The sequence below is a fragment of the Streptococcus suis genome (assembly GCA_022354845.1).
GTDB lineage: Bacteria > Bacillota > Bacilli > Lactobacillales > Streptococcaceae > Streptococcus > Streptococcus suis_AA.
Genome location: CP031970.1, coordinates 1038088 through 1095758, shown reverse-complemented (window position 1 = coordinate 1095758; position 57671 = coordinate 1038088). Strand labels below are relative to the sequence as shown.

Annotated in this window: 51 protein-coding genes, 3 tRNA genes and 6 pseudogenes (1 of these 60 running past the window's edge); 52 read left to right on the top strand and 8 right to left on the bottom strand. The window is 39.0% G+C overall.

All coding sequences use genetic code 11. The features are described 5' to 3' along the window. The first annotated feature begins 27 nt into the window (after positions 1-27). The 20 genes from D2A30_05770 to D2A30_05675 all read left to right on the top strand — a co-directional run bounded on the left by D2A30_05770 (position 28) and on the right by D2A30_05675 (position 18400). A complete protein-coding gene (locus D2A30_05770; GenBank protein ULL21117.1) occupies positions 28-1092 on the top strand; it encodes an aminotransferase class I/II-fold pyridoxal phosphate-dependent enzyme in 1065 nt (354 codons plus the stop codon). Positions 1093-1398: 306 nt separating this feature from the next. Continuing rightward, positions 1399-2148 carry a DeoR/GlpR transcriptional regulator gene (locus D2A30_05765; protein ID ULL21116.1) on the top strand — a complete coding sequence of 250 codons (750 nt, stop codon included), beginning with the start codon at positions 1399-1401 and terminating at the stop codon, positions 2146-2148. Continuing rightward, on the top strand, positions 2145-3056 hold the full coding sequence (pfkB, locus tag D2A30_05760) for a 1-phosphofructokinase (protein ULL21115.1): 912 nt from the start codon (positions 2145-2147) through the stop codon (positions 3054-3056). The genes D2A30_05765 and pfkB overlap by 4 nt, the downstream gene beginning before the upstream one ends. Next, entirely contained in the window at positions 3053-5008 is a 1956-nt protein-coding gene (locus D2A30_05755; GenBank protein ID ULL21114.1) for a PTS fructose transporter subunit IIC, read from the top strand. The genes pfkB and D2A30_05755 overlap by 4 nt, the downstream gene beginning before the upstream one ends. A gap of 93 nt (positions 5009-5101) precedes the next feature. Beyond that, positions 5102-5476: a DUF1149 family protein gene (locus D2A30_05750; protein ID ULL21113.1), complete on the top strand. Its 375-nt coding sequence runs from the start codon at positions 5102-5104 to the stop codon at positions 5474-5476. After that, entirely contained in the window at positions 5477-6328 is an 852-nt protein-coding gene (locus tag D2A30_05745) for a DegV family protein (GenBank protein ID ULL21112.1), read from the top strand. It abuts the gene before it with no gap. An 8-nt stretch (positions 6329-6336) separates the two neighbouring features. Next, positions 6337-7104, top strand: a complete 768-nt coding sequence (locus D2A30_05740) for a 4-hydroxy-tetrahydrodipicolinate reductase (GenBank protein ULL21111.1) — start codon at positions 6337-6339, stop codon at positions 7102-7104. Continuing rightward, positions 7101-8312 carry a CCA tRNA nucleotidyltransferase gene (locus tag D2A30_05735; GenBank protein ID ULL21110.1) on the top strand — a complete coding sequence of 404 codons (1212 nt, stop codon included), beginning with the start codon at positions 7101-7103 and terminating at the stop codon, positions 8310-8312. The genes D2A30_05740 and D2A30_05735 overlap by 4 nt, the downstream gene beginning before the upstream one ends. Continuing rightward, positions 8305-10173 (top strand): ABC transporter ATP-binding protein, encoded by a 1869-nt coding sequence (locus tag D2A30_05730; protein ULL21109.1) that lies wholly within the window; start codon positions 8305-8307, stop codon positions 10171-10173. The genes D2A30_05735 and D2A30_05730 overlap by 8 nt, the downstream gene beginning before the upstream one ends. After that, positions 10174-10509, top strand: a complete 336-nt coding sequence (locus D2A30_05725) for a hypothetical protein (GenBank protein ID ULL21108.1) — start codon at positions 10174-10176, stop codon at positions 10507-10509. A gap of 161 nt (positions 10510-10670) precedes the next feature. Further along, positions 10671-11630 (top strand): ROK family protein, encoded by a 960-nt coding sequence (locus tag D2A30_05720; protein ID ULL21107.1) that lies wholly within the window; start codon positions 10671-10673, stop codon positions 11628-11630. A 124-nt stretch (positions 11631-11754) separates the two neighbouring features. Further along, positions 11755-12033 (top strand): hypothetical protein, encoded by a 279-nt coding sequence (locus D2A30_05715; GenBank protein ULL21106.1) that lies wholly within the window; start codon positions 11755-11757, stop codon positions 12031-12033. Between the two features lie 12 nt (positions 12034-12045). Beyond that, on the top strand, positions 12046-12348 hold the full coding sequence (locus D2A30_05710) for a hypothetical protein (GenBank protein ULL21105.1): 303 nt from the start codon (positions 12046-12048) through the stop codon (positions 12346-12348). 52 nt (positions 12349-12400) lie between these two features. Then, the gene (locus tag D2A30_05705) at positions 12401-13240 is read left to right on the top strand and encodes a thymidylate synthase (GenBank protein ULL21104.1); all 840 of its coding nucleotides are present in this window, start codon (positions 12401-12403) and stop codon (positions 13238-13240) included. A 210-nt stretch (positions 13241-13450) separates the two neighbouring features. Continuing rightward, positions 13451-13963, top strand: a complete 513-nt coding sequence (locus D2A30_05700) for a dihydrofolate reductase (GenBank protein ULL21103.1) — start codon at positions 13451-13453, stop codon at positions 13961-13963. Between the two features lie 2 nt (positions 13964-13965). Further along, positions 13966-14139 (top strand): hypothetical protein, encoded by a 174-nt coding sequence (locus tag D2A30_05695; protein ULL21102.1) that lies wholly within the window; start codon positions 13966-13968, stop codon positions 14137-14139. A 21-nt stretch (positions 14140-14160) separates the two neighbouring features. After that, complete coding sequence (gene clpX / locus D2A30_05690; protein ID ULL21101.1) at positions 14161-15387, top strand: ATP-dependent Clp protease ATP-binding subunit ClpX; 1227 nt, start codon at positions 14161-14163, stop codon at positions 15385-15387. A gap of 60 nt (positions 15388-15447) precedes the next feature. Beyond that, positions 15448-16035 (top strand): YihA family ribosome biogenesis GTP-binding protein, encoded by a 588-nt coding sequence (locus D2A30_05685; protein ULL21100.1) that lies wholly within the window; start codon positions 15448-15450, stop codon positions 16033-16035. Positions 16036-16056: 21 nt separating this feature from the next. Next, entirely contained in the window at positions 16057-16470 is a 414-nt protein-coding gene (locus tag D2A30_05680; protein ULL21099.1) for a nucleoside-diphosphate kinase, read from the top strand. 97 nt (positions 16471-16567) lie between these two features. Beyond that, positions 16568-18400 (top strand): elongation factor 4, encoded by a 1833-nt coding sequence (locus D2A30_05675; protein ULL21098.1) that lies wholly within the window; start codon positions 16568-16570, stop codon positions 18398-18400. 49 nt (positions 18401-18449) lie between these two features. Here D2A30_05675 and D2A30_05670 read toward each other — a convergent pair whose 3' ends face one another. After that, positions 18450-18632: a 4-oxalocrotonate tautomerase gene (locus D2A30_05670; protein ID ULL21097.1), complete on the bottom strand. Its 183-nt coding sequence runs from the start codon at positions 18630-18632 to the stop codon at positions 18450-18452. 233 nt (positions 18633-18865) lie between these two features. Between D2A30_05670 and D2A30_05665 the strand changes: the two genes are divergently transcribed. The 13 genes and pseudogenes from D2A30_05665 to D2A30_05605 all read left to right on the top strand — a co-directional run bounded on the left by D2A30_05665 (position 18866) and on the right by D2A30_05605 (position 31709). Then, positions 18866-19891: a calcium-binding protein gene (locus D2A30_05665; protein ULL21096.1), complete on the top strand. Its 1026-nt coding sequence runs from the start codon at positions 18866-18868 to the stop codon at positions 19889-19891. Between the two features lie 18 nt (positions 19892-19909). Continuing rightward, positions 19910-20100 (top strand): annotated as a pseudogene (locus tag D2A30_05660) (hypothetical protein). Between the two features lie 133 nt (positions 20101-20233). Then, the gene (locus D2A30_05655; GenBank protein ID ULL22001.1) at positions 20234-20806 is read left to right on the top strand and encodes a thymidine kinase; all 573 of its coding nucleotides are present in this window, start codon (positions 20234-20236) and stop codon (positions 20804-20806) included. Between the two features lie 246 nt (positions 20807-21052). Beyond that, the gene (prfA, locus tag D2A30_05650) at positions 21053-22132 is read left to right on the top strand and encodes a peptide chain release factor 1 (protein ID ULL21095.1); all 1080 of its coding nucleotides are present in this window, start codon (positions 21053-21055) and stop codon (positions 22130-22132) included. Then, on the top strand, positions 22132-22965 hold the full coding sequence (prmC, locus tag D2A30_05645; protein ULL21094.1) for a peptide chain release factor N(5)-glutamine methyltransferase: 834 nt from the start codon (positions 22132-22134) through the stop codon (positions 22963-22965). The genes prfA and prmC overlap by 1 nt, the downstream gene beginning before the upstream one ends. Continuing rightward, positions 22958-23554 (top strand): threonylcarbamoyl-AMP synthase, encoded by a 597-nt coding sequence (locus D2A30_05640; protein ULL22000.1) that lies wholly within the window; start codon positions 22958-22960, stop codon positions 23552-23554. Before prmC ends, D2A30_05640 begins: the two co-directional genes overlap by 8 nt. A gap of 154 nt (positions 23555-23708) precedes the next feature. After that, on the top strand, positions 23709-24965 hold the full coding sequence (locus D2A30_05635) for a serine hydroxymethyltransferase (GenBank protein ULL21093.1): 1257 nt from the start codon (positions 23709-23711) through the stop codon (positions 24963-24965). A 3-nt stretch (positions 24966-24968) separates the two neighbouring features. Beyond that, positions 24969-25943, top strand: a complete 975-nt coding sequence (locus tag D2A30_05630; GenBank protein ULL21092.1) for a nucleoid-associated protein — start codon at positions 24969-24971, stop codon at positions 25941-25943. Then, positions 25944-26543, top strand: coding sequence for a lysozyme family protein (locus D2A30_05625; GenBank protein ID ULL21091.1), 600 nt, complete (start codon positions 25944-25946; stop codon positions 26541-26543). 403 nt (positions 26544-26946) lie between these two features. Then, positions 26947-29703, top strand: coding sequence for a hypothetical protein (locus tag D2A30_05620; GenBank protein ULL21999.1), 2757 nt, complete (start codon positions 26947-26949; stop codon positions 29701-29703). A gap of 116 nt (positions 29704-29819) precedes the next feature. Next, a complete protein-coding gene (locus D2A30_05615) occupies positions 29820-30578 on the top strand; it encodes an SDR family NAD(P)-dependent oxidoreductase (GenBank protein ID ULL21090.1) in 759 nt (252 codons plus the stop codon). A 9-nt stretch (positions 30579-30587) separates the two neighbouring features. After that, entirely contained in the window at positions 30588-31343 is a 756-nt protein-coding gene (locus D2A30_05610; protein ID ULL21089.1) for a translation initiation factor 1 (IF-1), read from the top strand. 21 nt (positions 31344-31364) lie between these two features. After that, positions 31365-31709: pseudogene (locus tag D2A30_05605) on the top strand (restriction endonuclease). Between the two features lie 18 nt (positions 31710-31727). Here D2A30_05605 and D2A30_05600 read toward each other — a convergent pair. Both D2A30_05600 and plsY read right to left on the bottom strand, forming a co-directional pair. Then, positions 31728-32584 (bottom strand): annotated as a pseudogene (locus tag D2A30_05600) (hypothetical protein). A 343-nt stretch (positions 32585-32927) separates the two neighbouring features. After that, a complete protein-coding gene (gene plsY, locus D2A30_05595) occupies positions 32928-33569 on the bottom strand; it encodes a glycerol-3-phosphate 1-O-acyltransferase PlsY (GenBank protein ID ULL21088.1) in 642 nt (213 codons plus the stop codon). 141 nt (positions 33570-33710) lie between these two features. Between plsY and parE the strand changes: the two genes are divergently transcribed. The 16 genes and pseudogenes from parE to D2A30_05515 all read left to right on the top strand — a co-directional run bounded on the left by parE (position 33711) and on the right by D2A30_05515 (position 48407). Next, positions 33711-35660, top strand: a complete 1950-nt coding sequence (gene parE / locus D2A30_05590) for a DNA topoisomerase IV subunit B (protein ID ULL21087.1) — start codon at positions 33711-33713, stop codon at positions 35658-35660. A 39-nt stretch (positions 35661-35699) separates the two neighbouring features. Then, positions 35700-36283, top strand: a pseudogene (locus tag D2A30_05585) (cell filamentation protein Fic). Positions 36284-36313: 30 nt separating this feature from the next. Beyond that, the gene (locus D2A30_05580) at positions 36314-36817 is read left to right on the top strand and encodes a DUF1232 domain-containing protein (protein ID ULL21086.1); all 504 of its coding nucleotides are present in this window, start codon (positions 36314-36316) and stop codon (positions 36815-36817) included. A gap of 71 nt (positions 36818-36888) precedes the next feature. Continuing rightward, positions 36889-37335, top strand: a pseudogene (locus D2A30_05575) (GNAT family N-acetyltransferase). Between the two features lie 41 nt (positions 37336-37376). After that, positions 37377-37973: pseudogene (locus D2A30_05570) on the top strand (GTP pyrophosphokinase). A gap of 140 nt (positions 37974-38113) precedes the next feature. Beyond that, a complete protein-coding gene (gene parC / locus D2A30_05565; protein ID ULL21085.1) occupies positions 38114-40567 on the top strand; it encodes a DNA topoisomerase IV subunit A in 2454 nt (817 codons plus the stop codon). Positions 40568-40889: 322 nt separating this feature from the next. Next, complete coding sequence (locus D2A30_05560) at positions 40890-41954, top strand: hypothetical protein (protein ID ULL21084.1); 1065 nt, start codon at positions 40890-40892, stop codon at positions 41952-41954. A 120-nt stretch (positions 41955-42074) separates the two neighbouring features. Continuing rightward, on the top strand, positions 42075-43097 hold the full coding sequence (locus D2A30_05555) for a branched-chain amino acid aminotransferase (GenBank protein ID ULL21083.1): 1023 nt from the start codon (positions 42075-42077) through the stop codon (positions 43095-43097). Positions 43098-43164: 67 nt separating this feature from the next. Further along, positions 43165-43398, top strand: a complete 234-nt coding sequence (locus tag D2A30_05550; protein ULL21082.1) for a DUF2969 domain-containing protein — start codon at positions 43165-43167, stop codon at positions 43396-43398. A 51-nt stretch (positions 43399-43449) separates the two neighbouring features. Further along, a tRNA-Tyr gene (locus D2A30_05545) sits at positions 43450-43530 on the top strand. Between the two features lie 344 nt (positions 43531-43874). Continuing rightward, a tRNA-Gln gene (locus D2A30_05540) sits at positions 43875-43946 on the top strand. Positions 43947-44065: 119 nt separating this feature from the next. Beyond that, positions 44066-45271: a 30S ribosomal protein S1 gene (locus D2A30_05535; protein ID ULL21081.1), complete on the top strand. Its 1206-nt coding sequence runs from the start codon at positions 44066-44068 to the stop codon at positions 45269-45271. A 36-nt stretch (positions 45272-45307) separates the two neighbouring features. Further along, a tRNA-Arg gene (locus D2A30_05530) sits at positions 45308-45382 on the top strand. 91 nt (positions 45383-45473) lie between these two features. Further along, a complete protein-coding gene (locus D2A30_05525) occupies positions 45474-46502 on the top strand; it encodes a low specificity L-threonine aldolase (GenBank protein ID ULL21080.1) in 1029 nt (342 codons plus the stop codon). Positions 46503-46657: 155 nt separating this feature from the next. Continuing rightward, on the top strand, positions 46658-47467 hold the full coding sequence (locus D2A30_05520; protein ULL21079.1) for an amino acid ABC transporter ATP-binding protein: 810 nt from the start codon (positions 46658-46660) through the stop codon (positions 47465-47467). A gap of 127 nt (positions 47468-47594) precedes the next feature. Then, positions 47595-48407: an amino acid ABC transporter substrate-binding protein gene (locus D2A30_05515; GenBank protein ULL21998.1), complete on the top strand. Its 813-nt coding sequence runs from the start codon at positions 47595-47597 to the stop codon at positions 48405-48407. A gap of 48 nt (positions 48408-48455) precedes the next feature. Here the strand turns inward: D2A30_05515 and glgB are convergent, their stop codons facing one another. The 5 genes from glgB to D2A30_05490 form a co-directional block, all read right to left on the bottom strand. Next, positions 48456-50294 carry a 1,4-alpha-glucan branching protein GlgB gene (glgB, locus tag D2A30_05510; GenBank protein ID ULL21078.1) on the bottom strand — a complete coding sequence of 613 codons (1839 nt, stop codon included), beginning with the start codon at positions 50292-50294 and terminating at the stop codon, positions 48456-48458. 66 nt (positions 50295-50360) lie between these two features. After that, positions 50361-51806 carry a glycogen synthase GlgA gene (gene glgA, locus D2A30_05505; protein ULL21077.1) on the bottom strand — a complete coding sequence of 482 codons (1446 nt, stop codon included), beginning with the start codon at positions 51804-51806 and terminating at the stop codon, positions 50361-50363. Between the two features lie 8 nt (positions 51807-51814). Further along, complete coding sequence (gene glgD, locus D2A30_05500; GenBank protein ULL21076.1) at positions 51815-52930, bottom strand: glucose-1-phosphate adenylyltransferase subunit GlgD; 1116 nt, start codon at positions 52928-52930, stop codon at positions 51815-51817. A 12-nt stretch (positions 52931-52942) separates the two neighbouring features. After that, positions 52943-54070: a glucose-1-phosphate adenylyltransferase gene (locus D2A30_05495; protein ULL21075.1), complete on the bottom strand. Its 1128-nt coding sequence runs from the start codon at positions 54068-54070 to the stop codon at positions 52943-52945. A 147-nt stretch (positions 54071-54217) separates the two neighbouring features. Further along, positions 54218-55129 (bottom strand): LysR family transcriptional regulator, encoded by a 912-nt coding sequence (locus tag D2A30_05490; GenBank protein ULL21074.1) that lies wholly within the window; start codon positions 55127-55129, stop codon positions 54218-54220. 209 nt (positions 55130-55338) lie between these two features. Between D2A30_05490 and D2A30_05485 the strand changes: the two genes are divergently transcribed. The 3 genes from D2A30_05485 to D2A30_05475 all read left to right on the top strand — a co-directional run. Next, positions 55339-56112 (top strand): dihydroorotate dehydrogenase electron transfer subunit, encoded by a 774-nt coding sequence (locus D2A30_05485; protein ID ULL21073.1) that lies wholly within the window; start codon positions 55339-55341, stop codon positions 56110-56112. A gap of 9 nt (positions 56113-56121) precedes the next feature. After that, a complete protein-coding gene (locus tag D2A30_05480; protein ID ULL21072.1) occupies positions 56122-57063 on the top strand; it encodes a dihydroorotate dehydrogenase in 942 nt (313 codons plus the stop codon). 167 nt (positions 57064-57230) lie between these two features. Further along, positions 57231-57671: the 5' portion of an orotidine-5'-phosphate decarboxylase gene (locus D2A30_05475; protein ULL21071.1), read on the top strand. Its footprint extends 255 nt past the window's final position; 441 of the gene's 696 nt are visible here — the first part of the coding sequence; it begins with the start codon at positions 57231-57233; its stop codon lies beyond the right edge, outside the window.

Genomic DNA, 57671 nt, shown 5'->3' with positions numbered 1-57671 from the left:
GTTCAAAACAATAGAAAGTAAGAGAAAATGAGCTTATTTAGAACAGATATAGAAAATTTAGAACCCTATAAATTGCCGGGTCAGGCAAAGTACAATTTAGGTGATAATGAGAATCGACTGATTAATTGGTCTTTTCTCTTACAGGAGGCCTTAGAGGCTGTTACAGCTGGCGAGTTATCTTTCTACGGAGATAATCGGTATGCTGAATTGATTGAGACTTATGCGACCTATCTTGGGGTGCAGCCTCAGCAATTGACGGTTGGGGTTGGATCAGATTTCATCATCCATATGCTAATTTCAGGGGTTCTGAAAGTGGATGAGGTCTTTTTAACCATTGATCCTGATTTCTTTATGTACGAAGTTTACAATCAGTTACATGGTAGCCGATTCAAACAATATGAATTGCCTAGTGATGGAGAAACACTTCGCCTGAAAGCTGATGATATACTAGCTTATGCGAATCTTGTAGGAGCGAAAATGATTATGTTTTCTAATCCGAATAATCCTTCTTCAGTGGCATTTGATGAAAAAGAGGTCGAAGAACTCATACGCAATTTTGATGGCTTAGTCGTGATCGATGAAGCCTACATAGAATTTTCTGACACAACTAGTTTTGTTAATCAAATCAATCAATATAAGAATCTGATAGTACTGCGAACCTTATCAAAAGCATTTGGTTTAGCTGGTATCCGTCTGGGATTTGCAGTTGCAGACGAGCAACTTATTTTTGAATTAGATCGGGTTATTCCTCCTTACAGTTTGCCAAACCTGACAGCTAAAATAGGGACAATGGCCCTTGGATATACTGACTTGGTTCAAGAAAAAATCCTGGAAATAAAAAGTAGTCGTGCAACATTTGTTGAATTTTTGGAAACAATGCCAAACTGTCGTGTTCTGCCAAGTCAGACAAACTTTGTAACTTTTTCTGCACCATGGGCTCAAGAATTGCATCATTATGCATTGGAAAAAGAGTGGAATTTTAAGTATTATCCAAGTGGAAAATTGTCCAACCATATTCGAATGGCTATTGGCAGAAAAGAAGAGATGGAAATGATGAAAGAAATGATACGTAACATTGCCACTGCCGAATAGTAGATCTTCTGTTTAATATTTAATGGTACAGAGAAAAAGTATAAGACTGATTCATCGTTTGATGGATCGGTTTTTTCGTCATTATAAAATAATAGGAACCATTTATTCTCTTCGAAAATGAAAAAATATCCGTTGTCAAGAGCCTTGATGAGTGAAAAGCTCAAGTGGAGCTTTTCATCCTGCTACATTGAAATGGGAAAGTGACAAAATTTTAAAATTGAAGTTTATTGACGGTATTTGAAAGAAAATGATTGACAGGATAAATTTTTCGTGTATAATAGATTTTGTAAACGATTGCAGGAGGTGTTGGACATACTCAAATCAGAGCGAAAACAACTAATTTTAGAGCGAATACAGGCACAACAGTATGTTCGTTTAGAAGAGTTAGTTGAGATTCTTGAAACATCTGAGTCCACTGTTCGTAGGGATTTAGATGAACTAGAAAATGAGGGAAAACTGAGACGTGTGCATGGAGGGGCTGAATCAACAGGCAATTTACAGTTAGAAGAATCGATACTGGAGAAATCTGTCAAAAACGTTCAAGAAAAACGAGAGATTGCTGAACGAGCGGTTCAGCTAATTGGAGATGGAGATGTAATCTTTTTAGACGCCGGAACCACTACAGGACTGCTGATTGACTATCTTCATCAAGAGAATCTTACAGTTGTGACAAATTCGGTTCATCACGCGGTTAAGTTAGTTGAACGCAAGATAAAAACCATTATTATTGGTGGGTTTGTCAAGCAATCAACAGATGCTTCCGTTGGTGCGGTAGCAATAGATCAAATACGGCAACTCAATTTTGACAAGGCATTTCTTGGTATGAATGGTATTGGCAAACACTACTTGACAACACCAGATGTTGAGGAGGCAACTATAAAAAGGACTGTTATTGATAACTCAAAAGAAAGTTATGTACTTGTGGATGCATCTAAAATTGGACAATTTTCCTTCGTGAAGGTTGCTGCAATCGAAAAAGCCAACATTATCTGCCAAACATCAGAAAGCAGTTTATTGGATATAATAAAAGAGAAAACGAGGGTTATCGAGGTATGATTTATACAGTTACGCTCAATCCAGCTATTGACTATATTGTTCGTTTAGAACATGTCGAAACAGGCAGTGTCAATCGTATGGAGAGCGATGATAAGTATGCTGGTGGTAAAGGAATTAATGTTAGTCGTGTCTTAAAGCGTTTAGGGTATTCCAATACAGCAACTGGCTTTCTTGGAGGCTTTACGGGTCAGTTTATTGAGGATGGATTGGTAGCCGAAGGGATTGAAACTGATTTTGTTCAAGTAGATCAAGATACAAGGATAAATGTGAAAATCAAGGCTGATCAAGAAACTGAAATCAATGGATTGGGACCAGTCGTGACGGATTTACAGTTGGCAGAATTAGAGATGATTCTTGCAGGTCTTACCAAAGACAACATTGTTGTATTTGCAGGTTCTGCACCGGCAAGCCTTGGTAACGAAGTTTATAACCGATTAATTCCAGTTGTGAGAGAAACAGGGGCACAGGTTGTCTGTGACTTTGAAGGTAAAACGCTTCTTGACTCACTAGCACACCAACCACTATTGGTCAAGCCAAACAACCATGAACTTGAAGCAATCTTCAATGTCGAATTGAATGGCATTGCAGACATCGAGACCTATGCTAAGAAAATTTTAGAAATGGGTGCTCAGAATGTAATCATTTCTATGGCTGGTGATGGTGCTTTGTTGGTCACTCCAGCAGCTACTTACTTTGCTAAACCAATCAAGGGTACAGTGAAAAACTCTGTCGGAGCTGGAGATTCCATGGTGGCAGGTTTTACAGGTGAATACGTTCGCTCACAAGACCCAATCGAAGCGCTCAAATGGGGAGTTGCTTGCGGTACGGCAACAGCCTTTTCAGATGATCTGGCAAGTATCGAATTGATTAAGGAAATTTATGAAAAAGTTGAGGTAGAATCACTATGAAAATTCAAGACGTTTTGAGAAAAGATGTCATGTTGCTTGATTTGCAAGCGACAAGCAAGGAAGCAGTCATTGATGAAATGATTACCAGCTTGGTAGATAAGGGATGTGTTACTGATTTTGAAGTTTTTAAAACAGGAATCCTCAATCGTGAAGCACAGACTACAACAGGCCTTGGTGACGGGATCGCAATGCCACACGCTAAGAATGCTGCTGTGAGAGTAGCGACTGTTCTCTTTGCAAAATCAAATAAAGGCGTTGACTATGCAAGCCTTGATGGTCAACCTACTGACTTGTTCTTTATGATTGCAGCGCCAGAAGGTGCTAATGATACTCACTTGGCTGCTCTTGCTGAATTGTCAAAATACTTGATGAAACCAGGTTTTGCTGACAAACTTCGTAGTGTATCTAGTCCTGAAGAAGTCATTGCAGTCTTTGACGAAGCCGAAGCAGCAGATAAGGTCGCAGAAGAAGTGGTTGCGGCTCCAAGCGGTGACCGTCCATTTATTGTTGCTGTTACTGCATGTACAACAGGGATTGCACACACATATATGGCGGAAGAAGCTCTGAAGAAGCAAGCAGCAGAAATGGGAGTTGACATCAAAGTTGAAACAAATGGTGCCTCAGGTGTGGGTAATAAATTGACTGCTGAAGATATCAAGAATGCTGCAGGTGTCATCATCGCAGCAGATAAGGCTGTCGATATGCCACGTTTCAATGGTAAGCCATTGGTATCTCGCCCAGTTGCAGCTGGTATCAAACAGCCAGAGGAATTGATTGACCTTATCTTGGAAGGTAAAGCATCAGCTTATACAGCGTCAGAAGGAGCAGCTACTGTGGAATCTTCAGAAAAACTTAGTCTTGGTAAAGCTTTCTATAAGCACTTGATGAGCGGTGTATCTCAAATGTTACCATTCGTTATCGGTGGTGGCATCCTGATTGCTTTAGCCTTCTTAGTCGATAACTTACTTGGTGTTCCTAATGATAGTTTAAGTAGTCTTGGTTCTTACAATGAATTAGCCTCCATGTTTATGAAGATTGGTGGAGCAGCCTTTGGCTTCATGTTGCCACTTCTTGCAGGTTATATTGCATACTCAATCGCTGAAAAACCAGGTTTGGTTGCAGGCTTCGTAGCTGGTGCTATTGCCAATAGTGGCCTTGCTTTCGGTAAAATTCCTTATGCAGCTGGTGGTGAAGAAACCCTTGCTCTTGCTGGTGTATCATCTGGTTTCTTGGGTGCCCTTGTCGGTGGCTTCCTTGCTGGTGGTGTAGTGCTCGTTCTTCGCAACGCTTTGCGCAACCTTCCAAAATCCCTTCAAGGTTTGAATGCTATCTTGCTCTTACCACTTTTAGGTACAGGACTCACAGGTTTCTTGATGTTCTTCGTCAATATTCCGATGGCAGCTATCAACACAGGTATGAACAATTTCTTATCTGGTCTTGAAGGTAGTTCAGCTATTTTACTTGGACTTGTCCTTGGTGGAATGATGGCAGTTGACATGGGTGGACCTGTCAATAAAGCGGCTTATGTTTTCGGTACTGGTACACTAGCAGCAACTGTCGCAAATGGTGGTTCAGTTGCAATGGCTGCCGTTATGGCTGGTGGTATGGTTCCACCATTGGCAGTATTCGTTGCTACCTTGCTTTACAAAAATAAATTTACTCAAGAAGAGCGCAATTCAGGTTTGACTAACATCGTTATGGGGCTTTCATTCATCACTGAAGGTGCGATTCCGTTTGGTGCTGCTGACCCAGCTCGTGCAATTCCAAGCTTTATCGCAGGTTCTGCCCTTGCAGGTGCCTTGGTTGGTTTGTCAGGCATCCAATTGATGGCTCCACACGGTGGTATCTTCGTAATTGCTCTTACATCTAATCCACTTCTCTACCTTGCTTATGTTGCAATCGGTGCAGTAGTTTCAGGTGTCCTTTACGGAGCACTACGTCAAACTAAATAAGAATATAAAAACCTTGTCTGTTGGCAAGGTTTTTTTCATTTTCACCACAAACTATGGTATAATAATTCTATAACTGTGTATTGGAGAAAAAAGATGGAAATTATTCGCGAAAAAGAATTTGTTAATCAATATCATTTTGATGCTCGTAATCATGAATGGGAAAAAGAAAATGGAGTCCCAGTGACAAAATTGAACGTTGATTTTCAATTGCTCAAGCATAGTCGTGAGGAAAATAAAACATCTATGATTACAATTCTCCGATTTATGATTGTATTGAATCAACATGTTATTACTGGAGCGATGAGCCAAGCTGTTCACTTGCAAAACCGTTTCGTTGAAGAACCAACTGAATTTACAAACGAAGATAAGCGTGTCTTGGCTGAACCACTTTTGGATATCTTAAAGAGAATGACCTATGACGTAACCGAGATTGCATTTGATGCACCTGGTGTGAATTTGGAGATTTAAATGAAAATAGCAGTTATTACGGACAGCTCGGCTGTTTTAAGCGAAACGATTTTTTCTGATGAGCGTGTCTTTGTTCTACCAATTTCTGTTACGATTGATGGGGAGTCTTATATAGAAGGACAGAATTTAACAGTATCAGAATTCTATCAAAAAATGGCTGCTTCAGCAGAATTACCAAAAACGAGTCAGCCAAGTTTGATGAAATTGGAAGAAATCCTATCTCAAGTATCGCAACAAGGATTTACTCATGCAATTGGTCTGTTTTTATCGTCAGGAATTTCAGGTTTTTATCAAAATATTCAGTATTTAGTTGATGAATTTGAAAATCTAACCATTGCAATCCCAGATTCAAAAATTACTTCTGCACCGCTTGGCATGATGGTAGAGAATGTTCTTAGATGGGCTGATGCAGGTCAGGATTTTGAAACGATTTGTGAAAAACTTAACTGTCAAATTGAACAAACCTCTGCTTTTATTATGGTAGATGATTTAGATCATTTGGTAAAAGGGGGACGCTTGTCGAATGCTGCTGCGATTCTGGGAAACCTTTTGAGTATCAAACCAATTCTTTATTTTACTTCCGAAGGGAAGATTGAAGTATACGAAAAAGTTCGTACAGAGAAAAAGGCTGTGAAACGACTTCTTGAAATTTTACAGGAAAAAACTGCGGATGGACACTATCAATTAGCTATTATTCATGCGAATGCACCTGAAAAAGCAGATAATTTCAAGGATTTGTTGGAAGAAGCTGGGGTTACTAGCGAGTTACCAATCGTCACATTTGGATCTGTAATTGGTACTCATTTAGGCGAAGGTGCCATAGCCTTTGGTATTTCACCCATTATTGAATAGGAGTTCATATGACAATTAATGTGATTATTGCTGGTTTTAAAGGGAAAATGGGATCAACAGCCGTAGAAATGGTCAATGGTGATACAGACCTCTCGTTGGCTGCCTTAGTGGATCCATTTGCAACCGAGACCGAAGTTGGTGGTGTTCCTGTTTTCAAAAACAAGGAAGAAGTTGCGGGCGTGGAAGCGGATGTTTGGGTTGACTTTACCACACCAAAATTTGCTTACGAAAATACTCGTTTTGCTTTAGAAAATGGGTTTGCACCTGTCGTTGGGACGACTGGATTTACATCGGAAGAAATTGAAGAATTGACAGCTTTGTCTGCTGAAAAAGGTTTAGGTGGATTGATTGCACCAAACTTTGCAATCGGAGCGATCTTGTTAATGCAATTTGCCGCACAAGCAGCTAAGTATTTCCCTAATCTTGAAATTATTGAACTTCACCATGATAAGAAGAAAGATGCACCAAGTGGTACAGCTGTAAAAACAGCCGAGCTGATTTCTCAAGTACGGCCAAACCTGCTTCAGGGTGCTGCAGATGAAGAAGAATTAATTGCTGGAGCTCGTGGCGCAGCATTCGATGGGTTCCGCATTCATTCCGTTCGCTTACCAGGCTTGGTCGCTCACCAAGAGGTCATCTTTGGTGCACAAGGTGAGGGTCTGACAATTCGACATGATTCATATGATCGTATTTCTTTTATGAGTGGTGTTAACCTTGGCATTAAAGAGGTTGTTCATCGCTCACAACTCGTTTATGGTTTGGAACACTTATTATGAAATTAACCAATCTGCCTTCTGAGTTTCAGGAGGCTTTGCCGATTTTAGAGAAAATTAAATCAGCTGGATATCAGGCCTATTTTGTAGGAGGGTCTGTTCGTGACGCAATTCTTGGAAGGCAAATTCATGATGTCGATATTGCCACATCCAGTTATCCGCAAGAAACCAAGCAAATTTTTCCACGCACATTTGATGTTGGCATTGAACACGGAACAGTCTTGGTTTTGGAAGGACAAAAAGAGTATGAAATTACCACCTTTCGGACGGAAGAGGACTATGTTGACTTCCGGCGACCGAGTCAGGTTTCTTTTGTGCGCTCCCTGGAAGAAGATTTGAAACGACGTGATTTCACAGTGAATGCGTTCGCACTTGATGAGGAGTCAACAATCATTGACCTATTTCAAGGGCTTTCTGACTTAGAAAATCATACACTTCGGGCTGTTGGTATTCCGTCCGAACGTTTTAATGAGGATGCCTTACGAATCATGCGGGGCTTTCGTTTTGCAGCAACACTGAACTTTAAAATCGAGGAAATCACTTTTAAAGCAATGGTAGATACTGCACCGCTCTTGGAAAAAATATCTGTAGAACGGATTTTTATCGAATTTGATAAGCTCCTGGTCGCTGAATATTGGCAAAATGGCTTGCGTGCGATGATAGATTCTAAGGCTTATCAGTTCTTGCCTGATTTGGCAGGAAAAGGTGAACAGTTAGAGACCATGTTGACTCGTTTAGATGAGGCTTTCCGATTTTCAACTTCTGAACAAGCTTGGGCCATGCTTTTTGTTTGCCTGGAAATTGAAAATATCAAATCTTTCCTGAAAAAATGGAAGACCAGTAATGATTTTCAACGGACGGTTATTCAATTAGTAGAAATATACCACCTGCGGCATGCAGGAACTGTCACAAAACAAATTTGTTTCAAGTATGGCAAAGAATTGCTCTATTTGGTTGAGGAATTGCGTCAAGCTCAAGGTTTCTCTACAGATTTCAAAGCAATAGAAAGAGTTGATCAATCTTTAACAATACATGATAGACACGAAATTGTTGTTAATGGTGGTCATCTCATGCAAGCCTTTGGTCTTAAACCAGGGCCAGTTCTAGGTGAGTTATTAAAAGAAATTGAATTCCAAATTGTTGAGGGGACCTTGGCTAATTCATCTGTAGAAATTATGACATTTGTGAAAGGAATCTTAGATAATGAGTGATTTTATCGTTGAGCATCTTACCAAGTCAGTAGGAGATAAGACGGTCTTTTCTGACCTTTCTTTCATTATTCACCAAGGAGATCGCATTGGGATAATCGGTGTCAATGGAACGGGAAAAACAACTCTCTTGGATGTTTTATCAGGTCGAATTGGATTTGATGGGGATGTATCTCCATTTCGTACAAAAAATACATATAAAATTTCATATTTGACTCAGGAGCCTGTTTTTGATGAGAGTAAAACAGTTTTAGATACGGTTTTATCTTCGGATTTACGCGAAATACAGTTGATTCGTGAGTACGAGTTGCTCATGTCGAATTATGATGAAGCAAGTCAATCAAAGTTAGAAACTATAATGACTGAAATGGATGCATTAAATGCTTGGGAAATCGAAAGTCAGGTCAAAACGGTTCTTTCAAAGCTAGGCCTTACTGAGTTAAATATGACTGTTTCTGAACTCTCAGGTGGTTTGCGTAGACGTGTTCAATTGGCCCAGGTCCTTCTTGGTCATGCAGACCTTTTATTACTCGATGAACCTACCAACCACTTAGATATTGATACGATTGAATGGTTGACAACGTTTTTAAAAAATTCTAAAAAGTCTGTCCTCTTTATTACCCATGATCGCTATTTCTTGGACAATGTTGCAACACGGATTTTTGAGCTAGACCGTGCAAATTTAACTGAATATCAGGGAAATTACCAAGATTATGTGCGCTTAAAAGCTGAACAGGATGAGCGCGACGTAGCTCTTCGTCATAAGAAAGAGCAATTGTACAAGCAGGAACTGGCATGGATGCGAAGACAGCCACAAGCGCGTGCAACAAAGCAACAAGCTCGTATCAATCGTTTTCATGACCTAAAGGGTGATTTAGCTCAGTCAATAGATGACAGTGAGCTGGAAATAAATTTTGAAACCTCACGTATTGGTAAAAAAGTCATCAACTTTGATCACGTCAGCTTTTCGTATCCAGATAAGCCCATTTTATCAGACTTTAATTTACTCATTCAAAATAAGGATCGCATTGGGATTGTCGGAGAAAATGGTAAAGGAAAATCCACCCTTTTGAATCTGATTGCTGGTGAGTTACAAGCAGATAGCGGAAAAGTGGACATTGGGGAAACTATCCGAATCGGCTATTTCTCGCAAACCATCAAAGGATTAGATGAAAGCAAGCGTGTTATCAGTTTCTTACAAGAAGTGGCTGATGAAGCTAAGACAAGTTCTGGCATGGTCTCAATTGCGGAGCTACTAGAACAATTTCTCTTTCCGCGGAATATGCATGGCACGCTGATCGAAAAGTTGTCAGGCGGGGAGAAGAAGCGGCTTTATTTACTCAAAATTCTTTTGCAACGACCAAATGTACTTCTCTTAGATGAGCCAACAAATGATTTGGATATTGCAACCTTGACAGTACTCGAACATTTCTTACAAGGTTTTTCTGGTCCAGTGATTATCGTTAGCCATGATCGGTATTTCCTAGATAAGGTAGCAAATAAAATTTTGGCATTCGAAGATAGCGGTATCGAGACCTTCTTTGGCAACTACACAGACTATTTGGATGAGAAGGCCTTTCTGGCTTCCAGCTCTGCTATTTCGCTAGAAATGCCAAAGGAAAAAACAGAAAAGGTCAAGGCAAGCAAGAAGCGGATGTCCTATTTTGAGAAGCAGGAATGGGCAAGTATTGAAGATGAAATCACTAGTTTAGAAGATCGAATTCAGGTGATTGAATCGGATATGCTCACTTGCGGAAGTGATTTTACAAAGTTGTCCGACTTGCAAAAGGAGTTGGAAGAGAAAAATAATTCTCTATTGGAAAAATATGAGCGTTATGAATACTTAAGTGAATTGGAGGGCTAGATGAAAATTCTTGTCATTTCCTATATGGTCATTTATCTGCTAGTTACGTTGGTTTCAGCCTTATTTAGTTATTTTAAAACAAGAAGAATGAATGGACTCAGACTTGTTTTGACAGTCTTGTCTATGATATTACTAGCCATAACCCTTTATTTTTATGCTCAATCCTATCATGATTTGCAAATGCTCGGGTTTGCATTAGGATTTACCTTTATCTCGACCTTATTTTTATATAATGGTACCAAAGAAGGCAGTCAATTTGCGACTGTGATGCTATTTTCCGTGGGTCGATTTATTTTGCATATTCAATTTATTATCTTGCTCTATCTTTTTCGATAGGGCTTCTTATTTTTAGAATACTTTAAATACGGTTCTTTGGAATAAAAGCTATTTCATAGAAATGATAATCTTGAACAAAGGATTATTTTATCCATGAAATGGCTTTACGCAAATGTTTGCATTGTGGTATAATTGTAAAAAAAAGATTTTAGGAGTATCTTATGTCTAAAAAAATCATCGGAATTGACCTTGGGGGAACTTCTGTTAAATTAGCGATTTTGACTACCATAGGTGAAATTCAAGAAAAATGGTCTATCAAAACAAATATTTTAGATGAGGGAAGCCATATTGTTCCTGATATCATTGACAGCATCAAACATCGTTTTGAAACATATGGTTTAACGAAAGAAGATTTTCTTGGTGTTGGTATGGGGTCTCCAGGTGTCGTTGATAGTGAAGCTGGTACTGTTATAGGTGCCTATAACCTCAATTGGAAAACCTTACAATTGGTTAAAGATCAGTTTGAATCTGCCCTCGGCTTACCTTTTTTCATTGACAATGATGCCAACGTAGCGGCTCTTGGTGAACAATGGGTTGGTGCAGGAAATAACAATCCGAATGTTGTCTTCATGACTCTTGGTACAGGTGTCGGTGGCGGTGTTATTGCTGCAGGAAACTTGATTCGTGGAGTCAAAGGTGCTGGTGGTGAATTGGGCCATATCACAGTTGACTTTGATGCACCATTTGCATGTACTTGTGGTAAAAAAGGTTGTTTGGAAACTGTTGCTTCAGCAACAGGTATTGTGAATTTGACACGCCGTTATGCTGAAGAATACGCAGGTGATGCCAAACTGAAACAATTGATTGACGACGGAGAAGAAGTTACTGCAAAAGATGTGTTCGACTTAGCTAAAGAAGGTGACGATTTGGCACTAATTGTTTACCGTCATTTTTCAAATTACCTCGGTGTTGCTTGTGCAAATATTGCAGCAGTTTTAAATCCAGCCTACATTGTTCTTGGTGGTGGTGTTTCAGCTGCAGGTGAATTCCTATTAGATGGTGTTCGTAATGTATTTGCCGACAATAGCTTCCCACAAATTAAGGAAAGTACACAAATCGTCTTGGCAACACGTGGCAATGATGCAGGTGTATTAGGCGCAGCATCACTTGTATTAAAATAATTGTCAGAAGCAGGGGAAACTCTGCTTTTTTTAATCTGCTGTGACAATTTCCTTATATACATATATTAAAAAATGTAGTATTTAAGTGTACAATGAAAGTGTAAAGAGAAAGGAGTGTCACCTTATGCAACAGGTAAACATGTCTAAAATAATCAACTATCTGACTATTCTTGGTTTATTGATTTTGTTATCTGCCTTTTTCCTTGATAACTGGATTCGAGACTGGTTATTCATGTCTAGCTGGGGAAACGTAGCAACCATGTTGATTCTCCCTCTGCTGGGTACTCTAATTCTTATACTATCTATCTACTATAAAAAATTGTGGACTGATTTAATCAGTATCTTTTTAATTATGTCATTTCCTTTGATATTCGGTATTGACTACTTTATATTTGGTCCCTAGAAGGATTTTCTTATGAGTTTGACACTATTAAAACGGTTAAATTTAGGCTTGTACAGCGTTGCAGCATTTCTCATTGTCATGCTATTTTTACCAATAGGTCAATGGTTTGACATTGTAAATGTGAATTTCAAACTAACATTTTTCATCATTCCCTTTTTCGGTCTAGCCAGTTTACCAACGGCTATTTACACGAAAAATATTCGCAAGATATTATTGAGTACCGTCTTGGTTGTTTTGTATTTTATATTGTTCAGTCTAGTAACTGCCCTTTCTGGTCTATTTCAGCTCAATCTCTACCCCTTGCTGTATAAATGAGGACTCCTGTTCAAAACTGGAGTTTTTTGCTAAGATTTGCTATACTAAAACTATGACAAAAGCAGATAGTATTTTTAAAGAAAACATTCGTAAGATTATGGAAGAGGGCGTTTTTTCAGAAAATGCTCGCCCCCGTTACAAGGATGGGAATATAGCCAATTCCAAATACATTACTGGTTCCTTTGCAGAGTATGACTTGGCCAAGGGCGAGTTCCCTATTACTACATTAAGACCTATCCCAATCAAGTCATCCATTAAAGAAATTCTCTGGATTTACCAAGACCAGACCAATGACTTGTCTGTTTTACAAGAAAAGTACGGTGTCCAGTATTGGAATGACTGGGAAGTGGAAGGAACCGGCACGATTGGCGAACGCTATGGTGCTATTGTTAAGAAGCATGACATCATTTCCAAGATTCTCAAACAATTGGAAGAAAATCCTTGGAATCGCCGCAATGTCATTTCGTTATGGGACTATGAGGCTTTTGACCAATCTGCAGGTCTGTTGCCATGTGCCTTTCAGACCATGTTTGACGTTCGACGAGTGGATGGGGACATTTATCTGGACGCAACCCTTACTCAACGATCAAATGATATGTTGGTTGCCCATCATATCAATGCGATGCAGTATGTAGCCCTTCAGATGATGATTGCTAAACATTTCGGCTGGAAGGTTGGGAAGTTTTTCTATTTCATCAACAATCTTCATATCTATGACAACCAGTTTGAACAAGCTGAAGAATTGCTACGTCGGACTCCTTCAGAAGTTGAGCCTCGTTTAGTGCTCAACGTCCCAGACGGAACAAATTTTTTTGATATTAAAGCAGAAGATTTTGAGTTGGTGGACTACAATCCAGTTAAACCGCAGTTAAAATTCGATTTAGCAATTTAACTGGATTAGCAGTGAAGACTTCGATCTTTTACCTCGCTTCATTATTTTTAGACTCGGGCTGAAACAGTCTATACTAAGACTGTTTCACTCTCCAAGTATTCTTTGAGTACTGCTACATTTTTAGAGCTATAAAAATTTGCACTAGACCTACTTGGAAAGTGCATTTTTTGTGAATTTTTGATAGAATGATAGGACGGAAAGTGAGAGAAAATGACAAAAAAGATTGTTGCTATTTGGGCTCAAGATGAAAATGGATTGATTGGAAAAGGCGATAAACTACCTTGGTACTTGCCCGCTGACTTCGCTCATTTTAAAGAAACGACAACTGGTCACACGATGGTGATGGGACGTATAACTTTTGATGGTATGGGCAAGCGTGCACTTCCAAATCGTCACACTATCGTTTTGACAAAGGATCAATCATATGTAGCGGAAAATGATCGGGTTACAGTTGTTCATAGTGTGGAGGAAGTGTTGGATTGGTATGCACATCAAGAGCAGACTTTATTTGTAATTGGTGGGAGTCAGATTTATATGGCATTTGCGGCATATATCGACCAATTGATTGTGACAGATATTCATGGTCAATTTGATGGAGATACCTTCTTTCCGAAAGATTTTCCGATGGAACAATTTTGCCTGCAGAAGAAAACACTCCGATTAAAAGATGAGGAAAATCCATTTGATTTTACTATAAAAACCTACGAAAGAAGAGAAAGTTAGGCATGGAGAGAAGTTTATTCGGTTTATTTACAGCGTTTCTCTGCGGTATATGCGTTCTTTGTGCTGTTCAAGCCTTTAGAAAGAAACGTTTTGGTCTGGCTATTTTATTTTTACTGAATGCTTTTACCAATTTGGTTAATAGTATTCATGCAATTTATGGCTTTTTATTCAGATAAGATATATGAAAGAGGAAACACATGGCTGTCAAGCATACACAAGAGCTTATCTATTGCTCATTTTGTGGTAAAAACCAAGAAGAAGTTAAAAAAATTATTGCAGGAAATAATGTTTTCATTTGTAATGAGTGTGTTGAGTTAGCTCAAGAAATCATTCGTGAAGAATTGGCTGAAGAAGTACTGACAGATTTGGCAGACACACCAAAGCCACAAGAATTACTCAATATTTTAAACAATTATGTCATTGGACAAGATCGTGCTAAACGTGCATTGGCAGTGGCTGTTTATAATCACTACAAACGTATTAATTTCCAAGATAGTCGCGATGAAAATGATGTTGATTTGCAAAAATCTAACATCTTGATGATTGGCCCGACTGGTTCAGGAAAAACCTTCCTAGCTCAGACCTTGGCTAAAAGTTTGAATGTCCCGTTTGCTATTGCTGATGCGACCGCTCTTACTGAGGCTGGTTATGTGGGTGAAGATGTTGAAAATATTTTACTTAAATTATTGCAGGCAGCAGATTTTAACATTGACCGTGCTGAAAGAGGTATCATCTATGTGGATGAAATTGATAAAATTGCCAAAAAAGGTGAAAATGTGTCCATTACCCGTGATGTCTCGGGTGAAGGTGTCCAACAAGCTCTCTTAAAAATTATTGAAGGAACCGTTGCTAGTGTACCTCCACAAGGTGGACGAAAACACCCTAATCAAGAAATGATTCAAGTCGATACGAAAAACATTCTTTTCATCGTTGGCGGTGCGTTTGATGGTATCGAGGAAATTATTAAGCAACGATTAGGAGAGAAAATCATTGGTTTTGGTCAAAACAATCGTGCTATTGATGAAAAAGAATCATACATGCAACATATCATTGCTGATGATATTCAAAAATTTGGTATTATTCCTGAGTTGATTGGACGATTACCTGTTTTGGCAGCCTTAGACCAATTAACGACAGAGGATTTGATTCGTATTTTGACTGAGCCGAAGAATGCTTTGGTAAAACAGTACCAAACTCTTTTATCCTACGATAATGTGGAGTTAGAATTTGACCAGGATGCCTTGGAGGAAATTGCCAAAAAGGCTATTGAACGGAAAACAGGTGCACGGGGGCTTCGTTCGATTATTGAAGAAACCATGATGGATGTGATGTTTGAAGTTCCTAGTCAAGAGAATGTAAAACGTGTTCGTGTTACAAAAGATGCAGTAGATGGTAAGGAAAAACCTTTGCTAGAAACTGCTTAAATAAGTACAATAAGGGGTGATAGGTTTTGACTTTCTCCCCTTCTTTATGAAAGGTACAAAATGGAAATCAATACACATAATGCTGAAATTCTGCTTAGTGCGGTTTCGAAAGCCCAATATCCAGAAGACGACCTTCCGGAAATCGCCCTTGCTGGACGATCAAACGTTGGGAAGTCTTCCTTTATAAATACCCTCTTAGGTAGAAAAAATCTTGCTCGTACATCAGGAAAGCCTGGAAAAACTCAACAACTTAATTTTTACAACATAGATGATAAAATTCGTTTTGTGGATGTTCCAGGTTATGGTTATGCAAAAGTTTCAAAAACGGAGCGTGCCAAGTGGGGCAAAATGATTGAAGAATATTTGACAACAAGAGAGAATTTACGGGTTGTTGTTAGTTTAGTGGATATGCGTCATGAGACTTCAGCTGATGACGTTCAGATGTATGATTTCTTGAAATATTATGACATTCCTGTTATTATTGTGGCAACGAAGGCTGATAAAATACCGCGTGGCAAGTGGAACAAACACGAATCAATGATCAAGAAAAAGTTGGACTTTGATATGAAGGATCAATTTGTTGTGTTTTCTTCTGAAACTCGTCATGGCTATGATCAGGCTTGGGATGCAATCTTGAAAAATATCTAATTTATAGACAGGAGAAAAGCCATGGAACGTACATTCTTCATTATCAAACCGGATGCTCTTGAGCGAGGATTGGTAGGACAAATTCTTACACGTATTGAGCGTAGAGGATTCAAGATTCGTGATTTGAAGATGCTGACTGCAACAGAAGCATTAATTGCGCAACATTATGATCATTTGACTGACAAACCTTTCTTTCCGCAATTGGTTCAATATATGACTAGTGGTCCTGTCATTGCTGGGATTTTGGAAGGTCCAGAAGTGATCAAATCATGGAGAGATATGATGGGTGCTACTAATCCGGTCAATGCACTTCCAGGAACTATTCGTGGGGATTTTGCAACGGCACCAGTTGGTGGAATGGTAGAGAATATTGTACATGGATCAGATTGCTCAGAAGCAGCTGAACGTGAAATTTCTTTATGGTTAGGACAATAGCAGTGTAGGCACCTATATTTCTAGGTGTTTTTCTTATGGAAAGTTCTAGCCAAATCTGATATAATGAAGAGTATTATACCCTTGTAAAGGATGAAACATGAATTTAGAAGAATTAAAAAAACGACAGGAGAAAATCCGTAATTTCTCCATTATTGCCCACATTGACCATGGCAAATCAACCTTGGCTGACCGCATACTCGAAAAGACAGAAACAGTTTCTAGTCGTGAAATGCAGGCTCAATTGTTAGATAGCATGGATTTGGAGCGTGAACGTGGCATAACCATTAAGCTAAATGCTATTGAGCTTAACTATACTGCCAAAGATGGAGAAACCTATATCTTCCATTTGATAGACACTCCAGGACACGTTGACTTTACCTATGAAGTTTCTCGTTCGCTTGCTGCCTGTGAAGGAGCAATTCTGGTAGTTGATGCAGCCCAAGGCATTGAAGCACAAACACTTGCAAATGTTTATTTGGCTCTGGATAATGATCTTGAAATCTTGCCAGTCATTAATAAGATTGATCTACCAGCTGCAGATCCTGAGCGTGTTCGTCAAGAAATTGAAGATGTCATTGGTTTGGACGCTTCGGAAGCGGTTCCGGCTTCAGCTAAATCAGGAATTGGTATTGAGGAGATTCTTGAACAAATCGTAGAGAAAGTTCCCGCTCCAACAGGTGATGTTGAAGCCCCATTGCAGGCCTTAATTTTTGACTCTGTCTATGATCCCTATCGCGGGGTCATCCTCCAAGTCCGTATTGTTAATGGGTTTGTAAAGCCTGGTGAAACCATCCAAATGATGAGCAATGGCAAGACCTTCGATGTTACGGAAGTCGGAATTTTTGCACCAAAAGCTATTGGTCGTGATTTCCTAGCAGTTGGAGATGTTGGTTATATCGCAGCTTCTATCAAGACCGTGGCAGATACCCGTGTCGGTGATACGGTGACCTTAGCGGAAAATCCTGCTAGCGAACCACTAGCAGGCTACAAGCAGATGAACCCAATGGTCTTCGCTGGGATCTATCCAATTGAATCCAACAAGTACAATGACCTCCGTGAAGCCCTGGAAAAGCTCCAGCTCAACGATGCCAGCTTGCAGTTCGAACCTGAAACATCGCAGGCCCTCGGCTTTGGTTTCCGTTGTGGCTTCTTAGGTCTCTTGCACATGGATGTTATTCAAGAACGGATAGAGCGTGAATTTAACATTGACCTCATCATGACAGCACCGTCGGTAGTTTACCATATTAACATGACGGACGGTGAAACGATTGATGTAGCCAACCCCTCAGAATTCCCAGATCCTACAAAAATTGCAAGTATTGAGGAGCCTTATGTTAAGGCACAAATCATGGTGCCACAGGAATATGTCGGTGCGGTCATGGAATTGGCCCAACGCAAACGTGGTGACTTTGTGACAATGGATTATATCGATGATAACCGTGTCAATGTTATCTACCAAATTCCACTTGCGGAGATTGTCTTTGATTTCTTTGATAAACTCAAGTCATCTACTCGTGGATACGCTAGCTTTGACTATGAAATTTCTGAATATCGTTCATCTAAGTTAGTGAAAATGGATATTCTCTTGAACGGCGACAAGGTAGATGCCCTCAGCTTTATCGTCCACAAGGAATTTGCTTACGAACGTGGGAAAATCATCGTGGACAAACTCAAGAAAATCATCCCTCGTCAACAGTTTGAAGTGCCAATCCAAGCTGCAATCGGTCAAAAAATCGTTGCCCGTAGCGACATCAAGGCTCTTCGGAAGAACGTTTTGGCCAAGTGTTATGGTGGTGACGTTTCCCGTAAACGCAAACTCCTAGAAAAACAAAAAGCCGGTAAAAAACGGATGAAAGCCATCGGCTCTGTCGAAGTTCCACAAGAAGCCTTCCTCAGTGTTCTCAGTATGGATGAAGACGATAAGAAATAATCTTGATATAAAGAAACACTCCTGCATTTTGTTGCAAGAGTGTTTTCTCTTATTTACGTTTCATTTCACCTTGTGGGTAGTAAGTCCCTTCAGGCATATCATTGATGAAAACATGTATGGCTTCTTTGGGTGCGTTGGTATTACGAGATACAACCTCAGTTACTTCACGTGCAAGAGCAATCTTTTGTTCTTCTGTGCGTCCTTCAAACAAATCAATACGTACAAATGGCATATATTTCCTCCTTTATTTTTCGTTTATTGTACCATAGTTTTTAGGATTCTCCAAAGATATTTCTACAAATTATTGTAAATAAGTTTGCTAATTTTATATAATATTATTAGGAATATTCAAGGAGAAGAAGTATATCTAAGAGTAAAAATTTACAAGCAAGTATTGATTTTACAACTAATAAAAAACGTAAATTTTTTAATCGTAAAACAGGTGCCATTTTAGGTGGTGTAGTCGTGACAGCCTTAGCAGGATCATACCTTACAACTGCCAAACTTCCAGCTAAAGAACATATTTTTGAAAAAAATATTGAAACTGTTTTGCAAGAATATAATGATGCTGGTTTTGAAAATGTTCAAGCTGTGAAGATAAGCGATTTAGAGTATGGAAAAGTTTCTGAAATAACTTTTGTTGAAACCGTATCAGTCGATGGCGAGGAATGGAAAGAAGGAAGTGTAGCAAAAGATACTCCGATTGAAATTACTTACCATAGTGCTATGAAAGATACTATGGAACCTCAGCTTACTGAAAATGGTAATATAAAGGATGTTGAAAAAGAATTTATTCAACTAGGATTTGAAAATATTACATTAACACCAATATTATTGGTTGCTGAAGGAAACGAAAAAAAGAAAGATATTGTGGATAGTATCAAGATTGGCTCATATGGCTATCAGCTTGGCTATTTTTATTCAAAGAGTTTACCAGTCACTTTAACATACTTTGATGTGAGCAATGACAATGTAAAAATACCTGAAAATATGTCAAAAGGATCTAGTAAATCAGAAATTGAAAAACAGTTAAAATCAGCAGGATTTGTTAATATAACCCTAACACCGAAAGCTGATAAAGATAAAACCATGCACGAGAAGATCCAGTCAATCATGTTAGATGGAAAGGAATTAAAGCTAGATACAAAACAAGAAATGGTGGTTAAGAAAAATGTCCCTATCACAGTGACTTACTCTGATTTTTCTAGTTTTGCAGAACTTCCAAATGCTATTTCAACCACGACAGTCTTTGATACAAAGAAATTATATACAGATGGTGGTTTTTCACAGGTTTCTGAACAAGCAACTGAAACAAATGATATTTCTAAAAATGGGCAAATGATTGCAGTTGAAATTGATGGGAAAGATTTTAATAGCATTAACGATAAAGTAATAACAAAAAACAGTAAGGTAATCATAAAATATTGGAATGCAGAAAAAGCAATCGCTGAGAAGGCTCGCAAGGAAGAGGAAGCTCGGCTTGCTGCCTAAGCCCAAAAAGCAGCTGAAGTGCAAAGAATACTAGAATCACAGGCACAAGCACAAAGTCAAATACAGCAGTTTGCTGGAACAACATCTGGAAGTGTCTCCTATAAAAATTGCACTGAAGCTCGGAATGCAGGAGCAGCCCCAGTACGAATTGGTGATTCGGGGTATGCCCACATTTGGACCGTGATGGTGACGGCACTGGATGTGAGTAAGATTTTTTCAAAGTAAAAATTAGGTAGTATTCATAGATTAGACAAGCTGGATTGAGCTTGTTTTTCTATTTCCCATAAACTCCAATTTATGATAGAATGAAAGGAGTGAAATTTTAAGATTGGAATGAGAAAAGTGGCTCAATTATATTATAAATATGGGACAATGAACTCAGGTAAGACCATTGAAATTCTCAAGGTTGCCCACAACTATGAAGAACAAGGAAAACCTGTTGTTATCATGACATCTGCGCTTGATACCCGTGATGCCTTTGGTGTTGTATCCAGTCGAATTGGCATGCGACGTGAAGCAGTAGCTATTGACGATGAGATGGATATTTTTGCTTTTATCGAAAAAATGGAACCCCGACCTTATTGTGTTCTGATTGATGAAGCTCAATTTCTTCGACGTCATCATGTATATGCTCTTGCGCGTGTTGTAGATGAACTGGATGTACCTGTTATGGCTTTCGGTCTTAAAAATGATTTTCGAAATGAACTGTTTGAAGGTTCCCAACATTTGCTCTTATTGGCTGATAAATTAGATGAAATCAAAACAATCTGCCAATATTGTTCTAAAAAAGCGACAATGGTTTTGAGAACGCAGGATGGAAAACCTACTTATGAAGGAGAACAAATCCAAATTGGCGGCAATGAAACCTACATTCCTGTCTGTCGCAAACATTATTTTTCACCAGAAATAAAATAATCATTTAGTTAATGGACTGAATGTACGTAAAAGAAATTTTAGCGTGAGTTTCATTCCAAACAATTTTTAGAAAAAACTGAATACGGGCTACGAACTGTGCCTGTTTCATGACCTACATATTACAGAAAGGAATTGAACACGCCCTACAAGCTGTGTCAAAAAGATAATTTTTCCAAGTGTTTATAACACTTGGTCAAAATTCCTATTTTGACTGTGCTTGCTTAACGGGCTTTGTATCTTAAAATTATGAACATCTACGATCAATTACAGGCGGTGGAAGACCGCTATGAGGAACTTGGTGAATTGTTGTCTGACCCAGATGTAGTCAGCGATACCAAGCGTTTTATGGAGTTATCTAAGGAAGAATCTGCAACTCGTGATACGGTTACAGCTTACCGTGAATATAAGACTGTACTTCAAAATATTGTCGATGCAGAAGAGATGATTAAGGAATCTTCTGGTGATGCTGACCTGGAGGAAATGGCTAAGGAAGAACTTAAACAAGCTAAAGCTGATAAAGAGGCTTACGAAGAAAAGCTCAAAATTCTTCTTTTACCAAAAGACCCTAACGATGACAAAAATATCATCTTGGAAATCCGTGGTGCCGCAGGTGGTGATGAAGCTGCCCTCTTTGCTGGAGACCTTTTAACCATGTATCAAAAGTATGCAGAAGGTCAAGGCTGGCGTTTTGAAGTCATGGAGGCTTCTTATAATGGTGTCGGCGGTATCAAGGAAGTGGTTGCCATGGTCTCTGGTCAATCCGTTTATTCAAAACTCAAGTATGAATCAGGAGCTCACCGTGTCCAACGTGTCCCTGTGACAGAAAGCCAAGGTCGTGTCCACACCTCAACAGCAACCGTTCTCATCATGCCAGAAGTTGAAGAAGTGGAATATGACATCGATCCAAAAGATCTTCGTGTCGATATTTACCACGCATCTGGTGCTGGTGGACAGAACGTCAACAAGGTTGCAACTGCCGTGCGTATCGTTCACTTGCCAACCAACATCAAGGTAGAAATGCAGGAAGAACGGACCCAGCAGAAAAACCGTGAAAAGGCAATGAAAATTATCCGTGCCCGTGTTGCGGACCACTTTGCACAGATTGCCCAAGATGAGCAGGATGCAGAGCGTAAATCAACTATCGGTACAGGTGACCGTTCAGAGCGTATCCGTACCTACAACTTTCCACAAAACCGTGTGACAGACCACCGTATCGGCTTGACCTTGCAAAAGCTGGATACTATCTTGTCAGGTAAGATGGATGAAGTCGTAGATGCCCTTGTTCTCTACGATCAAACGCAAAAACTAGAAGAGCTTAACAAATAATGAATTACGCTCAATTATTTGCAGCATACGAAGAACAATTAGTCGCAATCGGTGAAGAGGCAGAATCCCTGTCCTTCACCTTTCGTGGCTTAAAGGGATTGAACTTTACGGAATTTCTCCTCCTGCTCCGTCAGGAAGTCACACCGACTGACAAAGAAGAGATTGATGCGATTTTTCAGCAACTTTCCCAGCACCGACCTGCCCAATACATTATCAGCAAGGCTGATTTTCATGGCTTGGAGTTCGTGGTAGATGAGCGAGTCTTGATTCCAAGACCTGAAACGGAAGAATTAGTCGATTTGATTTTGCAGGAAAATATTGGAGCAGATTTGCGTATCTTAGACATCGGTACAGGAAGCGGTGCCATAGCTATTTCCCTTGCAAAAGCTAGACCTGATTGGGAAGTGGTAGCGGTGGATATTTCAGAGGATGCCTTAGCAGTGGCTCAGGAAAATGCAAGAAATAACCAAGTCTCTGTCCACTTTCTAGAATCGGATGTCTTGCAAGCTGTGACAGGGAAATTTGACATCATTGTTTCCAACCCACCATATATCTCGCAAGATGACACAGATGAAGTTGGGCTCAATGTATTGACTTCTGAGCCCCATCTGGCCTTATTTGCGGAAGAAAACGGCATGGCTATTTATAGACAAATTGCGGAGCAAGCAGGGGCATTCTTGAAGAAAAATGGAAAACTCTACTTTGAAATTGGCTATAAACAAGGGCAAGACCTAACCGACTTACTTACTCTGCATTTCCCCAAAAAGCGAATTCGAGTCCTCAAAGACCAATTTGGACAGGATAGAAAGGTCGTAGCGGATGATAATGGATAAACTCCGAAAAATTCTAACTAGTGGAGGGGCTGTCGTTCTTCCCACTGAAACAGTCTATGGACTGTTTGCCCAAGCTTTAAATGAAGAGGCGGTCAATAGTGTCTATCAGTTGAAACAGCGCCCTAGGGACAAGGCAATGAACTTAAATGTCTCAAATCTGAACGATATTTATTTTTTCAGTCAAAATATACCCTTTTTTCTGGAAAAACTGTATAATAGGTTTATGCCAGGACCGCTAACGATTATCCTAAAAGCGAATGACAATGTTCCTTTTTGGGTTAATTCTGGACTGGATACTGTTGGATTCCGTGTGCCTAATCACGTAAAAACCTTACAATTGATTTCTGAGACTGGTCCACTTATTGGACCGTCCGCCAATATTTCAGGAAATGAAAGCGGCAAGAAGTTTTCGGACATCCAGGCACAATTTTCAGTTGATTTGCCTGGCATTGAGGACGACCAAGCCTTGACAGGCATTGATTCAACGATTTTGGACCTTTCTGGACAGAAAGCGCGGATTTTGCGTCAAGGTGCAATAAGTCGTGAGCTCATTCAAATAGAAATACCTGAAATTGAATTCGAGGATTGAAGAATGTTTCGAGTAGATGAATAGGTTCATTCACATATTTAAACCATCATTTATATCTAAGAAATTCAAATATAAGTTTTTTGCTAACACTAGGGATGCCAATCTGACAAGTCGCATAACCATTATATCAAGCACTAATAAAGGAGAAACGCATATGATTTTTGATAAAGTTGACTTTAAAAACTTAGATAAAGAGGTTTGGGATGCTATTCAAGCTGAAGAAAAACGCCAACAAAATAATATCGAATTGATCGCGTCTGAAAACGTTGTTTCTAAAGCTGTTATGGCAGCTCAAGGTTCTATTTTGACCAATAAGTATGCTGAAGGCTATCCAGGCCGTCGTTACTATGGCGGTACGGAATGCGTTGACGTAGTTGAAAGTTTAGCTATTGAACGTGCTAAAGAAATTTTCGGTGCAAAATTTGCTAATGTTCAGCCACACTCAGGAAGCCAGGCAAATTGTGCTGCCTACATGGCCTTGATTGAGCCAGGAGACACTGTTATGGGAATGGACTTAGCAGCAGGTGGTCACTTGACTCACGGTGCATCAGTTAGCTTCTCAGGACAAACTTACAACTTTGTCGCTTACAATGTTGACGAAGAAACTGGCTTGCTTGATTACGCTGCCATTTTAGAACAAGCAAAAGAAGTACAACCAAAATTGATTGTAGCAGGTGCTTCTGCCTATGCTCGTACGATTGACTTTGCTAAATTCCGTGAGATTGCTGATGCAGTCGGTGCAAAATTGATGGTGGATATGGCACATATTGCTGGACTAGTAGCTGCTGGCCTCCATCCAAACCCGGTTCCGCATGCTCATATCACTACTACAACAACACATAAAACTCTTCGTGGTCCTCGTGGTGGGTTGATTTTGACGAATGACGAAGAACTTATTAAGAAAATCAACTCAGCCATTTTCCCTGGAATTCAAGGTGGTCCATTAGAGCATGTTATTGCTGCAAAAGCTGTATCTTTCAAAGAAGTTTTGGACCCCGCTTTCAAAGACTATGCTCAAAAAGTGATTGAAAACAGCAAGGCCATGGCTGAAGTCTTCCTTGCAAACCCTAACTTTAAAGTCATCACAGGAGGAACAGACAACCATCTCTTCCTAGTTGACGTGACAAAAGTCGTTGAAAACGGTAAGGTTGCTCAGCATCTCCTCGATGAAGTAAATATAACACTTAATAAAAATTCAATTCCTTATGAAAAACTTTCACCATTCAAGACAAGTGGTATCCGCATCGGCTCAGCAGCTATTACAGCCCGTGGTTTTGGTGTTGAAGAAGCTCGTAAGGTTGCTCAATTAACAATTAAAGCACTTGAAAATGCTGAGAATGATGCAGTTCTTGAAGAAGTTCGCCAAGAAGTTCGTGCTTTAACAGATCAATTCCCTCTTTACGAAAAATAAAATATGGATATATTTGTTAAAAAAGCTATTATACATCAATTTAGTCCCGATGATACAGAGCTGGTCCTTGCCGACCAGCTTTTGACTGTTAGTCCCAAAATAGAAGAATATTTGCGCAAAAAAATTGAACGTGTTTTTTCTGATGAGGCTAAAACAGGTCAATTCAATTCTGAGAATCCCTTTCTAGATCATCTACAGGGTGATTTGTTGTCGAATTCAGTAAAGATTGCTAATTTCTGGAAAGAAGAATTTTCAATTTCTGAGAATTTAAAAACCAATGACCTTATTTTCATAGAGTTTGAACGAAATGGTGTTGAACATTTTGCCTTTTTGAGAATCTCACTGCGTGAAAATCTCGCCCACATTGGTCTGGAAAGCGGAAGTCCTTTAAAACTCACCCAGAATAATTTACCTGGAGCAGGTTCAGCACCTGATGAAGCTTTGATTGTCAATCTTCAAACGCGGAAGTATCATTTGATTGAGAAAAGAATCAAACACAATGGAGCCTTCCTCAATTATTTCTCAGATAATCTTTTACAAGTCACACCAGCTATTTCTGCAAAGAAATCAATCAAAGCAGTAGAGCAAACTGCACAGAAGATTGCTGACAATTTCCATCAAGGAGATTTTCAATTTCAATCGAAAGTCAAATCAGCTATTTTCAACAATTTGGAAGAAGATAATGAGCTTTCTCCAGAAAAATTGGCTGATCAGTTATTCGATAACAACCTGACTGCTCGTTTAAATTTCGTCGATCAACTGAAAGAGGTCATACCTGATAAGATTTCATTTGATGAGATTGATAGTAGTCGTCAACTCAAGAAATTTGAAAACCAAAAGCTTTCTTTATCAAATGGCATTGAATTGATTGTACCTAACGCAATCTATGAGGATGCTGAATCTGTTGAATTTATTCAAAATGAAAACGGAACCTATTCTATTCTTATCAAAAATATTGAAGATATAAAGAGTAAGTAAATGAAAAAACTGAAACGGATTCTAGTGATTCTTTTATTGATTTTTCTTGGCTATAAAGGTTTCCAGACCTATCACGCTGTCAAGCAAGTAATGTCCTATCAATCAATGGTACAAGAAGTACTAGCTGAAAATGATACACCTCCCAATGAAGAATTGGTTTTGGCCATGATTTATACAGAAACAAAAGGATTAGAAGCTGATGTCATGCAATCTAGTGAGTCCGCAACTGGTTATACGAATACAATTACAGATAGTAAAGAAAGTATTCGCCAAGGTGTAATCTATCTCACTGAAAATTTGCGACTGGCAGAAGAAAAAGGGGTAGAAGTTTGGACAGCAGTTCAAGCCTATAATTTTGGGCCAGCCTATATTGACTATATTGCTGAGCATGGTGGAGAACATACACTCTCTTTAGCGAAAGAATACTCCAGAACAGTAGTAGCACCAAGCTTAGGGAATACTACAGAAGAAACGTATACCTATTTTCATCCTTTGGCTTTGCTAAATGGTGGTAAGTTATATGTAAATGGCGGCAATATTTATTATGCAAGACAGGTTCAGTTCAATATGAGACTCATGCAATTCTTTAATTTTTTCTGATGATATACAAAAACTCGTTGACGTTCAATGAGCTTTTTGTTTGTCAAAAAATGTTATCGGTAACAAAATTTTCCCTAAAGTAGCATAAATTGACAGTAAAACCTGATACAGAGTGGTTTTTCATGATTTTTTAGCTATTTGAAATTAACCAACAAATATGATATTATCATTTTGCAACCGTTTGCATTTGGCGAATGATTTAATTTTGAAAGAAAGGAGAGTACTTATTCCTCTACAGTTGATTGCTAGGTTCAAGGTCATCAACTGTAGATATATTTTTTCAAGAAAATGCGAACGTTTTCATTTTATTTTTTAGGAGGTTTATATGGCTTATCAAAGTCAAAGTAAGAGAGTACTATCCAAACTGGTAAAAAAAGCAGTTAGTGTTACCCTGGTTTTATCCATGTTTGCTGGAATTGAACAGGCATTCACAATCACTTCAGTAAATGGTGAAACAATCGTTGCCAGCTCCAACCAGCAGGTTTCAATGAAAGATGGGACTATTTTGCATGCTTGGTGTTGGTCGTTTAATTCTATCAAAGAAAATATGGCGGCCATTAAAGAAGCAGGCTATACAAGTGTTCAAACATCCCCAATTAATGCTGTAGTTGTTGGAAATGGTGGAGATAAGAAATTTACAGAGCAATGGTATTATCATTATCAACCAACCGCCTATACGATTGGTAACTATCAGCTTGGGACTGAAGCTGAATTTATCGAGATGAATCGTGTCGCAGAGCAGTATGGTATAAAAATTATAGTTGATGCAGTACTGAATCATACTACTTCTGATTATAATGCGATTTCTTCAGAAGTTAAATCCATTCCAAAATGGACTCATGGAAATACTAAAATTGAAAACTGGGGGAGTCGTTGGGATGTAACACAAAACTCTCTGCTTCAGCTCTGGGAATGGAATACACAAAATCCAGAAGTACAACAGTATTTGTTGAAATTCTTGAAAAATGCAGTTGCTGATGGAGCGGATGGATTTCGTTATGATGCTGCAAAACATATCGAATTACCAGGAGAATATCCTAACGAATTTGGTAGTAATTTCTGGAATGTTATATTAAATAATGGTTCTGAGTTCCAATATGGTGAAGTGTTACAAGACAATATTTCACGTGATGCAGATTATGCGAACTTGATGAGCATTACTGCATCCCAATACGGACACTCTATTCGTGAAATTCTCCGCAATAGAAATGCCAATGCTGGAAATCTTGGCAACTACCAAGCAGGAGTAGATCCATCTAAACTCGTACTTTGGGTCGAATCTCACGATACATATGCAAACGGAAAGAACGATAGTGATTCTGAATCAGCTTGGATGAGCGATGAAGATTTGAAACTTGGCTGGGCAATGATTACTGCACGCGCCAAAGGTACACCTCTATTCTTCTCACGTCCAGTTGGTGGCGGTAATGGTAAACGTTTCCCTGAAAAAACTAAAATCGGTGATGCGGGTAGCAATCTTTATAAAGACCCTACGATTGTAGCAGTAAACAAATTCCATAATGCCATGGTTGGTCAATCAGAATATATTCGGAACCCGAATGGTGATACAAACGTTGCCATGATTGAACGAGGCACTCAAGGCGCAGTAATTGCAAACCTTTCCGACAGTGAGAAAAGCTTAAATACTGAGACAAAATTGGCGAATGGAACCTATACAGACCAAATTTCTGGTAAAACCTACACTGTTTCGAACGGACGATTAAGTGGTTCCATTGCGAGACGATCAGTATTAGTATTAACAAAAGGTGATGATAATCTAGCATCCTTGTCAGTTCAAGGATATCAAGAAGGCATCCATACTTTCTTGACAGATACATTAAATCTTACATTACAAACTTCTAATACTAGTGAGGCTACCTATTCTGTCAATAATGGCGCTCCAATTAAATTTGAAAATGGAAAAGTCATTACAATTGGAAGTCAAGTACAATTTGGTGAAACAGTAACGGTTACATTATCTGCTAAAAACGCTAAAGGTGAGACAGTTCAATCCGTTTATCGCTTTACAAAAGAAGATCCGAATGCCAATACAACCATTCGCTTTGAAAATCCAGATAAATGGACAGATGTCTTTGTATATATGTATAATGCCAAAGGTGATAAATTGTTGGGCGCATGGCCAGGAACTAAGATGGAAAAAGATGGTACAGGTCTTTTAGCCATCACTCTTCCAAAATCATACGAGACTGATGGCGTAAAAGTACTCTTTTCTAACAACAAAGGAGCACAGTATCCACAATCCCTTGGTTTTGAATTTAAATCAGGCGGAACATATTCTAAAGATGGTTTAGTTCCCGAAAAACCTAAAAGCGAGTTCAAAGAAGAAAATGAAGAGCTTCCAATTCCATTTGAAACAGAGTATGTAGACAATCCTGAACTTGAAAAAGGACAGAAAGTAACTCGCGTTGAAGGTCAAGACGGAGTGAAGACAATAACTTACCGTTCAGAGTACATTGGTGATCAACTTGTTTCTAAGACAAAAATCAGTGAAACAGTTAGCAAAGAGCCAGTAACACAAGTAGTTGAAGTCGGTACAAAAGTCTCAAACATCGAGCAAAAAATTGCCCACCGTGTTTACTTCAACAATTCACAAGGTTGGTCTAAGATCTACGCCTATGTTTATGATAATAAAGGTGTACCACTCGTTGGAAATTGGCCAGGTAAAGAAATGAGTCAAGATGAGTACGGATATTATATTGAGCTTGGTGAAGAATTTGCAGGTGGTAAAGTAATTTTCAATAATCCTGATACGAAAGTTCAATTCCCAGCTCAAAATAAACCTGGCTATGATTTGGAACTTGGACAAGTCTATGAACTAGACGGTAGCCATAGAGCCGTTTTACCAGAACCAGTTGCCGAAGACTTTACCCGTATTACCTTTGAAAATCCTGGTGGATGGGGTGCTGCAAATGTCTATGCCTATTATGGTAATCCAATTCAATTGCCTTTGGGAGCTTGGCCTGGTCAAGCTATGCTGAAAGATAGCAAAGGACATTTCTATATCGATTTACCAGAAGAATATGCAAATTCTAATGTAAAATTATTATTTAATAAACCAAATTCTACTATTCAATTCCCAGTCTCAGTTGGTTTTGATTTTAAAGTAGATGGCCATTATACCAAAGATGGTCTAAAATAAGTGTGTTTCTTTCCTAAAAAATAAGGTCCCCTGTCGATAGGGGATCTTATTTTGTGCTCTGTGATTTTCTATTCTATTCAAAAAAGTAGTATAATATAGAGATAGGAGAAAAAATAATGAAACGAAATGTATTGATTACAGGTGCAAGTAGCGGAATCGGTAAAGCAATCGCTTACGCCTTTGCAGAAAATAGTGATAATCTCGTTATTACGGGTCGCAGATTTGACAAACTAGAAGAAATTAAACATGATATTGAAAAGCAATTCCATGTCCAAGTATCTATTTATTCATTTGATATTACAAATATGGAGCAAACAATCATAAATTGTCAAAAAATCATAGAAGAAGTTGGACAAATTCATATTTTGCTAAACAATGCTGGCCTGGCATTGGGATTGGACAAATTTCAAGACTATGATTTGACTGACATGATGACAATGATTGATACTAATATTAAAGGATTACTAACTGTGACACGTCAGTTATTGCCACAAATGGTTGAAAATAATGAAGGTCATATTATCAATATTGGATCAACGGCTGGTATTTACGCCTATGCAGGAGCTGCTGTCTACGCTGCAACCAAATCAGCTGTCAAGGTGCTTTCAGACGGTATTCGTATTGATACGATTGATAAAAATATCAAGGTAACCACCTTACAACCAGGTATTGTTGAGACTGACTTTAGCCAAGTTCGTTTTTATGGAGATAAGGAGAGAGCAGCGACAGTTTATCAAGGGATTGATGCTTTGCAAGCTAGCGATATTGCACAATGTACTCTTTTCGTTGCAAATCAACCTGCACACGTTCAGATTTCTGATATGACTATTATGGCAACCAAACAGGCAACTGGATTTACTATTCATAGAGAATAGGAGAACGGCATGTCAAAGAGAATTTTATGTATTTTTCTGGGTGTGATTACAGTTTTTGTACTTCCAGCTTGCAATGCCAATAAGACGTCTACGACATCGTCAAACACTATTTCATCAACAAGTCAATTCTCAAGCACGAGTACCTCATCTACCAGTCAGAAAGACATTCTTCCAATTTCGATAGATATAGATGCTTTGATGCAGGGAAATTACGACAGTATTCTTGCTACTTGGCAGAATACTCAGGGAGATTCCTTGATATTTAATAGCAAGGGCTTGGTCACAGAGGATCGTGCATTGCTTGGACGCGGAAAAATTATGGACGGGGTATTTGAAACAGGCTATGTAGATGCAAAAATTGGAGATGTAACATTACTGATGGTTCCGGGAGGAACTCAATTGAGCGCAACCTACCTAACAACTGGTACAGATACATCTGACTCCACACGTGATAGAATGATAGTGATTAGCCCGGCGTCTGCAGATTCAATGGAAGTCTATTATCGTCTATCTCAATCAGCTGATAGTGGTATTGATCCGCTAAAGAATACTGAAACTGGGATTAAGCTGGAAAGTGGTCCCAAGACGATTGAATACGCAAACACTATTTTAGGTGAAAACAACTGGCATGTGATTGAGGGAAATTATACCCGCACAGAATCTATCCCATACAATGTTATAGAGGGGAATGACGAAAGTCTGTATACTGTCTATCAGAATGGGGTTATTATCAATGCTAATTATCAAATTGTCTACCAACCATAAGAAATTTTTGGAAGTCAACACATGACTTATACTACTTTTGAACCAACACGCAATGTGCAACATTTTCATTTGGATGCATTTGCCTATTATGATGGGCTTGATGTGATTGATTAACTAAAACCAGGAACACCAGTAGAATTAGTAAGGGAACCTTCTAACCCACACGATTCTGAAGCGGTAGCAATCTTTTATCAGGGTACCAAATTAGGCTATATTCCATCTGATAAAAATTCTTTGATCAGCCGATTGATTTACTTTGAACATGGAGATATTCTTGAGGCTCGTATTCAAATGTCTAACACAGAGAACCATCCAGATCGCCAATTTCGCGTAGTTGTGAAATTAAAAGACAAACGTCGGAAATAAGAGGTGTCCATCGATACCTTATCTCAAACGGAGCTGCGCTTTTTGTTTTTGATTTTCAATGATACTTATAAAGGCTGCAAACTCGTCGTCTAGACGTTGTTGGTAAGCCTTATTTTTTATTGTTAGCTGGTCTAGAAAAACTGGATATGAGCCTTTCTTGTACAATTCACCTTGGAAGAAGTAGCGGTCCGACAGTTTATCAACAGAAAGAAGTGAGGAACGCCATCGACTTTTTCTTGTATGAGATGGCTTCCAAGATATTTTCAGTTGTTTTTCATAAAAATACCATCCCATGATATAAATCTTAGTCACTTGCTTTCGTTTTATGTCTTGATAGAGGCAGGGAACAGCATAAACATTTCCATGTCTTGTTTTCAAAAAGGGATGAAAATCTTTTATTTTTTCATATTCTTTTCTAGGAATGATTTTTAATTGATTGTCTTTAATAGCAGATTTCTCATCAACAGTGTAGGAGTAGCGGTAGGGATCATAAACTGTTGCTTGTTCACGTGCTCGATATTGCTCTGCTATTGACTTAAAAATAGGTAATTGTCCGTGGCTTTCCATCATATGTGAGAGACTGACTCCTCGTTGATTAGTATTTTTACTTACTTCAAGGACTTGACAGGTAGACCATGCAGAAACAGGAATTGCTCCCAAACCGATTAACAGATGATCGTTCTGAAAATGACTAGCAAATCTAGCTTCCTGAGTCTTTCCGGTCTCACTTTCTAAGTCGACAAAAACAAGTTCTTTATCCTGTTTAAAAACAAGTATATAATTGTCTGCGGTATGCTCAAGTCTCTTCACAGGAACCGAATAAAAATGATGAATATTTGGTAATCTAATAGTTTTCCAAGTGTTAATGTTTTCATACAATTAGTATATCAAAAATGAATTTTCAAATCTACCAAAAAGTTTAATATGTTAAACTCAAGTATGGTGTTCAAGATTCTACCAGTATTTTGGGATGTTAGATTTCCTTTTCTTGGGAAGTGTGACTCTCGTTTCAATTGTTGTTTAGTCGAATGAAGAGCTTTCAGATCTGGACTTTGGTGCAGGTAGCTAGAGCAGCCTTGAGGCTTTTCTAGGTTGGAAATATGACTTGCGAAACAAGTCACTCTCGTAGAGTATTTATTCAGATGACTATGTTTTTCCATAATAAAACCCTTACTAGGTCGAGGGTCCTAATAAGAGTGTAAGGGGCATTTGATTAGGCTATTTTTTCTTTTGTTTCGTTAGGTTCAATCCAAAGGGGACTAAATTTTCTTCATTGCGAAGAATTCGTTTGATATTTTCTTTATGACGGATAATCACAAAGAGTCCGAGGAAGACAATAATCAGTGTAAATATCCAATCATATTCATCAATGAGGAATCCAAATGCTGGAAAGACTAAGACTCCCAAAATGGCTAAGCCGGCTGAAAAGACACTGGAGAAAGAGACCATAGACGTCAAATAAAGGGATACTGCGAAAACGATTACTAGATAGAGGCAAAATGCAGGTGCAACTCCCAAAAGCATTCCTGCAGACGTAGCAACAGCCTTTCCACCCTTAAATTGAGCAAAAATTGGAAAGGTATGTCCTAGAACAGCTAGAAGACCGAAAACGATTGGTGAAATGTCTTGCACATGGAAAAGAATAGGTAAAAGGGCTGCTATGGTTCCTTTTAAGAAATCAACAATAAATACAACTGTCCCTGCTTTTGGTCCCAGAATCCGAAATGTATTAGTTGTTCCCGTATTGCCAGATCCATGGTCACGAATATTGATATTAAAAAACGCTTGTCCAATCCAAAGACCAGATGGTATTGAGCCTAATAAGTAGGCAGTAATGAATAGTAATACAATCTTTAACATAGTTTCATTATAGCATATTTTTTATCAAGAATTTTGAATTGGATAATAATTATCTTGTTGCACCGGAAAAGAACAGAAATATTTTGCAAAAATACAAAAAAACTTGTAATATAGAAAAGATGATAAGTATGGAGGTCAAATTTGGCTAAGAAAGAGATTGATATTAATAATTATAACGATGACGCCATTCAGGTCTTGGAAGGACTAGATGCTGTTCGTAAACGTCCCGGGATGTATATCGGATCAACAGATGGCAACGGTCTACACCATATGGTCTGGGAGATTGTCGATAATGCAGTAGATGAAGCATTGTCTGGATTCGGGAATAGAATTGAAGTAACGATTCTTAAAGATGGGAGTTTATCCGTAACAGACTGTGGTCGCGGTATGCCAGTTGGTATGCATGCTACAGGCAAGCCAACAGTTGAAGTCATCTTCACCGTTCTCCATGCAGGTGGTAAGTTTGGCCAGGGTGGGTATAAAACGTCAGGTGGTCTGCATGGGGTTGGTTCTTCGGTGGTTAATGCCCTATCTAGTTGGTTAGAAGTGGAAATTACCCGTGAAGGTGCAGTATATAAACAACGCTTTGAGCAGGGGGGTAAGCCTGTTACTACCTTGAAAAAAATTGGTAGAGCACCAAAATCAAAAACAGGTACCAAAGTTACCTTTATGCCTGACGATACCATTTTCTCTACAATTGATTTTAAATTTAATACCATTGCAGAGAGGTTGAAGGAATCTGCCTTCTTGCTCAAGCAAGTGACGATGACCTTGACAGATGAGCGAACTGGTGAACAAGAAGAGTATCACTACGAAAATGGTGTTCAGGATTTTGTATCTTATTTAAATGAAGACAAGGAAACTCTGACACCAGTCTTCTATTTTGAAGGTGAAGAATCTGGTTTTCAAGTACAAGTTGCCATGCAGTACAATGATGGCTATTCAGATAACATACTCTCATTTGTAAACAATGTTCGCACCAAGGATGGTGGTACTCATGAGACAGGATTGAAACTAGCTATTACCAAGGCATTGAATGACTATGCGCGCAAGACAGGTTTGTTAAAAGAAAAAGATAAAAACCTGGAAGGCTCTGATTACCGTGAAGGCTTGTCAGCTGTCTTGTCAGTTCTCATTCCGGAAGAACATCTTCAATTTGAAGGTCAAACTAAAGATAAACTTGGAAGCCCGCTTGCCCGTCCGATTGTAGATGGAATCGTTTCAGAGAAATTAACGTTCTTTCTCTTAGAAAATGGCGATTTAGCATCAAACTTAGTGCGTAAGGCTATAAAAGCGCGTGATGCCCGTGAAGCAGCACGTAAAGCCCGTGATGAATCTCGAAATGGTAAGAAAAATAAGAAGGATAAGGGGCTATTATCTGGGAAATTAACCCCGGCGCAATCAAAAAATCCTGCTAAAAACGAACTCTTTCTGGTCGAGGGGGACTCAGCCGGTGGGTCTGCCAAGCAGGGGCGTGACCGCAAGTTCCAAGCCATTTTACCATTGCGTGGTAAGGTTATCAACACAGCCAAGGCAAAAATGGCGGACATCCTCAAAAACGAAGAAATCAACACCATGATTTATACAATTGGTGCAGGTGTTGGATCAGACTTTACGCTGGAAGATGTCAACTATGACAAGATTATTATCATGACCGATGCGGATACAGATGGTGCCCATATTCAGACGCTATTGTTAACATTCTTTTATCGCTATATGAGACCCTTAGTAGAAGCAGGGCGAGTTTATATTGCATTGCCTCCTTTATATAAGATGTCTAAAGGAAAAGGGAAGACAGAAAAGATTGCCTACGCTTGGTCTGATGGAGAGCTAGAAGATCTCCGCAAGGATTTTGGCAAAGGCTCTACCCTTCAACGCTATAAAGGTCTTGGTGAAATGAATGCTGATCAGCTCTGGGAAACGACTATGAACCCTGAGACTCGAACATTGATTCGTGTGACGATTGAAGATTTGGCGCGTGCGGAACGCCGTGTATCTGTTCTTATGGGGGACAAGGTAGAGCCACGCCGTAAGTGGATTGAGGATAATGTAACCTTTACTTTGGAAGAAGCAACTGCATTTACCAAATAATCTATGGAAGATGAGGTGCGATATGGTTTTTAAAAAAAATTGGGGATTGAAAATTCGGCTGAATTAGCTCGTCTTGAAGAACAAATCAGCAAGAAGAAAGCAGCTCAACTGTTAAAAAAAGTCAGTTATTCCGGATAGAAGTTGAGACTTTTGCAGGTTTAGCACACATTCATCAGGCTTTTTTTGAGGATATTTACGACTTTGCAAGGAAAATTCGTGATGTCAATATTGCCAAAGATAATTTTCAATTCGCCCCACGAATCTTTTTTGAGCAGTCTTTGGCCTATATTGACAAGCTGCCTCATGAAACCTTTGACGAATTCGTTGAAAAATATGCGGATATGAACATAGCACATCAATTCCGAGAAGGAAATGAACGCAGTATGCGTATCTGGTTGGATTTTATGCTACAGGATAGTTTGGGCAAGGTGGTTGATTGAAATAGTATTGATAAAGATGAATATTTCAATGCGATGATTAGAAGTCATGTATCAACAGGTGAACTCAAATACCTCTTGCTACATTCTTTGACTGACGATCTTGGTCAGGCTACTTATTTCAAAGGCATCGACCATTCTTATTACTATGAGGGTTATAACCTTTATCGTACTGAGGACTTGTAAAATGTAACGATAAATAAAGTGAGGTGACTTATGCCATTACGAGTAACAATAAAAAAACAATTAACTGACCGATTGCAGCAATGGTCAATAATACACAAGCCTTTTAAGAATAAAAAAGAACTGGAAGAAAAATTTGATCAGGCTATAGAAAGTTGGAAGTCATCTAAAACAAAACAACGAGCAGAGAATTTACTATCGGATGAGGGAAAATTAGAACATTTCTTACAAAATACTGAACGAAAATTGGCTCGTTTACCTTTTGGTGGGGACAAATTCGCAGCAATTCCAGGTTTCATTTCTTTATTACGTAGTTTTATAAAGCGTGAATATACTGCTATTCCAAAAAGTACCTTACTAGCGATTACTGGAGCCTTGATTTATTTCTTTAGTCCGCTAGATGTCCTTCCGGATTTTCTATTTGGACCTGGACTCTTAGATGATGCCTTTGTCTTAAATGCCTGTTTGAAACTAGTTAAGTCAGACGTTGATGATTTTAGAAACTGGCAAGCAAGTCAACGGAAAATGAGTGAGTAGCTTTGCTATTTACCAAAAAAGAAAGTAGTATTAATGAAACCAATACCTTATGAAAGTCCTTATAAAATCAAGTGATTGCCTTGATTTTGTATCTGCAAAATTATGGTAATCAGGTGGACTTGTCCTTGAAAGAGCAACCAGATATGAATGCTATTGAGGACTATTATACGGTGATAGGTGGTAACTTTTGACTGGTCGTAACCGATGACGATATGGTGGTTGGTACGATTGGACTACTTGTCAAAGACCATGTCTGCGTTTAAAAAAAATACTTTGTTCACCAAGACTTTCGTGGTCGTGAAAAGGGTGTTTCGGCCGTGCTTTACCAAGCTTTGGTTGCTGACTGACAGGCAAAGGGTGTCACAAGTATTGTCTTGGACACTCCATCTAAGTGCTATGCTGCCCACAGCTTTTATGAGAAGCAAGGATTCCAGCGGATTGAAAAAGAAGAACTGCCCATTCGCTATGACTTCCCTGATCGAGATTCTCTGATTTTCATGTTGAGGTTGGATAAATAATTCTTGAAAATGATCTCGTTGAGTTCAAAAGGGGAAAGAAGATGTTAGAGAAAGTTGAACGCTTAATAAGTGAAATTAACCGTATTCATCTGGAGTATTCAAAGGACTATTTTGAAACTGGTAAGGTTGAAAAAGTCAATCTTAAGCATACCTTTACCAAGGTGCCTATTCAGCCTATTCGGGCTTATCGGCTTAACTTACACGAGGCTATCAATGACTATTTGATGCGTGCTGATGTCAAAGATATTGCTTATTTTTATCGTGTCAAAACATCGGAATCGATTTTGGATAAGATTGAGCGTTTTAAAGAGAGAAGAGAGGGGTACCCTGTTAATTCCATTCTGAATGATATCTTCGGTGCCCGTATGATTCTGACTTCTGAAGAAATTGCAGAGGTCATGGAGCGTCTGGACGACAGGCAGGTACGATATGGTCTGAAAAACTGGTATCTGCGAGATATGGACGGCTAAGTCGGCATTCATATCTATTTCAAAAATAAGAGCAATTTCTACTAACCATGGGAATTACAACTGTGGGATGAGAATGATTTAGAGGGCAATATTACCATTCATATCAAGTATATGAGGAAGTTTGTGGGGTATGTCGAGGTAAATTTTTATCTTTTCAAAACAATGTGAAAGAAAGGAATGTTCAGTTAGTAGAAACAACTGAACACGCCCTAAAGACTGTGTCAAAAAGATAAATCGTCTAGAAAATCAGGATTTTCTGCCGATTTCCTATTTTGACTTTGTCTTTTATGGGCTTTGTATCTTAATTTATGTCAAACATTCAAAACATGTCCCTAGAGGACATCATGGGAGAGCGCTTTGGTCGCTACTCCAAATACATTATTCAGGAGCGGGCTTTGCCGGATATTCGTGACGGTCTCAAGCCCGTGCAACGTCGGATTCTTTATTCCATGAATAAGGACGGCAACACTTTTGACAAGGGCTACCGTAAGTCTGCCAAGTCAGTTGGGAATATCATGGGGAATTTCCACCCGCACGGTGACTACTCTATTTATGATGCCATGGTCCGTATGAGTCAGGACTGGAAAAATCGCGAGATTTTGGTGGAGATGCACGGAAACAACGGTTCCATGGACGGCGATCCGCCTGCGGCGATGCGTTACACCGAGGCTCGTCTGTCCGAAATAGCAAGTTATTTGCTGGCCGACATCGAGAAAAAGACAGTACCATTTGCCTGGAACTTTGACGATACGGAAAAAGAACCCACGGTGCTACCAGCTGCCTTTCCTAATCTATTGGTCAATGGAGCGACAGGAATTTCAGCAGGGTACGCGACTGACATCCCGCCACATAATTTGGCGGAGGTAATCGATGCTGTTGTTTACATGATTGATCATCCTACTGCTAAGTTAGAAAAGTTAATGGAGTTCTTGCCTGGACCAGACTTCCCAACAGGTGCCATTATCCAAGGGGCTGACGAAATTAAGAAAGCTTATGAAACTGGAAAGGGCCGTGTCGTAGTCCGTAGCCGTTGTGACATTGAACAGCTTAAGGGTGGAAAGAAACAGATCATTGTGACGGAGATTCCGTACGAAGTAAATAAGGCTGTACTGGTTAAAAAGATTGATGATGTCCGTGTCAACAACAAGTTGCCTGGAATTGCTGAGGTACGTGACGAGTCAGACCGTACAGGTCTGCGGATTGCCATTGAGCTGAAAAAAGACAGCGACGAGCAAACCATTCTCAACTATCTCTACAAATACACCGATCTGCAAATCAATTACAACTTCAACATGGTGGCGATTGATAATTTCACACCGCGTCAGGTCGGCTTGCAGAAGATTCTTTCTAGCTATATTGCCCACCGCCGTGAGATTATCATTGCTCGTTCTAAGTTCGACAAGGAAAAGGCAGAGAAACGTCTTCACATCGTTGAGGGTTTAATCCGTGTCATTTCCATCTTAGATGAAGTTATTGCTCTTATCCGTGCATCTGAAAACAAGTCTGATGCCAAGCAAAATCTGAAAATCAGCTATGATTTCAGCGAAGAGCAGGCAGAGGCAATCGTAACCTTGCAACTTTACCGCTTGACCAATACCGACATTGTGACCTTGGAAAATGAAGAAGCAGCCCTACGCGAGCAGATTCAGACCTTGGCAGCTATTATCGGTGATGAGCGGACCATGTTTAATCTTATGAAGAAGGAATTGCGTGAGGTCAAAAAGCAGTTTGGCAACCCTCGTTTGAGTGAATTGCAGGTTCAGGCAGAAACGATTGAGATTGATACTGCCAGCCTGATTGTCGAAGAAGAAACCTTTGTCAGCGTGACCAAGGCAGGTTATATCAAACGGACAAGTCCTCGTTCTTTCAATGCCTCAACGCTAGAAGAAATGGGCAAGCGAGATGATGATCAACTGATTTTCTTGCAGAATGCAAAGACAACTCAGCACCTCTTGCTCTTTACTAATCTTGGAAATGTCATCTACCGACCTGTTCATGAGTTGACAGATATTCGTTGGAAGGACATTGGTGAACACCTGAGTCAGACCTTGATGAATTTTGATACCAATGAAGAGGTTATCTTTGCTGAATTGGTTGAGAATTTTGATGAGGGAACTTATTTCGCGGTGACTAAATTTGGCCAAATTAAACGTGTAGAGCGGAAGGAGTTTGCTCCATGGCGGACTTACAAGTCTAAGTCAACCAAGTATGCCAAACTCAAAGATGATGAAGATGTGGTTGTTACTGTATCACCTGTAGTTTTGGACGACATTATGCTCATCACTGAGAAGGGCTACGCTCTGCGATTTAACATCGAAGAAGTGCCAGTCATCGGTGCTAAGGCAGCTGGTGTCAAGGCGGTCAACCTCAAGGATGACGATGTGGTGGTTGCGGCTTTCATCAGTAATACCAGCTCAATCTATCTTCTGACCCATCGTGGTAGCTTGAAGCGGATGGCGACGGAGGAAATCCCTGTGACCAGTCGTGCCAAGCGTGGTTTACAGGTGCTTCGCGAACTCAAGGCTAAACCTCACCGTGTCTTTTTGGCAGGACCAGTCTTGACAGTTCAGGGGGATTTTGATTTGTTTACGAGTCAGGTTGAGGAACAAACTAATGGGCAAGTGCTCCATGTCCTGTCTAATACAGGCAAAAGTTATGATGTAGATGTGACTCAGCTAAGTTTCTCTGAAAGGACTAGCAATGGTAGTTTCATTTCGGATACTATTTCTAATGAGGAGGTATTCCATGCTTGGATGGATTAAAAAAACGTCATCTGTTACAAAGTTGGCTCTTACTATTGGATTTGTAGTTATTCTAGTATTTATTGCTATTAAACTCATCCCAGCATTTGAATCTTTTCTTCACGATTTTTTAGGTTGGTATTAAGTAGGATTTAGATGATATCAATTATGTTACGAAGAAGTTTGATAACATAATCATGTATATATTTATTTCATCAAACTGTTTTTCCTCAAAATAGATGGTGTATTGGAACCTAGCTATAGATTGAAGTTTACCGATCAAAGATTGTCTTCGGACAATCTTTTTTGTTATACTAAAGTGTAGAAAGGAATGGGATACAATATGAAAAAAATTATTTGGTGGATAATTGCTCTGCTTTGCACTGGCTCTATACTTTATTATGGATATTCTCTATATACCGGGACAAAATATAAAGAGGAGACCGGTACAAATACCAACTCAGCAAGCAAAGATTTAAAAGAGTTCTATAATGAATTAGAAGAATATTACCCAGAATTCTATAAAAACATTGCAACCTCCATTCGGGCAACCTATGTCATACCAGGATTAGTGCAAGCTGAAACAATACAATCAACAGGTGAGGAAGAAGGAGATTCAGATCAGACTGAAGATATGACACCTCAAGGTTTAAGCTTTCTAGAGGATTATGTCGTTATATCCGCCTATAGTAATGGTGGTGGTTTTAATTCTGTTCTTTGGGTATTAGATAAGAAAACTGGTAAATACATCAAAACAATTGTTCTTCCAACAACAAGTCACGTTGGGGGCATTGCGTACGACCATCTAAATAATCGTTTGTGGATTACAACGACTGAAGGTGATGATACTTCTCAAATATCAGCCTTGAATTTGAACACAATAAAGACAGATCAATTTAGTAAAACTAAAAAACCTGTGGAGTTTGATTTTCAGGTTAGTCTTGGTCAGATAGAACGGTCTTCCTACATGGCTTATGACCAAGAAAAGTTACTAGTTGGATATTTTGATAAAGATGACCATGGGCATTTGGGAATTTTCCAGTTGGATTCTGAGGGTTATCCAACTGGAAAAAATCTTGACTCAGAAGCTTATCAACCAACGACAATCATCGATACTCCTGACCAAATTCAAGGAATTGCAGTTCATGGACATCAGATACTTCTTTCTCAATCATATGGAAATGAAGACTCAAAGATTCTCTGGTTCGATTTTTCAGGTTACAATGATTTGACTGATTTATTAGAACCAAAAAAAGAACTGGTAGCACCACCATACATGCAGCAAATTCAAGTTGAAGGTGATTTACTGTATTTACTCTTTGAATCTTCAGCTTTTAAATATCGAATAAATCCAACAGTGACATCAATGGATAGAGTCGTTGCTCTATCACTTGAGGATGTGGAGTAAGTTCAAAAAAATAAGAGTTTAGCGCTAAGAAAAATCAAACATACAAAATTTTCTGAATTTTTAATTGAAAATCATTTTCAAAAGTAGTAAAATAGTAAAAAATATATATGGAGTAAACTTATGCCAGTAACTATTGATTGGGAAAATCTTGGTTTTTCTTATATGAAATTACCTTATCGCTTTATTGCTTATTATAAAAATGGACAATGGAGCAGTGGTGCTCTTACTGAAGATGCAGAATTACATATTTCTGAGAGTTCACCTGCACTTCACTATGGCCAACAGGCTTTTGAGGGTCTTAAAGCATATCGTACAAAAGATGGAAAAATGCAACTTTTCCGTCCAGATCAAAACGCTAAACGCTTACAAAGGACTGCAGACCGTCTATTGATGCCTCAAGTTCCAACAGATTTATTTATTGAGGCTTGTAAGCAGGTCGTAAAAGCTAATGCTGATTATGTTCCACCATATGGAACTGGTGGCACCCTTTATCTGCGTCCACTCTTGATAGGTGTCGGTGATATTATTGGTGTAAAACCTGCGGAGGAATATATTTTTACAGTCTTTGCTATGCCAGTTGGTAACTACTTTAAAGGTGGATTAGCTCCAACCAATTTCCTTGTTCAAGATGAATATGACCGTGCTGCTCCAAACGGTACTGGTGCAGCTAAAGTTGGTGGTAACTACGCAGCATCATTATTACCAGGTAAACATGCTAAAAATAAAGGTTTTTCGGACGTGATTTATCTTGATCCAGCTACTCACACGAAAATTGAAGAAGTTGGGTCAGCCAACTTCTTTGGTATAACAGCTGATAATGAATTTGTTACGCCAGTTTCACCATCTATCTTACCTTCAATTACCAAGTATTCTCTTCTTTACTTAGCAGAAAAACGATTGGGATTAAAAGCAATTGAAAGAGAAGTCTTTGTGGATGAACTAGATGATTTTGTCGAAGCAGGAGCCTGTGGAACAGCTGCAGTGATTTCACCAATCGGTGGTATTCAAATTGGTGATACATTCCATGTGTTCCATAGCGAAACAGAGGTTGGTCCTGTGACCCGCAAACTTTATGATGAATTAACAGGTATCCAATTTGGTGATATTGAAGCACCAGTAGGCTGGATTGTAGAGATTGAATAATTTCGGAAGGCTTGCACTTGCAAGCTTTTCTCATTTTTTGTAGAATAGAAACAGTGAGGTTATAAAAATGAGTAAAAAAGACAAAAAAATTGAAATCCAGATTGAAGATGCAACTGTTGTTGTCAATAATGAAAAATATGATGGTTACCGTCTCGTCATTGGAAAAAAAGTTATTGGTGAGATCGCAGAATTAGCTGAAAATAATTTTACTATTGTAAAAAATGGAAATGCCGAAGGCTTTTATAAAACATTGGAAAAATCAGTCGGAAATATTATTGAAAATTATAATTTAAGCAACTAAAAGTATTGTAATTGGTACTATTTTATGGTAGAATAATGTCTGTTAGTGCACGGAGAGATAGCGAAGAGGCTAAACGCGGCGGACTGTAAATCCGCTCCTTCGGGTTCGGGGGTTCGAATCCCTCTCTCTCCATTGAACAGGATACAAAGGACGTTAAGAAATCCGTATGAAAATAGGAAACTGACGCAGTGTGCTAAACACACAAGGAAGTTTATCTTTTTCACCAGGATTTTAGTCCGTGTTCAACTAAGATACGAAGCCGTTAAAACGCCCAGTGAAATCGGTCTATTTCACCCAGCGTTTAGGCTGAGTTCATTTAAGATACGAGAGATGTTCTGGTTTACCAGAAATTTCTGTAGAAAATTAGGAGACTGACGCTGAGTGTTAACACTCAAGGAAGGCTATCTATTTTCCTAAGAAATTAATCTCGAGTTCAATTTCTTGTGACTAGTAAATAAATGAATTGTATCTCTTTTTGGGGTATCGCCAAGCGGTAAGGCAAGGGACTTTGACTCCCTCATGCGTTGGTTCGAATCCAGCTACCCCAGTAAAGGTATTAGGCATGTCCTAATTCGTCAAAGATGTCCATAAGTTGTCCTTGCGTGTGCCTTAATAAAATATATTTTATGTTGGGTGTAGAAACCCGATTGTCGGAGGTTTATTAATAATGAACGAATTTGAAGATTTGTTGAACAGTGTAAGCGAAGTTACACCAGGTGATGTGGTAACAGCTGAAGTATTGACAGTTGACGCTGGACAAGCTAATGTTGCAATTGCAGGTACTGGTGTAGAGGGTGTGTTAACGCTTCGTGAGTTGACAAACGATCGTAATGCTGACATCAACGACCTTGTTAAAGTTGGTGAAACACTTGAATTGCTTGTACTTCGCCAAGTTGTTGGTAAAGATACAGACACTGTTACATATCTTGTATCTAAAAAACGTTTGGAAGCTCGTAAAGCATGGGACAAGCTTGTTGGTCGTGAAGGTGAAGTTGTAACTGTCAAAGTTACTCGTGCAGTTAAAGGTGGATTGGCAGTTGAATTTGAAGGCTTGCGTGGTTTCATTCCTGCTTCAATGATTGATAGCCGTTTCACTCGTAACACTGAGCGTTTTGTAGGTCAAGAATTTGACGCTAAAATCAAAGAAGTTGATCCAGCAGAGAATCGTTTCATCTTGTCACGTCGTGATGTAGTTGAAGAAGCAGCTGCTTCAGCACGTGCTGAAGTATTCGGTAAATTGGCTGTTGGTGATGTTGTAACTGGTAAAGTTGCTCGCATTACAAGCTTTGGTGCTTTCATCGACTTAGGCGGTGTTGATGGTTTGGTTCACTTGACTGAGTTGTCACATGAGCGTAACGTATCTCCTAAATCAGCTGTTACTGTTGGTGAAGAAGTAGAAGTTAAAGTTCTTGCTATCGACGAAGTTGAAGGCCGCGTATCATTGTCATTGAAAGCTACACAGCCTGGCCCATGGGATGGCGTTGAGCAAAAATTGGCAGCTGGCGATGTAATCGAAGGTAAAGTAAAACGTTTGACTGATTTTGGTGCATTCGTCGAAGTATTGCCTGGTATCGACGGTTTGGTTCACATCTCACAAATTTCACACAAACGTGTTGAAAATCCTAAAGATGCTTTGACAGTAGGTCAAGACGTAACTGTTAAAGTTCTTGAAGTGAACGCAGCAGATGAACGTGTGTCACTTTCTATCAAGGCTTTGGAAGAACGTCCAGCAGCAGCTGAAGGCGAAGAAAGAGCTGAAAAACGTGCTTCACGTCCACGTCGCCAAAAACGTGAAGAAAAACGTGATTACGAATTACCAGAAACTCAAACAGGTTTCTCAATGGCTGACCTTTTCGGTGACATTGAATTGTAATTCACTTAAAAACTTGCCTCGGCAAGTTTTTCCTTTCCACCCTTAGTGTAATGGATATCACGTAAGATTCCGGTTCTTGAGATGGGGGTTCGATTCCCTCAGGGTGGACTAAATATATTTAAAAACCCTTGATTTACAAGGGTTTTTAGCGTATCAACTGTCCAAAATTATAGGGGGAGTTTATTTTTTACTGGAGGTATCTATGTTACATTTTGAAAATGATTATAATAAAGGGCTTCATCCTGCGCTTCTAGAAGCTATCATTGAAACAAACAATGAAGGGTTGTCTGGATATGGGACTGATCTTTATACTGTCCGTGCTGTAGAGAAAATCCGTGAAGCAACAGATTGTCCAATTGCACAAGTTACTTTCTTAGCTGGGGGGACACAAACAAACCAATTGGTCATAAATTCAATGCTTGCATCATATGAGGGAGTAATTGCTGCAGAAACAGGGCATGTGACAACTCATGAGGCAGGTGCTATTGAATTTTCAGGACATAAAGTTATGGCCTTACCGCATTCACAAGGTAAGCTAGTAGCGTCAAACGTTGAACAATACCTAACTGACTTTTATGCTGATGCCAATCACGAACATATGGTATTTCCTGGTATGGTCTATATCTCACATCCTACAGAATATGGCACCTTGTATACAAAACAAGAATTGAGTGACCTTGCTAGCGTTTGTAGTCACTTTCAAATTCCTTTGTATTTAGATGGAGCTCGTTTGGGATATGGTCTTGCTGCAAGGGACACAGATCTCGATTTGAAAGCGATCGCTACCTTAACAGATGTCTTCTACATCGGTGGAACTAAAATGGGAGCCTTACTTGGTGAAGCAGTTGTCTTCACTAAAAATAATCAGCCAAAGCACTTTTCGACAATTGTAAAACAACATGGAGCATTACTTGCAAAAGGTCGTGTAGTCGGTGTTCAATTCGATCGATTTTTTACAGAAAATCTATATGTGGAGATTGGTCGTCATGCGATTGAAATGGCAGAGCGTTTAAAAAGAATCTTGACTGAAAAAGGATATCAATTTTATCTGCAATCACCTACTAATCAACAGTTTATCATTGTTTCGAATAAAGTCCTAAACCATTTTGACGAATTAGGAATCGTTTATAGTTTTTGGGAAAAATATGATGAGTATAGTACGGTAATTCGCTTAGCAACAAGCTGGTCTACAACTGAAGAAGATATTACTGAATTAGAAAGCTTGTTATAACATTACATTCATTTACACATTAAAATTTTTAATAAAAACGAATAAAAATACAAAAAACTGTTGACAAATGTATAAATATGATTTAGAATAGCATAAACATACAAAATAAACTGTTGGTATGTTCAATATTATGATTTTTTATACAGGAGATTATTATGAAATTTAAGTCAATTTATAGGTTTGCGACTATTTGTTTTGCCTCTACTATCCTTGTTGCTTGTAACTCAAGCTCAACTTCAAATACTTTGCAAAAAATTGAAGACAAAGGAAAAATTGTTGTTGCTTTAAATCCAGAATTTCCTCCGTTTGAATACAAAACCATTGTAGATGGAAAAGATACAATTGTTGGTGCGGATATTGAGCTAGCGAAAGCAATCGGGGAGGAGTTAGGAGTTGAGGTTGAATTCTCTAGCATGAGTTTTTCAAATGTATTAGCGAGTGTACAGAGCGGTAAGTCTGATATTGCCATTTCGGGTATTTCTGCAACCGAAGAGCGTGCAATAATCTATGATTTCTCTGAGGCTTATTATCAATCGGTAAACAAAATGATTATAAAGAAATCTGACGCAACTCGCTTAACAAGCATCGAGGATTTCGTTGGTACATCAATTGGAACGCAAAAGGGTACCATTCAAGAAAGTGTCGGAAAAGAAGAATTCACTGGGGCCACAATAATTAGTTTAGATAAAAATGGCGATTTGATTCAACAATTAAAGGCTGGTCAGCTTGATGGTGTCATCTTTGAAGAGCCAATTGCCAAAGCCTACGTGGGGGTCAATAGTGACTTACAAATAGTTGATATGGATATTGAATCTTCAATTTCTGATTCTTACGCGGTTGCAATGCCAAAGGGTAGTACCGAATTAAAGGAAAAAATTGACAAAGTCATTACTGAGTTAGTTGACTCTGGTAAAATGGATCAATTTGTTGAGGAGGCCTACCAGCAATCCATCAGTAATAATTAGTTGTTTTTGAGAATAAATATTCAAATCGATTGGTTGACAATTGAATAAAAATTCGATAGAATATTCACTATCGAATCAAAAAAGATTGATTTGGAAATGAATGAAAAGGAACTGTTTATTAATGAAATTGAAAAAAATGCTTACCCTAGCTGCGACATTTGTCGCTACCCTATCTCTAGCTGCTTGTTCAGCAAGCTCTAGTTCAGATTCCAGCCAATCCACATTAGAAAAGATTAAAGAAAAAGGTACGTTGGTTGTTGCTACTAGTCCAGACTATGCACCATTTGAGTTTCAAGCTCTTGTTGATGGCAAGAATGAAGTCGTTGGTGCAGATATTATGCTTGCACAAAAGATTGCTGATGAATTGGGAGTAAAACTTGAAGTTTCAGCAATGAGTTTCGATAATGTCTTATCTAGTGTACAAAATGGGAAAGCTGATATTGCTATTGCTGGTCTATCATACTCAGATGAACGTGCGAAAGTTTTTGACTTCTCAGAAAGCTATTACCAAATTGCTGATGTATTGCTTATCAAAAAAGATGATGCAAGTGCCTTAACTTCAATTGATGCAATATCAGGTAAAAACCTGGCTGTCCAAAAAGGTTCTACTCAGGAAACATATGCTAAATCAGAAATAAGTCAGGCTAAAATTGTTTCATTGACATTAATGGGAGAAGCAGTAAATGAACTTAAAGCTGGTAAAGTTGATGCTGTTTTGATGGATTCACCTGTCGCAGCTGGTTATGTCTCACAAAACTCAGATTTAGCCATTGCTTCAATTGAATTCCCAACTATAGATGAAAATTCAAAAGTTATTGCTCTTCCAAAAGGAAGTGATGACTTGAAAACAAGCATTGACAAGGTTATTAACGAAGTCAAATCAAGTGGTGAATTTGATACCTTCTTAGAAAAAGCAGCCACTTATACAGCTGTTGAATAGAATACAAAAAAACTTGTAAGTCTAAAAGTAGAGACTTACAAGTTTTTTTTACTTCATTTTCTCGAAACAGAAACTAGTTAAGCGTGGCAATGTTATCGTAATACCATTCTCATTTGGATAGATACTAAATGATTCCATTGGGATGGTACTAGATGAGAAGACTAGCTTATATTCGGATTCTGCAGGCAGATCCAAATGTACGTCGAAGAGTTCTTGGTCATTAAAATTATGGATCGTTAGAATTTCTTGGTCATCACTCATACGTGAAAATGCAAAGAGATTACTATCACCATCAATTTTTACCCAATTAAACCCTTTTTCGTAGGCTTGATAATCATACTTCCAAAAGGCATCGTTTTCTTTATAGAAAGTAGACAAGGTTTTCATCATTTGATAGAAGGATTGGTGAATTGGAAATTGTAGTAAATTCCAATCCATTTCAGTATATTCATGCCATTCACGAATATGTCCCCATTCATTGCCCATAAAGAGTAATTTTTTACCAGGATGGGCAAAATAGAAGCTATAGTAGGCACGCGCCAAATTAAATTGATCTTCGTAATTTCCATCCATTTTCTCTATGATAGAGTGTTTCCCATGCACAACTTCATCATGTGAAAGTGGAAGAAGGAAATGCTCGTTTTGGTTGTAATACATTCCGAACGTTATTTCGTTTGAATGGTATTTGCGGTAGACAGATGGGCGACCCATGTATTTTAGCGTATCGTTCATCCAGCCCAAATCCCATTTCATATCGAATCCTATACCGCCATCTTCTAAGGAATGGGTTACTTTTGGAAAGCTAGAAGAATCTTCTGCAATCATTAGAACACCTTTATAGTCTGTATGAACCATTGCATTGACACGCTTGATAAAATCGATGGCAGCATGGTTTATTTTGTCTTCAGTCGTTTCCCCTCGCCAATAAAGGAGATAGGATAGAGCGTCAACGCGTATGCCATCAAAATGGAAGTATTCTAGCCAATATTTCAAATTTGAAAGTAAGAAAGACTGTGTCATGCCTTTACCAAGGTCAAAATTGGCAGTTCCCCACTGATGATTTTCTCGATCATGCTCATAAGGGTATTCATACAACCAACTACCATCAAACTGGTATAGACCATGTGCATCTTTACAAAAATGTAATGGAACCCAGTCTAAGATAACGCCAATCCCAGCTTGATGAAGCTGATCAACTAAATATTTTAATTCGTCTGGCTTACCAAACCGACTGGTGGGACTATAATAACCTGTGACTTGATAGCCCCATGAAGCGTCTAATGGGTGCTCAGTAATTGGAAGCAACTCGACATGCGTATAGTTATTTTCTTTGAGATGTTCAATCAAAAGCGGAGTGATATCTTTATAACTATTGAAGGCCTCTATCGGAGCCCCACCCTCATTTCTGTTGACGAATCGTTGTTTCCAAGATCCCAAATGCACTTCATAGATGGAGACAGGTTGTTCTTTGAAGTCATATTCCACTCTCTCATTCATCCAAGCTTGATCTTTGAATTTATAGCGTGAGTTGTAGGTGGTAGAGGCAGTCTCTGGGCGAACTTGACTGAAAAATGCGTATGGATCAGCCTTATACAATTCCCGACCGTCATGGGTAACAATCAAATATTTATAATTCTCAAGTGACTTTAATCCTTCAACATAGAGTTGAAAAACACCATCAATTTCCCACTGCATTTGATGACTTCTTTGCCACGCATTAAAATCACCAATCACAAATACCTCCCTAGCATTAGGAGCATAGACACGAAAATGGGTACCGAGTATCTTGTTTCTCTCTTTTACCATGTGTGCACCCATTTTTTCATAAAGGGTGGTATGTTCACCGGAATTCATATAATATAGGTCTAAATCAGTAAATTCTTTCATAGCAATCTCCATTGTGCAAAAGGAGTGGACGGGAGGTCTCACTCCAAATCAATCTTTATTTGTATTCTAACCACTTATTTCACGATAGAGCCAGATGTATTTTTCAGCCGAAGCAGTCCAGCTAAAGTCTCGCTTCATCGCTTGGTCAACCATCCTAAACCAATCTTCTGGCCGGTCATAGTAAGTTTGAAGGGCTAAATCGTAGACTTGACGCATATTGTAGGCATCACGTCCTCCAAAACTAAAACCAGTACCTTCTTTTGTTTCTATGTTATAAGGTGTGACGGTATCAACTAGACCACCTGTTTCACGAACCAATGGGAGTGTTCCATAGTGCATAGAAATCAGTTGGCTAATACCGCATGGTTCAAACATAGATGGCATTAAGAAGAGGTCACTTGCTGCGTATATTTGATGGGCGAGTGGCTCATTGTACCCACGATAGAAGGCGAATTTATCAGGATATGCCTGTTTGAAATGATTAAAGGCATTTTCAATATCAGTTTCACCATTTCCTAATATCACAAATTGAACATGAGCTTGTAGAAGATGTCCGAGTACCTCTGTCAAAAGATAGAAGCCTTTCTGCCAGGTTAAACGTGATACAATTCCTACCAGAATGACATTCTCATCTTGTGGCAGTGCAAATTGGGCTTGTAATGCCAATTTGTTTGCTTTTTTCTCAGCTATATTTTCCAAGCTGTAATTTTTTGCTAAATAGTGATCTGTTTGGCTATCCCAACTGTCATAGTCTATACCATTGACAATACCGACAAGATCATGTTTACGCAACTCCAAAACGTGTTGCATATTTTCACCAAATTCTTCCGTCAGAATTTCACGCGCGTAGGTTTCTGAGACAGTAGTCACTTTATCAGCATATAAAATTCCTAATTTCATGAAACTGATGCATTCATCATGAAAACGTGCAATACCATCCAAGTAGTAGCTGTAGTCCATGCCAAGTGCAGACCACAGTGCCTGCTTATGAAAAATACCTTGGAAGGCTAAATTATGAATGGTAAAGACATGTTTGATGCTAAGGAATTCTTCGCGGTAGCTATAGAATGTACGGCATAGGAAAGGAAGTGTAGCTGTGTGCCAATCATGTGTGTGCATGACATCTGGGAAGTAGTTCAGGGCTTCTAAGAGGCGACAAGTGGCATGTTGGAAATAACCAAATCGCATAGCGTCATCATCATATCCATATAATTCATCCCGTTCAAAGAAATCACGATGCTCAATGAAGTAGAAAGTCACACCATCTACGATCTGACGATAAACATTAGCCATGGATTGAATGTCGCCTGCTCGCACATCAAAGCTTGATACAAAGTCAAAGTCAGAATGATTGTGTATTGCAATCTTTTTATAAAGAGGAAGGACAACCCTTACATCCAGACCTTGCTTAACAAGTTCTTTAGGAAGTGAACCGATAACATCAGCTAAGCCACCAGTCTTGATGAATGGAAGTCCCTCAGATGCAACAAAGAGAACAGATTTTTTAGTCATATCAACTCCTAAATGATTTGATGAGGTTTCAGGTACGAAGGGGAAGTTTGACTTCCTTTGATGTCAATTGGGTGGATAATTTTAGTGGCTTTATCAACAATGGCATTTTCAATATTTGCGCCGGTCTTAATGGTCACACCATTGAGAATGATTGAGTTCTTTATCACAACACCCTCTTCAATGACAACATCACGGTCAATGACAGAATTTTCTACTTGACCATTGATATTCGCTCCATTTGCAACAATACAGCCTTTTACTTCAGCTAATGGACCATACAAGGTAGGAGAGGAGTCACTCGTCTGTGTATGGATAGGCCAGTCATGTTTGAAGAGCAATTTACGGGTATCCCGTTGAAGCAACTCCAGCTGAGTTGTAAAATAGGCTTCCACGCTGTTGATACAAGCAACAAAATCTCGATGAGCATATCCCATGATTTTGTATTGGTCCACAACATCTCTTAGAATATCTTTAAGCCAGTATAAAGAAGAAACCTTATTCGCACGTTGAATCAATTCGATAAAGGTCGTACGTTTCATGAAGTAAGCTTCTAATGAAACCGGGCGATTCTTGTATTTGCCATGATTTTCTTCAAATGCAATCACTCGACGGTCATCACCGAATTTCAACGTTTGACAGCCGATGAAATTTTCCTTCGCATCTGAAACGTTTTTATAGAGTACGGTGATGTCAGCTTCGTTTGCGATATGTTCCTCCAATACTTTTGAAAAATCTTGACTATAGATAAAGTAAGAAGGAGCGATTAAGACATATTCCTTCGTAGAGCTTTCGATATAATGGATATTTTCAGAAAATGCGTTAACATCATGCTGATAAACTGAGTTTGGATCTATCACACTGTTAAGCAAGCGTAATGAGCCACGTTTACTGTTGATGTTGTAGTGTTTACCGGTACCAACGTGCTGAATGGTAGAACGCATTCTTGCAGGCATATAAACTTGAAATTCAGTAATGCCTGAGTTAGACATATTTGATAGTACAAAGTCGATTAGACGGTAGCGACCTAGGAAGCTAAAAGCTTGAACACCACGGTGACTCATAACGTCACCAAAATGCACATTGTTTCCTTCAATATTTACAATTCCGAGTGTATTTCTTAGCATAGCATTCCTTTCTTACTTACTTACATTTTTGTCAACCAAAAGAATTTTATCAAGAGTTCCTGAAAGTTTTACATTATCAGCAATTTTCACATCCTCAGCAACAATGACATAGTCAAGCTCAGTGCCTTCACCAATCACTGATCCCGGTAACAGAACAGAGTTTTTAACAACCGCATCCTTATTTACCTGAACATCGTTTGAAATAACGGAATGTTCAACATAACCATCAATAACGGCCCCTTTATCAATATAGGCAGATTTAACAGTTGCAGAAGCACTAATAACTTGGGCAGGCGAACCTTTGTCTTCAGAGTAAATTCTCCAAGTTCTGTCGGACAAATCTAAATCACCAGAATGGTCAATTAAGTCCATATTTGACTCCCATAGGCTATTCACTGTACCCACATCTTTCCAATAACCTTGGAATGGATGGGCAATAAGAGTACGGCCATCTGAAAGATATTTTGGAATAATATCGTGACCAAAGTCGTGTGTAGAAGTTTCTAATTTATCATCTTCTTGTAGATATTTTTTAAGGGTTTTCCAGGTGAAAATGTAAATCCCCATCGAAGCCAGGTTGCTCTTTGGATTCTCTGGTTTCTCTTCAAATTCTTGGATGCGGTATTCTTCGTCGGTATTCATGATACCAAAACGCGAAGCCTCTTTGATTGGGACTTCAATAACGGCGATAGTAGCATCCGCTTTCTTATGAATATGCGTATCAAGGAGTTTATCATAGTTCATCTTGTAGATATGGTCACCAGATAGAATAAGTACATACTCAGGATCATGGAGATCAATAAAGTCAATGTTTTGCGTAATCGCATCAGCTGTTCCTTTATATAATCCAAAACCTTCGATTTTTTCACTCGGTGGCAATACAAAGACACCAGATCCTTGTACATCAAGTCCCCAACGTTGTGATTGAGCAACATATGAATTTAGGAGAACAGGCTCATACTGGGTTAAAACACCAACAATATCAATACCTGAGTTGGCACAGTTACTAAGTGGAAAATCAATGATACGATATTTTCCCCCAAATGCGACTGCTGGTTTAGCGACTTTTTTAGTCAACCCTTCTAGACGGGTTCCCCGTCCACCAGCAAGGATCATAGCTAACATTTTATTTTGAGCCATCTAACCACTCCTTTGTATTTGATACATGTATTATAGCACAGAATGAAAAAAAATGAAAGCGTTTCCCTGCTGTAAAATGAAAAATTTTCAATTATTTTACGAAACACTTTCACAAATATATTATATTAAATTCATAGGCATAAAAATTTAAATTTTATCGAATTTTACTTCCTCAAGAAGAAACTCTATAAATTTTTCACCCATATCAGAAAGAACTGCCTTTTCATGCTTGATATAGACCAATTCAATTTCATCATCATATTCTAGAGGGATTGAAACGATATTATCTCCGTTCAAATTGGAGTTAAGAATACCTGTTGCAATAGTGTAGCCATCAAGTCCAATTAACAAATTAAAAAGAGTTGCACGGTCAGAGACAACGATTGACTTTTTATGGTGTTCTTGAGATAAAATTTCTTCTGAGAAGTAGAAGGAGTTATGAATCCCTTGTTCGTAGCTGAGATAAGGGAAATCAACTAAGTCAGACAGTTTGATTGATTTCTTAGAGGCAAGGGGATTGGTTTTACTAATAAAAATATGAGGACTTGCTGTAAAAAGATACGTATGAGACAAGCGATAATCATCTAGTAATTTGAGAAGAACCTCACGATTATAGCTATTCAAAAAAAGTACACCTATCTCAGAACGGAAATTCTTCACGTCATCAATAATTTCCCAAGTCCGCGTTTCCCTTAAGAATAGTTCATAGTCTTCCATCTCTGTTTCCTTTAACAAGGAAACGAAAGCATTTACGACAAAAGCATAGTGCTGGGAAGACACACTGAATAATTGTCGTTTGGCATTCGGATTTTTATAGCGGTCTTCCAATAATTCAGTCTGTTCAACAATCTGCCGTGCGTAAGAAAGAAATTCCATCCCGTCCTTTGTTAAGGTAATTCCTTTGGGGTTTCGATAGAATATTTTGATATTCATTTCTTTTTCAAGATCTCGCACAGCGTTTGAAAGACTTGGTTGTGTGATAAATAATTGTTTGGCAGCTTCATTCATACTGCCTGTTTCAGCGATTTTGATAATGTAAAATAATTGTTGAATTCTCATAGTTCTATTTTAACATGAAAATTGACAAATGATATGAAAAAATGTATAATGCTGAAAATAATAACCTTTAACTGAGTCCAGAGAGGCGAAGAAGGGAACGTGATAAAAAGGACAGATTCTGTCTTCTTTTCGTGTAACCTTGCTAGCCAGCAAGGTTTTTTCTCTGCACCGACTTTCTTGTATTCTGAGAATTATAGAATAGGGGAAAAATGATTTTAAAAGAACAAATGTTACTTGTTGAACAAGTTCAACTTGCACCACGAATTTTTTCAATGATTTTGCAAGGAGAGATGGTTTCCGAAATGAGGATTGGACAATTTATCCATATTCGGGTTCCAAATGATGCAATGCTCTTGCGGAGACCGATTTCCATTTCTGAAATTGATTATGGTAGGTCCCAATGTCGGATTATTTACCGTGTGGAGGGTCTTGGGACAGATGTTTTCTCAAACATGGTTGCAGGGGATTATTTGGATGTCATGGGGCCACTCGGAAATGGTTTTGAGATTGATTTTCTCAAAGACGGTGATCCGATACTTATTATTGGTGGTGGCATCGGTGTTCCTCCTCTGGTGGAGGTAGCAAAACAAGCTGCGAAGCGTGGTGCTAAGGTCACGTCAGTCATTGGCTTTGCCACTAAAGAAGCTGTGATTTTGGAGGAGGAGTTGGCGCAGTATGGCTCTGTTCATGTCACAACAGATGATGGTTCCTATGGAATTAAAGGTTCTGTGGCAACTGTAGTGGAGCAGCTGACAAATGATTTTTCTGCCATCTATTCCTGTGGAGCGCCTGGTATGATGAAGTATGTTGACCAACGGTTCCAAGATCATCCACATGCCTACCTCTCGCTTGAAGCTCGCATGGCTTGTGGGATGGGCGCTTGCTATGCCTGTGTTGTCAAACCAAAGGGAGGACAAGAGCACGAGAACAAGCGCGTCTGCAAAGAAGGTCCAGTGTTTGAGACTGGAAGTCTGGTTTTATAGGAGGACAACATGGAGAAACGTTTAGCGATTTCCTTACCAGGTTTAGAATTAAAAAATCCCATTATTCCTGCATCTGGTTGTTTTGGTTTTGGTCAAGAGTATGCAGATTATTATGACCTTAACCAGCTTGGATCAATTATGATTAAAGCGACCACTCGTCATCCTCGCTATGGCAATGCGACTCCCCGTGTTGCGGAAACTCCAGCAGGTATGCTCAATGCCATTGGCCTTCAAAATCCTGGTGTTGATGCCGTCTTGTCCGAAAAACTCCCCTGGTTGGAACAGCATTTTCCAGATTTGCCTATCATTGCCAATGTAGCTGGTTTCTCAAACGAAGAATATGCCTACGTTTCAGGAAAAATTTCAAAGGCTCCGAATGTGAAGGCAATTGAGCTAAACATTTCTTGTCCTAATGTAGACCATGGTAACAATGGTCTTCTAATAGGACAGGTGCCAGAATTAGCTTATGAAGCTGTCAAAGCAGCAGTTACAGCATCATCCTTGCCAGTCTATGTCAAACTCACACCGAGTGTAGCTGATATTACCCTTTTGGCTAAAGCGGCTGAGGATGCAGGTGCAAGTGGCTTAACGATGATCAATACCCTAGTTGGTATGCGATTCAATTTGAAAACTCGACAACCGATTCTGGCAAATGGTACGGGTGGTATGTCTGGCCCAGCTGTGTTTCCAGTTGCACTCAAGCTCATCCGTCAAGTCGCTCAGATGACGAATCTTCCTATCATAGGAATGGGGGGTGTAGATTCGGCAGATAAAGCCCTTGAAATGATGATTGCAGGCGCAAAGGCTATCGGTGTGGGAACGGCGAATTTCACGGACCCATTTGCTTGTCCAAAGATTATTCAAGACTTGCCAAAACGCATGGAAGTTTATGGTATTGATTGTTTGGAACAGTTACGGAAAGAGATTCGTACAAGCTTGAGTCAAGATTGACAAGCTTCGTATAAAAGAGTAATATTAAAGAAACTAACTCCTTTAACTATGTCCAGAGAGGCTGGGAAGGTGTCATGTAAATTGCTTGAAAATATATTTTTCAGGCTGACTTCGTGTACAACCCTGTCTCAATTGGCAGGGTTTTTATGCATATTTGAAAGGATTTTATGAGAGAGAATCGACCAATTATTGCCCTAGATTTTGCAAGCAGAACAGAAGTGCAAACATTCCTAGAACAGTTTCCGAGCCAAGAAAAACTATTTGTAAAGGTAGGAATGGAACTATACTATGCGGAAGGCCCTGATATCATTCACTATTTGAAAGACTGCGGTCACAGTATTTTCTTAGACTTGAAACTTCATGATATTCCCAATACCGTTGAGTCTGCGATGCGAGTATTGGCAAAACTCGGTGTGGATATGACAAATGTTCACGCTGCTGGTGGTGTGGAGATGATGCAGGCAGCTCGTAGAGGATTAGGGGAGGATGCGATTTTAATCGCTGTTACTCAGTTGACCTCAACTTCTGAAGAGCAGATGAGAAAGGACCAGAATATTCAAACCAGCTTACAGGATGCAGTAGTGCATTATGCTCAAAAGGCTCAAGAA

Bases quoted from the DNA above. Each gene is read 5' to 3' on its own strand.
- D2A30_05770 (ULL21117.1), top strand. From the start codon at position 28: ATGAGCTTATTTAGAACAGATATAGAAAATTTAGAACCCTATAAATTG.
- pfkB (ULL21115.1), top strand. From the start codon at position 2,145: ATGATTTATACAGTTACGCTCAATCCAGCTATTGACTATATTGTTCGT.
- D2A30_05755 (ULL21114.1), top strand. From the start codon at position 3,053: ATGAAAATTCAAGACGTTTTGAGAAAAGATGTCATGTTGCTTGATTTG.
- D2A30_05750 (ULL21113.1), top strand. From the start codon at position 5,102: ATGGAAATTATTCGCGAAAAAGAATTTGTTAATCAATATCATTTTGAT.
- D2A30_05745 (ULL21112.1), top strand. From the start codon at position 5,477: ATGAAAATAGCAGTTATTACGGACAGCTCGGCTGTTTTAAGCGAAACG.
- D2A30_05740 (ULL21111.1), top strand. From the start codon at position 6,337: ATGACAATTAATGTGATTATTGCTGGTTTTAAAGGGAAAATGGGATCA.
- D2A30_05735 (ULL21110.1), top strand. From the start codon at position 7,101: ATGAAATTAACCAATCTGCCTTCTGAGTTTCAGGAGGCTTTGCCGATT.
- D2A30_05730 (ULL21109.1), top strand. From the start codon at position 8,305: ATGAGTGATTTTATCGTTGAGCATCTTACCAAGTCAGTAGGAGATAAG.
- D2A30_05725 (ULL21108.1), top strand. From the start codon at position 10,174: ATGAAAATTCTTGTCATTTCCTATATGGTCATTTATCTGCTAGTTACG.
- D2A30_05720 (ULL21107.1), top strand. From the start codon at position 10,671: ATGTCTAAAAAAATCATCGGAATTGACCTTGGGGGAACTTCTGTTAAA.
- D2A30_05715 (ULL21106.1), top strand. From the start codon at position 11,755: ATGCAACAGGTAAACATGTCTAAAATAATCAACTATCTGACTATTCTT.
- D2A30_05710 (ULL21105.1), top strand. From the start codon at position 12,046: ATGAGTTTGACACTATTAAAACGGTTAAATTTAGGCTTGTACAGCGTT.
- D2A30_05705 (ULL21104.1), top strand. From the start codon at position 12,401: ATGACAAAAGCAGATAGTATTTTTAAAGAAAACATTCGTAAGATTATG.
- D2A30_05700 (ULL21103.1), top strand. From the start codon at position 13,451: ATGACAAAAAAGATTGTTGCTATTTGGGCTCAAGATGAAAATGGATTG.
- D2A30_05695 (ULL21102.1), top strand. From the start codon at position 13,966: ATGGAGAGAAGTTTATTCGGTTTATTTACAGCGTTTCTCTGCGGTATA.
- clpX (ULL21101.1), top strand. From the start codon at position 14,161: ATGGCTGTCAAGCATACACAAGAGCTTATCTATTGCTCATTTTGTGGT.
- D2A30_05685 (ULL21100.1), top strand. From the start codon at position 15,448: ATGGAAATCAATACACATAATGCTGAAATTCTGCTTAGTGCGGTTTCG.
- D2A30_05680 (ULL21099.1), top strand. From the start codon at position 16,057: ATGGAACGTACATTCTTCATTATCAAACCGGATGCTCTTGAGCGAGGA.
- D2A30_05675 (ULL21098.1), top strand. From the start codon at position 16,568: ATGAATTTAGAAGAATTAAAAAAACGACAGGAGAAAATCCGTAATTTC.
- D2A30_05670 (ULL21097.1), bottom strand. From the start codon at position 18,632: ATGCCATTTGTACGTATTGATTTGTTTGAAGGACGCACAGAAGAACAA.
- prfA (ULL21095.1), top strand. From the start codon at position 21,053: ATGAACATCTACGATCAATTACAGGCGGTGGAAGACCGCTATGAGGAA.
- prmC (ULL21094.1), top strand. From the start codon at position 22,132: ATGAATTACGCTCAATTATTTGCAGCATACGAAGAACAATTAGTCGCA.
- D2A30_05640 (ULL22000.1), top strand. From the start codon at position 22,958: ATGGATAAACTCCGAAAAATTCTAACTAGTGGAGGGGCTGTCGTTCTT.
- D2A30_05635 (ULL21093.1), top strand. From the start codon at position 23,709: ATGATTTTTGATAAAGTTGACTTTAAAAACTTAGATAAAGAGGTTTGG.
- D2A30_05630 (ULL21092.1), top strand. From the start codon at position 24,969: ATGGATATATTTGTTAAAAAAGCTATTATACATCAATTTAGTCCCGAT.
- D2A30_05625 (ULL21091.1), top strand. From the start codon at position 25,944: ATGAAAAAACTGAAACGGATTCTAGTGATTCTTTTATTGATTTTTCTT.
- D2A30_05620 (ULL21999.1), top strand. From the start codon at position 26,947: ATGTTTGCTGGAATTGAACAGGCATTCACAATCACTTCAGTAAATGGT.
- D2A30_05615 (ULL21090.1), top strand. From the start codon at position 29,820: ATGAAACGAAATGTATTGATTACAGGTGCAAGTAGCGGAATCGGTAAA.
- D2A30_05610 (ULL21089.1), top strand. From the start codon at position 30,588: ATGTCAAAGAGAATTTTATGTATTTTTCTGGGTGTGATTACAGTTTTT.
- plsY (ULL21088.1), bottom strand. From the start codon at position 33,569: ATGTTAAAGATTGTATTACTATTCATTACTGCCTACTTATTAGGCTCA.
- D2A30_05580 (ULL21086.1), top strand. From the start codon at position 36,314: ATGCCATTACGAGTAACAATAAAAAAACAATTAACTGACCGATTGCAG.
- parC (ULL21085.1), top strand. From the start codon at position 38,114: ATGTCAAACATTCAAAACATGTCCCTAGAGGACATCATGGGAGAGCGC.
- D2A30_05560 (ULL21084.1), top strand. From the start codon at position 40,890: ATGAAAAAAATTATTTGGTGGATAATTGCTCTGCTTTGCACTGGCTCT.
- D2A30_05555 (ULL21083.1), top strand. From the start codon at position 42,075: ATGCCAGTAACTATTGATTGGGAAAATCTTGGTTTTTCTTATATGAAA.
- D2A30_05550 (ULL21082.1), top strand. From the start codon at position 43,165: ATGAGTAAAAAAGACAAAAAAATTGAAATCCAGATTGAAGATGCAACT.
- D2A30_05535 (ULL21081.1), top strand. From the start codon at position 44,066: ATGAACGAATTTGAAGATTTGTTGAACAGTGTAAGCGAAGTTACACCA.
- D2A30_05525 (ULL21080.1), top strand. From the start codon at position 45,474: ATGTTACATTTTGAAAATGATTATAATAAAGGGCTTCATCCTGCGCTT.
- D2A30_05520 (ULL21079.1), top strand. From the start codon at position 46,658: ATGAAATTTAAGTCAATTTATAGGTTTGCGACTATTTGTTTTGCCTCT.
- glgB (ULL21078.1), bottom strand. From the start codon at position 50,294: ATGAAAGAATTTACTGATTTAGACCTATATTATATGAATTCCGGTGAA.
- glgA (ULL21077.1), bottom strand. From the start codon at position 51,806: ATGACTAAAAAATCTGTTCTCTTTGTTGCATCTGAGGGACTTCCATTC.
- glgD (ULL21076.1), bottom strand. From the start codon at position 52,930: ATGCTAAGAAATACACTCGGAATTGTAAATATTGAAGGAAACAATGTG.
- D2A30_05495 (ULL21075.1), bottom strand. From the start codon at position 54,070: ATGGCTCAAAATAAAATGTTAGCTATGATCCTTGCTGGTGGACGGGGA.
- D2A30_05490 (ULL21074.1), bottom strand. From the start codon at position 55,129: ATGAGAATTCAACAATTATTTTACATTATCAAAATCGCTGAAACAGGC.
- D2A30_05485 (ULL21073.1), top strand. From the start codon at position 55,339: ATGATTTTAAAAGAACAAATGTTACTTGTTGAACAAGTTCAACTTGCA.
- D2A30_05480 (ULL21072.1), top strand. From the start codon at position 56,122: ATGGAGAAACGTTTAGCGATTTCCTTACCAGGTTTAGAATTAAAAAAT.